A 57671-nucleotide genomic window follows, 5' to 3' on the forward strand; every position below is an offset into this window, starting at 1 on the left:
CATGGTGGACGGCATCGTGCTGTCCAGTTCGAGGATGTCGGATTCGGCCATCCGGCAAATGGCGAAACAAAAACCAACAATGGTGATGAACCGGGCCGTTGCCGACGTATCAAGTGTGGTCACCGACAATCCCCGCGGCATGCGCCGGGCGGCGGAACATCTGGGGGAGCTGGGCCACTCCGAACTGATGTACCTGGCAGGTCCGGAGGCCTCGTGGGCAGACGGGATGCGGTGGCGTTCGCTGCGGGAAGCCGGAATGGAGCTGGAGATCAGGACCCGGCGCGGCGGGCCTTTTGCTCCCACCCAGCATGGCGGCGCCGAGGCCGCGGCACAGTGGGCCGCGCATCCGTCGTCGGCCGTCGTGGCGTATAACGACCAGATAGCCATCGGATTCCTCCGTGAGATTGCCCGGATGGGCATGACCGTGCCCGACGACGTCAGCGTCGTCGGGTTCGACAACACCTTCGGCGCCGAATTGGTGACGCCGCCGCTGACTACTGTTGCCTCGCCGCTGTACTCATTGGGCTCCACGGCGGTCAATAACCTGCTGGCCATTGCAGGCGGGGCCCGGTCCATGTCCGGCCGTCCGGTGGTGCTGCCGGCCAAGCTGGTGGTGCGGGAATCGACGGCGGCATGGACGAAAAAGCGGCAAATCCGTGGCAAATAGTGGCAACTGATTGCCACGGATAACGGGGCTCTTCGAGCATTGAGATTATGCCAACGTCGATTGCCTCAGACCCTGACCGGCTGCTTCCCGCCGAGACCCGGACCCGGTCCATCGCCCGCGAACTGCTGGAGCGGGTGGACAACCTCCCGATCATCTCCCCGCACGGCCACGTGGACCCCTCCCTGCTGGCCGAGGACACGCCCTTTCCCGATCCGGCGACCTTGCTGGTCAGCCCTGACCACTACGTCACCCGGCTGATTCATGCCAGCGGCGTGCCCCTGGACCAGTTGCGGGTCGGCGGCACCACTGAGGTGGAGCCGCGCCAGGTGTGGCGCCGCTTCTGCGAGGCCTGGCCGCTGTTCGACGGCACAGCCTCGGCGTATTGGCTGCGCTCGGCCTTGACGCATGTCTTCGGGCTGACTGAAGAACTGTCCGCTTCGAATGCCGATGCCACGTTCGATACGATTAACGCCCGGCTGGCCGAGCCCGGCTTCCGGCCGCGCAACCTGTTCAAGGATTTCAATATCGAGGTGCTGGCCACCACGGACGATCCGATGGATGAGCTGTCCGCCCATGCCAAGCTGGCCGAAGACGGTTCCTTCTCCGGCAAGGTGATCCCCACCTTCCGGCCCGACAGTTACGTCAAAATCGAAACCCCGGGATGGGCGGGGCGCGTGCAGCGGCTGATCTCGGCCGCCGGCGATGGCAAGACCGGCTACGAGGGATACATCCGGGCGCTGGAAAACCGGCGCCGGCACTTCATCGAACACGGTGCCGTCTCCACCGACCATGGCGCCCGCAGCCCGTTCACCTGCAAGCTGACGACGGCGGAAGCCACCCGCATCTTTGAGCGCGCCTTGGCGGGGGACGCGGACGCGGCCGACCGGGACGTCTTCGAGGGCCACATGATGTACCAGATGGCGCGGATGTCCACCGAGGACGGGTTGGTGATGACCATCCATCCGGGAATCTATCGCAATCATCATCCGGACACCTTTGAGCGCTTCGGCGGCGACAGCGGACACGACATTCCAGTCCCCGTCAGCTTCACCGAGGGGCTGCGCCCGTTGCTGGCCGATTTCGGCACCGCCGAAGGCTTCCACCTGGTGTTGTTCACCGTTGACGAGACGGTGTACTCCCGGGAGCTGGCCCCGCTGGCCGGGTTCTACCCTTCCGTGTACATCGGCGCCCCGTGGTGGTTCCTCGATGCCCCCGACGCAATGCTGCGTTTCCGCGCCTCAGTGACCGAGACGGCCGGATTCTCCCGGTCCTCGGGCTTTATCGACGACACCCGGGCGTTCTGCTCCATCCCGGCCCGGCACGATGCCTCCCGCCGGATCGAGGCCGCCTTCCTGAGCCGGTTGGTGGCCGAAGGCCGGGTATCGGATGAACGGGCCCACGAACTGATCGTGGATATTGTCGACGCCGCGCCACGCAGGGTATTCAAGCTGTGAGCGCGCCGCTGAACCGCTCGGCGGTTGACGCCGGGCCCAAGGCACCGGTGCGGATTGTGCATATGGGTCTGGGCGCGTTCCACCGCGCCCACCAGGCGTGGTACACCGACCAGGTGGACCCCGGCAGTCAGTGGGGGATTGCGGCATTCACCGGTCGCAGCCCGAAGGCCGCGGAAGTCCTCGCCGCCCAGGACGGCCTCTACACCGTGGTCCAGCGAACGGCCGACGGGGACCGTCACGAGCTGCTCGGCAGCATCGTGGAGGCCCACGACGGCGCCGACCTGCAGCGGTTCCGCCAGCTGCTGGCCGCGGACACCACCGCCATCGTCACCATCACTGTGACCGAAGCTGCCTACCATGTCGGTGCCGACGGGCGGTTCGATACCGGCGCACCGGCGGTGGTGGACGATCTCAAGCTCCTGCAGGCCGACGACGGCCACGGGACATGGGCGGGGCCCGGGATCAGCCCCGTTTCCACCATGCCTGCACGGCTGTTGCTTGGCCTGCAGGCCCGGAAGGAAGCAGACGCAGGACCCATCGCCGTCGTATCCTGCGACAATTTGCCTGGCAATGGAGCGGTGGCAAGGGCGGCCGTGCTGGGGATCGCCGAAGCGGTGGATCCGGAGCTGGCGGCATGGGTCGATACCAACGTCAGCTTTGTCCAGACGTCGGTCGACAGGATCACGCCGGCGGCCACCGTGGCCGATGTCGAAAGCGTCGAAGCGGCGCAGGGCTACATTGACCACACGCCGGTGGTCACCGAACCCTTCAGCTCCTGGGTGCTCAGCGGAGACTTCCCGGCCGGGCGTCCTGCATGGGAGGAGGCGGGGGCGGTATTCGTCGACGATATCGGCCCGTTCGAGGACCGGAAACTGTGGCTGCTCAATGGCGCCCACTCGCTGCTGGCCTATTCCGCGCAGCGGCGCGGCCACGACACCGTGGCACAGGCCCTGGCCGACCGGACGTGCGTTCAGTGGGTGGAGCAATTCTGGGACGAGGCGCAACGCCATCTGCCCGCTGAGGGACTGGACATCGACCGGTACCGTGCGGCGCTGCGCGAGCGGTTTTCCAACGCCCGGATCGAACACCGGCTGGCGCAAATCGCCTCCGATGGCAGCAACAAACTGCGGCTGCGCGCCGTTCCCGTGATGAAGGCGGAGCGGCAGGCCGGGCGCAGCGGAGAAGCCAGCGCCCGGATGATTTCGGCTTGGATAGACTACGTCAAGGACGGCGGTACGGCACCGGATGCGGCAGCTGAAACTATCGCCGCCATCGTCGCCGCGGAAACAACCGACACGGTCCATGACCTGGTGCAGTTGCTGGACGAGGACCTGGCCGGCGATCCTGATGCGCTGCGCCTGATCGACTCGCTCCGCCGGCGCATGGCGCCGGCCTGAACCTGGCAAAGCCTGAACGTGGCACGGGTTTGAACCGGCGCCCACCGAGAGACCATAGAGAGGACCCATTCGTGAAGATCACAGCTGCCGACGTCATCGTCACCAGCCCGAGCAGGAACTTTGTCACCCTGAAAATCACCACCGACGAGGGCATCACCGGGCTGGGCGATGCCACTCTGAACGGCCGCGAACTGGCCGTCGCCACCTATTTGAAGGAGCACCTGGCTCCGCTGCTGCTGAACCGGGACCCGCACAACATCGAGGACACCTGGCAGTTCCTGTACCGCAGTTCCTACTGGCGCCGGGGACCGGTGACCATGGCCGCCATCGCCGCCGTCGACATGGCCCTGTGGGACATCAAGGGCAAGGTGGCCGGGCTGCCGGTGTACCAACTGCTCGGTGGCGCCTCCCGGACCGGGCTGCGCACCTACGGGCACGCTTCCGGCCGGGACCTGCCCGAACTGTTCGACTCCATCCGGGAGCACCTGGAGGAGGGGTACAAATCCATCCGGATCCAGACCTCGGTGCCCGGGATTAAGTCGTTGTACGGCGTCGCGGCACAGGCGCAGTCCTCGGGGGAGCGGTACGACTACGAACCGGCCGGCCGCGGTGACCTGCCCACTGAGGAGGACTGGGACACCCGCGCCTACCTGCGGCACGTTCCGACCGTGTTCGAGGCGGTGCGCAACGAGTTCGGCCCGGAAATCCCGCTGCTGCACGACGGGCACCACCGGATGACCCCGATCCAGGCGGCAAAGCTGGGCAAGTCGCTGGAGCCGTACGACCTCTACTGGCTCGAGGACTGCACTCCGGCGGAGAACCAGGATGCGCTGCGGTTGGTGCGCCAGCATACGACGACGCCGCTGGCCATCGGCGAGGTCTTCAACACGGTCTACGACTTCCAGACGCTGATCCGCGAGCAGCTGATCGACTACGTCCGCGCCGCCTCCACCCACTTCGGTGGCATCTCGCCGCTGAAGAAGGTGATGGATTACGCCGCGCTGTACCAGATCCGCTCCGGCTTCCACGGCCCGACCGACGTCTCTCCGGTGGGACTGGCCGCCCAGTCGCATGTCGGGCTGGCGATCCACAACTTCGGCATCCAGGAGTACATGGAGCACAGCGAGGCCACGAATTCGGTGTTCGAACAGTCGCTGAATTTCGCGGACGGCTACCTGCACCCCGGGGACAAGCCGGGCCTCGGCGTCGAACTGAACGAAGAAGCAGCGGCACGTTTCGAGTACCAGCGTGCCTACCTGCCCTACAACCGGCTCGCCGACGGCACGGTCCATGACTGGTAAAGTCCAGCCGGTGAGCGAACCAAATGCGGGCCACCAGATTGTGGTCATGGGAGTATCCGGCAGCGGCAAGAGCACTATCGGCGCGCTGATCGCCGACGCTCTGGGGGTGAACTTCGTCGATGGCGACAGCCTCCACCCGATGGACAATGTCGCCAAGATGGCCGCCGGCGAACCGCTGACCGATACCGACCGCTGGCCCTGGCTGGCCACGGTGGGCCAGGAGCTGGACGCAGCGGGCAGCACCGGACTGGTGGTTGCTTGCTCGGCCCTGAAGCGCTCCTACCGGACGGCGATCCTGGCCGACGCTCCTGCAGCGGTATTCGTCCACCTGGATGGTTCCCGCCAGGTGCTGTCTTCGCGGATGGAGGGTCGCAGCGACCACTTCATGCCCCCGGCGCTGCTGGAATCGCAGTTGGCGACGCTTCAGCGGCTTCAGCCGGCCGAACCCGGGTTCACCACGGATATCGACCGCCCGGTGGCCGACATCGTCGACGCCGCACTGGCTCAACTGGCCGGCCAGGCGGCTCCGGCAACTCCGCCGTCCTGACCGCTTTGTGCGTGGATGTTCGGGCGGGGAGTAAGTCAGACGAAAAAAGCGCGGTTTGTACCTGGAAGCCGCAGTTTTACTCCCGGCAGGAACGCAAACGGCGAAATCGATCAATCGACGGTGCCTGCCAACGGTGCCTGCACGCGCCACCCGCCCCGCGCCGACCGCCGCCGTTCGCCTTGAGGGGAAGTGCGCGTGGCACGGTCTGTGGTTTGGCAGAATAAGGGTATGCATCCTCCAGGCGCCGACAGTTCAATGAATTCGTCCTCCGGCACGAGGAAGGGCATACTCTTCGGCAGAGGCAGCGGCCTGGGAATGGCCGTCATCGCCGTAGTGTTCCTGGTCGCCCTCGTCTTTGCCGCCAACCAGAACGACGTGATCGGCTGGATTATCGCCCTTGTCGCATTCGGCTGGCTGCTGCTGGCCACCTTCATCGTGGTGAGCATCCGCCGGGCCGCAAAGTTCGGTGCGGACCAGGTGCGCCAGGCCCAGGACAATATGCGCAGCGCCAGTGGACAGGCGCCGTCGTCGTCATCGTCCGGCCACGGCAGCACCCGGTTGGTGCAGGATCAGCCGGCTGCCGGGGCCAACGCCATGCGGGACCAGAAGCTGGACCACAGCTTCAAGATCATCCAGGTGCAGGCCCGGGTGGTCGAAGAGAACCTCGGCAAGGACGCGGACGCGGTGTCCAGGGCGTTGGAAACCATCAATATCACGGCCCACAACGGTAAAGGCCTGTTGGGCGGCGACGACGGCGGCCCCATCAGCGGCAAGGTGGTCGACTGAGGTGACGGTAAGGTAGTACGGGTGGAATCGGCATCGACAGTAACCAACGAATCTGCACATCTGCGTATCGCATCGGTCAACGTCAACGGCATCCGCGCGGCCTTCCGGCGCGGCATGGCTCAGTGGCTCGACGACCGCGGCATCGACATCCTCTGCCTGCAGGAAGTCCGCGCCCCCGACGCCGTGGTGCACGACCTGCTCGGCGACGCCTGGCACGTTGTGCACGCCGAAGCGACTGACAAGGGCCGCGCCGGGGTGGCGATCGCATCGAAGCTGGAACCGGCGGCAACACGCCTGCATATCGGCGACGAATACTTCGCCACTGCCGGACGCTGGGTCGAATCCGACTTTGAGGTGCCGCTGCCGGCAGGCGGGACCACCACCTTCACCGTGGCCAGTGCCTACGTCCACTCCGGGGAGGTCGGGACCCCCAAACAGGAGGACAAGTACCGCTTCCTGGATGCGATGACCCAGCGGCTGCCGGAACTGCAGGCAGCCAGCGACCACGCGCTGGTGGTCGGCGACCTCAACGTGGGCCACACCGAACGGGACATCAAAAACTGGAAGGGCAACCTGAAGAAGTCAGGCTTCCTGCCGGACGAACGCGAATACTTCGACCGGTTCTTCGGCGACGTCGGCTTCTCCGACGTCGCCCGCCGGCTGGCCGGTGAGGTGGACGGACCATACACCTGGTGGTCCTGGCGGGGGAAGGCATTCGACAACGACACCGGTTGGCGTATCGACTACCAGATGGCCACCGAGGCGCTGGCGGATTCGGCGGTGGACGCCGTCGTCGACCGTGCCCCGGCGTACGACCAGCGGTTCTCGGACCACGCCCCGCTGGTTGTCGATTACCGTTTGTAATTCTTTTCCATTTGCCCGAAAGGCCCTTCCCCTCACCGGGAGCGGCAACGATTCCTGAGAGTATAAACCTATGGATCCCATCCAACCAGCGCCTGAACGGCCCCGGGTCTTGTCCGGCATGCAGCCGTCGGCGGACTCCCTGCACCTGGGAAACTACGTCGGGGCACTGCTGAACTGGGTCCGGATGCAACAGCAGTACGATGCGTACTTCTTCATCCCGGACCTGCACGCCATTACCGTTGCACAGGACCCGGCGGACCTGGCCAAGCGCACGCGGGTGACCGCTGCGCAGTACATCGCCGGTGGCGTGGATATCGACAAGTGCACGCTGTTTGTGCAGTCCCACGTCCCCGAACACACCCAACTGGCGTGGGTGCTCAACTGCATCACCGGCTTTGGCGAAGCGTCGCGGATGACGCAGTTCAAGGACAAGTTCCAGAAACAGGGCGCGGACCAGGCCAGCGTTGGGCTGTTCACCTACCCGGTGCTGCAGGCCGCCGACATCCTGCTCTACCAGCCCCACGGCGTCCCGGTGGGCGAGGACCAGCGCCAGCACGTGGAACTCAGCCGTGATCTGGCCCAGCGCTTCAACACCCGCTTCGGGGAAACGTTCGTGGTGCCGCAGGCATTCATTCAGCAGGAATCGGCCCGGATCTTCGATCTGCAGAATCCGACGTCGAAAATGTCCAAGTCGGCCGGCTCGCCGGCCGGGTTGATCAACCTGCTGGACGAACCGAAGGTTACCGCCAAGCGGATCAAGTCGGCCGTGACCGACGACGGCACTGAGGTCAGGTTCGATCGGGAGGAAAAGCCCGGCGTGTCCAACCTGCTGTCCATCTATTCGGCCCTGAGCGGCCGCACGGTCGCTCAACTGGAGGAGGACTACACGGGAAAGATGTACGGCCACCTCAAGACGGACCTGGCCGAGGTGGTCACCGACTTCGTCACGCCGGTGCGCGAACGGGCCAACGAGCTGCTGGACGATCCGGCCGAACTCGACCGGCTGTTGGCAGTGGGCGCGTCCCGGGCCCGGAAGATGGCCTCCCAAACGCTGGCGCAGGTCTATGAACGCGTTGGCTTCCTGCCCCAGCCGGCGGGCGACACCTACTAGAGGCGTTGGCCCAGTAAGATGTCTGCGATGGACGCACGGATTCGCCGGCCAGCCTCGACGCTGGAGGTAGCGCCTCCGGCGGTGAACAGCTGCGTTGGCATTGTGATCGCCATCCCCGAACCGATGGCCGATGAACTGCGCCAGTGGCGGGCCTCGTTTGGAGATCCACTGGCCGACGTCGTCCCGGCTCACATCACGCTGGTCACCACCACCGAATACGACGACTGGGACGCCACGGTGGACCATGTGCGCCAGGTGGCCGGGCGGCAGGCGTCGTTCCGGGTGCGGATCCGCGGCACGGGTTCCTTCCGGCCGATCTCGCCGGTGGTGTACCTCAATGTCACCGACGGTTTCGATGATTGCGTGCGTCTGCATCGGCGGCTGCAGGACGGGCCGCTGCGGCGCGAATTGCCTTTCGCATACCATCCGCACGTCACGGTCGCCCACGACGTCGGCGATGAAAGCATGGACAAGGCAGAAGACCTGTTGCGGTCATACGATGCCAGCTTCGACATCAGTACCATGGGACTCTACGAACACGAGAATAATGGTGTGTGGAGACTACGGGAAGAGTTGAACTTTGGCGGTAAAAACCCGGACCCGGAACCCGGCTCTTAAGAAGACTGCGGGAAATGAACCACCCGCACCTACCGAACGGGCCCGGCTCAAGGTCACCGCGCTGGACAAGCGCCGGGCGATCGGCAAGGCCAAGCGGGAGGGCAAGGGCTTCGTCGGCGTCGCCCTGGCGACCCTGATGTGGCTGCTCGCCAAGGTCAACACCCTCAAGCCGATGCGTTCCTTCAAGCTGTACGCGCAGCGGCATGGTCCGCTGATGGCGGCCGGCATTTCCTACAACATGTTCTTCGCCGTTGCTGCGATGCTGGTGGCCGGATTTTCCATCCTGTCGATCGTTGCCGCCGGGAACCGGGAATTCCAGCAGCTGATCGTCTCAGGCATCGACCGGCAGGTGCCCAAGCTGATTGACACCGGCGAGGGAGGGTTGGCGACCCCGGAGCAATTGTTCAGCACGGGAGGGGCGCTGAGCATCACACTGGTGATCTCCACGTTGACGATGCTCTATACAGCGCTGCGCTGGATCAGCAGCCTGCGCGAGGGTATGCGCGGGGTGTTCGACCTGTTGCCGCTGCAGTTGAATGTGGTGCTGGCCAAACTAAAGGATTTGGGCACGCTGGTCATTCTTGCCATCGCCATGGTGGTGACCCTGGGCGTGGGCGTGGTGGCCAACACCTTGCTGGATACCATTATCGACTTATTGAACCTGGGGGCGTTCGCAGGTGTCCTCACCCAGGTGGCGGGAACCCTGGTCATGCTGCTGCTCGATATGGTGGTGGCGGTGATTATGTTCCGGCTGGCGTCGGGCATCAAGATGCCGCGCCTGGCGATTTTCCAGGCCTCCCTGCTGGCCGCCATCGGCAGCACGGTGCTGCGGACGTTCAGCACCCAGCTGCTGGGCTCGGCCGGGGACAACCCATTGCTCGCGCCGTTTGCGGTGATTCTGGGACTGTTCGTCTGGTTCTTCCTGCTCAGCCAGGTGTATTTGATTTCCACCGCCTGGGGTGCGGTGACCACTGCCGACGTCGAGGCGTCCCGTGCGCGCAACGGGAAGGACCGGCTGCCCTCGCTGCGCCAGCGCGCGCGGGAGGCCGCAGCCGCCAAGCGCGCCTGACGCCCCAGCCAGCACAGTGCCCGCAGGGAGCTGCTCTACCGGCTGCTATTCGTCGTCGAGCTCCAGGTACTGGTCAGCCCAGGCGGAGACGATGTTGGCAGCGCGGCGGGCATCGCCGCGTCCCAGCAGCAAGTGGTCGCTGCCCTCCAGCGAAATGAAGGACTTGGGATGGCGGGCCGCATTGAAGATTCTTCCCGCATTCTCGATCCCGACCTGGTTGTCGGTAGGGGAGTGCATCACCAGCAAGGGCCGCCGCAAGGTCTCGATCCGGGTGGTCAGATCGTGGCTGCGCAGGTCCTCCAGCAGCTCCTTGCGGACGTTCAGGCTCCGGCCGCCGACCTTGATTTCGGCGCTGCCTTCGTCAAAGATTTCGTCCATCACCGGCTCGAATGCGTGCTCCAGGTGCGCCGGATCGTAGGGCGCGCCGATCGTGACGAAGGCGTCGATCTCGTCCAGGTTCTGCGCCGCGGACAGGATCGCGGCGCCGCCGAGCGAGTGGCCGACCACCAGCGAGAGGGTGCGCCCCTGGGACTTCATGAACTCGGCCGCATATTCGATGTTGGCCACGTTGTTGCTGAACGTCGCGTCGGCGAAGTCGCCCTCCGAATCGCCCAGGCCGGTGAAATCGAACCGCAGCGAGCCGATGCCGGCTTTGGCCAAGGCCTTGGACGTGCGCGAGGCTGCGGGGCTGTCCTTGCCCAATGTGAAACCGTGGACCATCAGCGCATAGGCGCGCAGGCCGCCGTCGGGCAGGTCCAGTTTCCCGGACAGCTTGTTGCCGTTGGTCCCTTCGAACGTGACGTTTTCGGTTGGCATGAACCCCTCCTGCTTAGACCTTACGCGACAGGATAGCCTGCTTCACCTCGGAGATGGCCTTGGTGACCTGGATGCCGCGTGGACATGCATCGGTGCAGTTGAAGGTGGTGCGGCACCGCCACACGCCTTCCTTGTCGTTGAGCACTTCCAGGCGCATGTCGCCGGCGTCGTCGCGGGAGTCGAAAATGAAGCGGTGGGCGTTCACAATCGCCGCCGGACCGAAGTACTGGCCGTCCGTCCAAAAGACCGGGCATGACGAGGTGCAGGCCGCGCACAGGATGCATTTGGTGGTGTCATCGAAACGCTCGCGCTCCTCGGCCGACTGCAGCCGCTCCTTGCTGGGAGGGGCGCTTTCGTTCATCAGGAACGGCATGATCTCCCGGTAGGACTGGAAGAAGGGTTCCATGTCCACGATCAGGTCCTTCTCCACCGGCAGGCCCTTGATCGGCTCAACGGTGATCGGCTTGGAGGTGTTGAGGTCCTTCAACAGCACCTTGCAGGCCAGCCGGTTGTGCCCGTTGATCCGCATCGCGTCGGAGCCGCAGACGCCGTGGGCGCAGGAGCGCCGGAAGCTGACGGAACCGTCCATCTCCCATTTGACCTTGTGCAGGGCGTCCAGCACGCGGTCGGTGCCGTACATGGTCACCTGGAAGTCGTCCCAGTAGGCCTCGTCGTAGAACTCAGGGAGGTAGCGGCGCACCCTCAGGGTGATGTCGAACGAGGGAATCTCCCCGCTGCCGGCGACGCTGTCCGGGAGCTCAACCTTGGAGGCCGGCTCTGCTGATTCGTCTTTAGTCTCAGTGGGCATTAGTACTTACGCTCCATCGGCTTGTAACGGGTGAATTCCACCGGCTTCGTCGCCAGGCGAATGCCGGGAACATCGGCCTCTGTAGCTGCAGGGTCGAGGTAGGCCATGGAATGTTCCATGAAGTTCTCGTCGTCGCGGTCCGGGAAGTCCTCCCGGTAGTGGCCGCCGCGGGATTCCTTCCGGTGCAGCGCGGCCGCCGTCGTGACCCGTGCCAGGTCCAGCAGGATCCCCAGTTCGACTGCTTCCAGCAGGTCGAGGTTGTACCGCTTGCCCTTGTCCTGGACGGTGATGCGCATGTACCGCTCCTTCAGCGCGTCAATGTCGCCGACGGCCTTCTTGAGGGTATCTGCGGTGCGGAACACCTGCACGTTGGTGTCCATGGTCTCCTGCAGCTCCTTGCGGATGGCGCCCACCCGCTCGGTGCCTTCGGAACCGCGCACGGCGTCCAGCAGGGTGGCCGTGTAGGACTCCGGGTCTTCGGGCAGGTCGACGAATTCCGCCGTCTGCGAGTACTCGGCCGCGGCAATGCCGGCGCGCTTGCCGAAGACGTTGATGTCCAGCAGGGAGTTGGTGCCCAACCGGTTGGAGCCGTGCACGGAGACGCAGGCCACCTCGCCGGCGGCGTAGAGGCCGGGGATGGTGCTCTCGTTGGTCTGCAGCACCTCGGCGGAGATGTTGGTGGGGATCCCGCCCATGTTGTAGTGCGCCGTGGGGAAGACCGGGACCGGTTCGTTGTACGGCTCCACGCCCAGGTAGGTGCGGGCGAATTCTGTGATGTCCGGCAGCTTCGCGTCGATGTGCTCCGGCTCCAAGTGCGTCAGGTCCAGCAGCACGTAGTCCTTGTTCGGACCCGCCCCGCGGCCTTCGCGCACCTCGTTGGCCATCGACCGCGCGACGATGTCACGCGGGGCGAGGTCCTTAATCGTCGGCGCATACCGTTCCATGAACCGCTCGCCGTCGGCATTGCGGAGGATTCCGCCTTCACCACGCGCGGCTTCGGAGAGCAGGATGCCCAGCCCCGCCAGGCCGGTGGGGTGGAACTGGAAGAACTCCATGTCTTCGAGCGGAATGCCGCGGCGGTAGGCGATACCCATGCCGTCACCGGTGAGGGTGTGCGCGTTCGACGTGGTCTTGAAGACCTTGCCGGAGCCGCCGGTGGCGAACACGACGGACTTGGCCTGGAAGACGTGCAGTTCCCCGCTGGCCAGGTCATAGGCGACGACGCCGGCGACCCTGCGGTTGAGCTCTCCGTCGACTTCCTCGTCCACCATCAGCAGGTCGAGGACGTAGAACTCGTTGTAGAACTCGACGTTGTGCTTGACGCAGTTTTGGTAGAGCGTCTGCAGGATCATATGGCCGGTACGGTCCGCCGCGTAGCAGGAACGGCGCACCGGAGCCTTGCCATGGTCGCGGGTGTGGCCGCCGAAACGGCGCTGGTCGATGCGTCCTTCCGGCGTGCGGTTGAACGGCAGGCCCATCTTCTCCAGGTCGAGCACCGCGTCGATGGCTTCCTTGGCCATCACCTCCGCGGCGTCCTGGTCCACCAGGTAGTCGCCGCCCTTGATGGTGTCGAAGGTGTGCCATTCCCAGTTGTCCTCTTCGACATTGGCCAGCGCCGCGCACATGCCTCCTTGCGCGGCGCCGGTGTGCGAACGGGTGGGATAGAGCTTGGTCAGTACAGCCGTCCGTGCGCGCTGGCCGGATTCGATGGCCGCGCGCATGCCTGCACCCCCGGCGCCGACAATTACGACGTCGTACTTATGAACCTGCATGCTTGATGCTCTTTCTGTTGAAATCAGAATCTAGTGAAGATGGACCGCTGCGCCTTAGGCCGAGCAGAAGGACGGGAGCAAATCAGCCGTTGCATTCGGCGGGCAGGGGTTGAAGGTGAAGATCACCAGAGTTCCCAGCACGATGATGACGGCGGAGGCCGCGAACAGGATCACCTTCAGCCAGAAGCGGGTGCTGTCCTTTTCCGCATAGTCGTTGATGATGGTGCGCACGCCGTTGGACCCGTGCAGCATGGCGAGCCAGAGCATGGCCAGGTCCCAGACCTGCCAGAACGGATCGGCCCACTTGCCGGCCACGAAACCGAAATCCACGGCCTGGATGCCGTTGCCGACCATCAGGTTCACGTAGAGGTGGACGAAGATCAGCACCACCAGCACGATGCCGGACATGCGCATGAACAGCCATCCGAACATCTCGAAGTTGGAGTTGCTGCCGCTGTTCCGGTTGTACTTCACACCGTCTTTGATGTTGTCGGAACTGCGCGGTGGTTGGATGGTCTGCGCCATTTTAGTGACCCCCGAAAACGTTGGGTAGATGCCGGATCAGGAACACGGTCAAGGTGATGGCCCAGACGGCGAGGACGATCCACAGCATCTGCCGGTGGAACTGCGGCCCCTTCTTCCAGAAATCGACAAGTATGATGCGGATCCCGTTAAAGGCGTGAAACAGGATGGCGGCGACCAGTCCGGCCTCGCCAAGGCCCATGATTGGATTCTTGTAGGCACCGATCACCGCGTTATAGGCCTCCGGAGAGACGCGCACCAGTGACGTATCCAAAACGTGCACCAATAGAAAGAAGAATATAACGACGCCGGTAATCCGATGTCCGACCCACGACCACTGACCTTCCCGTCCGCGGTAGAGGGTCCCAGCTGGTGTCTTCGACACTGAATAACCTCCCTGCATCGCAATGGCGCCGGCGTATATTTCCACGCAGGAGAGCGCATATGCGAGAGCACTCGTAGCTCGACTCTAACTTAGGCTTCGGGGTGCTGGAAGTTCAATTCAGGAGTTCCTTTAATGCATGTTGCCTTGATCACCGCATGCTCCGGTGCCGGTGCTGGGGGCGCGGGAAGATGCCGGTGGCGCATTGCCGGTGGCGCGGGACGATGCTGGCAGGCGCTCCGGGTGCAGTGGGCAGGGCAGTGGGAGGTGCAGGGGCGAGAAGGTGCTGGTGTGCGTCCCCCTGGTACAGGCATTAACACCAAGGGCACGGTGTTGCGGCGTGTCGACGTCGGACACGCCGCCAAACTGCGATTCCAGCCTCCGCTGGTGTTAATCCGTGCTGCAGGTGCCGCGTCGTTCCGTGGGGTGGGCACCGTTCCGCGTGGAAGAGCCGCGTCGTTCCGTGGGGTGGGCACCGTTCCGCGTGGAAGAGACACCGCTCCGCGTGGGGCGGAGACCTCTGGCAGTGCGACGGCTACGCTGGTGGTGATGAGCACTGAACAATCGGCCGACCTTTCCGGCGGCGGGACCATGGACCGGTTCTACGCGGTGATCCCCGCCGGCGGGACCGGTACGCGGCTCTGGCCCTTGTCCCGCGCAGCAACTCCGAAGTTCCTGCATGACCTGACCGGCTCGGGGACCACCTTGCTGCGCTCCACCTACGACAGGTTGAAGCCGCTGACCGGCCGGCGGATCCTGCTGGTCACCGGCGTGGCTCACCGGGACGCGGTGCGCAGCCAGCTGCCGGAGCTCAGCGAGGCGGACCTGCTGCTGGAGAACGAACCGAAGGATTCCGGCGCCGCTATCGGCCTGGCGGCGGCCATCCTGGCCCGCCGGGACCCGGATATCATCATCGGGTCCTTCGCGGCCGACCACGTGATCAGCCCCGACGAAGTATTCCGCGATGCGGTGCGCGAGGCCGTCCACACCGCCGCCGCCGGCCGGATCGTCACCATCGGCATCGAGCCTGCCTTCCCTTCGACGGGTTTCGGGTATATCCGGTCCAACAGCGAACTGGACATTGCCGGTGCGCCGCACGCCCGCGCGGTCGTGGAGTTCGTGGAGAAGCCCTCTGAAGAGGTCGCCAAACAGTACCTGCAGTCCGGCGAGTACCACTGGAACGCGGGTATGTTCGTGGCGCCGGTTTCACTGATGCTGCAGCACCTGCGGCAGTCCCAACCGGAGCTCTACGACGGCTTGAACGAGATCGCCGATGCCTGGGAAACCGACCGCCGCGAGGAGGTGATGACCCGCATCTGGCCCACCCTGCCCAAGATCTCCATCGACTATGCCGTGGCCGAGCCTGCCGCCAAGGGCGGGGATGTGGCAATGGTTCCGGGCAATTTCACCTGGGACGACGTTGGCGACTTCGCGGCCTTGGGCCGGCTGAACAGTGCTGCCGACATCTCCGAACTGACAGTGATGGGCGACGGCGCCCGCGTCTTCTCCGAGTCGGCGTCCGGAGTGGTGGTCTCGGATACCAAACGCGTGATCGCCCTGATCGGCCTGGAAGATGTGGTGATTGTCGATACGAAAGACGCCCTGCTGGTGACGACGACGGAGCACGCCCAGGAAGTTAAGCAGGCAGTGGAGCGGCTCAAGGCAAGTGGGGACGATGATGTGCTTTAAGATTCGCGAAAACGACGCGTATCGGCGATAGGGTTTTTGTGTGGAAACAGATCCAGCCTCAAGTGATCCTGCCGCGCTGATTGGGTCGTGGCTGCCGCCCAAGGTGGACGAGTTGATCGCCTTCCGCCGGGACTTGCACGCCCATCCGGAGCTTTCCCGGAAGGAATTCCGCACCACCGACAAGATCTTCGAGCGGCTCACTCAGGCGGGCCTGGCTCCGAAGAGGTTCGAAAACACCGGCCTGTACGTCGATATCGGGCACGGGCCCATCGCCACTGCGCTGCGGGGGGACATCGACGCCCTTCCCCTGGTGGAAGACACCGGATTGGAATACTCATCCACCAACCCCGGTGTCACTCACGCCTGCGGCCACGACATCCACACCACGGTGATGGTCGGAGTCGCCTTGATCCTTGCCGAAATCGATGCGGCGACACCGTTGACCGGCACAGTGCGGATCATTTTCCAGCCGGCCGAGGAGACGATGCCCGGCGGTGCCTTGGACGTGATCGAGCAGGGCGGTCTGGAGTCGGTGCCGCGCATCCTTGCGCTGCACTGTGATCCAAGGGTCGACGCCGGCCAGGTCGGCACCCGTATCGGCGCCATCACCTCGGCCTCGGACACGATCCGGATCGAATTGTCCGGTCGCGGGGGACATACCTCCCGCCCCCACGCCACCGAAGACCTGATCTTCGCCATGTCCGAAATAGCCGTCAACGTCCCGGCGGTGTTGAGCCGGCGGATCGACGTGCGCAGCGCCGTGTCAGTGGTGTGGGGCCAGATCCGCGCCGGATCGGCCCCGAACGCTATTCCGTCAAGTGGTTTCATGGCCGGAACCATGCGTGTCCTGGACCGCGACGACTGGTACGCCGCCGGCGACCTGCTGGACCAGGTGGTGCGCCAGACGGCGGCCCCCTTCGGCGTCGAGGTGCAAATGGAACACCTGCGCGGCGTCCCGCCGGTGGTCAATTCGGAATCCGAAACGGCGCTGCTCGAAGCTGCGGCCCGCTCCGAACTCGGTGAGGACTCTGTGGTGCTGACCCCGCAGTCGATGGGCGGGGAGGACTTTGCCTGGTTCCTGCAGGATGTCCCCGGATCCATGATGCGGCTGGGAACGCGGACGCCGGGCGGCGGGATTTTCGACCTGCACCGCGGCGATTACGTGGCCAACGAAGACGCCATCGGCGTCGGCGTCAAGGTGATGGCCGCGGCCGCCCTGCGGGCGGTGCGGCAACGACGCCGGCAAGACAGTGGAACGGGCGCTGCCGGCGGAACCGGTGGTACCGGCGAATAGTACCGGTGGGCGGCACCGGCAAGCAGCACCGGCGAGCAGGCGTTGATAACAACTTTCCAACAATGCCTCCAAGGACCGGGTTGCGTGACAGCGGGCGTGACTTTTCCCACTAAGGTAGGCTCATACATGCGCTTTGGCGCAGGCTCCATGGGGTGTCAGTGAAAACGACAGCGGTAACGGCAGCAGTCACCGGCGATTGCTGCTTCGCGGGCACTCATTGAATTTCTTCCCGTGGGGGGAACTAGCTTCTGGAGGAAACAGTGAAGAATATTCTTAGTGCCACCAGGCGGCGCGCCAGTGTTGGCGCGGCCGTGCTGAGTGTGTCAGCACTCCTGCTGGCCGGCTGCGGCGAGGCTCCGCAGTCGTCAGAAGGTAATGGCAATGGCGGCGGGGGAGAGACAAAAGCCGCCAACAGCGACTACTTGGGCTGCATCGTCTCGGACTCCGGCGGATTCGACGACCAGTCGTTTAACCAGTCCAGCTATGAGGGCCTGAAGGCTGCGCAGGAGGAACTCGGGATCAAGATCCAGGAGGCCGAGTCACAGGCTCCGACGGACTTTGAGCCGAACCTCAACTCGATGGTGCAGTCCGGGTGCGACCTGACCGTCACAGTTGGCTTCCTGCTCGGCGACGCGACCAAGAAGATCGCGAAGCAGAACCCGGAGCAGAACTTCGCCATCGTCGACTTCAACGACCCTGAGTTCACCGACAACGTCAAGCCGTTGGTCTACGACACCGCCCAGGCAGCGTTCCTGGCCGGTTATTTGGCGGCCGGCATGACTGAGACCGGAACGGTCGCCACCTATGGCGGCGTGAAGATCCCCACCGTGACCATTTTCATGGACGGGTTCGACGCCGGCATCGACTACTACAACAAGCAGAACAACGCCGACGTGAACCTGCTGGGCTGGGACCGCAAGTCGCAGGAAGGCACCTTCATCGGTGACTTCGAGAACCAGAGCGCCGGCAAGACCAACACCGCCAACTTCATCAACGAAGGCGCGGACATCATTCTGCCCGTGGCCGGCCCGGTGGGACTCGGCACCGTTGACGCGGTGAAGGAGGCCAACAAGTCCGGTAAGGACGCCAGCATTGTCTGGGTCGACTCCGACGGTTACAAGGCTGTGCCCGAGGCACAGGATCTGTTCCTCACGTCGGTGATGAAGGGCATCACCAAATCGGTGAAGGACGTCATCACAGCGGATGTGAATGGCAAATTCAACAGCCAGCCCTATGTTGGAACGCTCGAGAACGGCGGGGTCAGTATTGCCCCGTACCACTCGTACGCAGACGATGTCCCGAAGGAGTTGAAGTCCGAGATCGAGGACATCAAGGCCGGTATTATCGCCGGCGAAATCGATGTCCAGTCGGATGCGAGCCCCGAGCAGTAATACACTCAGCACAAGGCGCGCCGTTACCCATGGGGCGGCGCGTCTTGTCTGTACTCGAGCCGGACCACAGGTCCGGCCCAGGACTTACTCGAAGAACAGATTGGTTTCCGGTCTTGAAACTCGAACTAGAGGGAATTACCAAACGATTTGGTTCCCTTCTCGCCAACGACCACATTGACCTGGTGGTCGAACCCGGAGAGATCCATTCGCTGCTGGGCGAGAACGGTGCCGGCAAATCGACCCTGATGAACGTGCTCTACGGCCTGTACAACCCGACCGAGGGCCGGATCCTGGTGGACGGCAAGCCCGTCAACTTCAAGGGCCCCGGTGACGCGATGGATGCCGGCATCGGCATGGTGCACCAGCACTTCATGCTGATCCCGGTGTTCACCGTTGCCGAAAACGTGGCGCTGGGCAATGAAGCCACCCACGCCGGCGGCATGCTGAACCTGGAAGAGACGCGGCGGAAGATCCGAGAGATTTCGGACAAGTACGGGTTCCATGTCGACCCGGATGCCCTCGTCGAAGACCTTCCGGTCGGCGTGCAGCAGCGCGTCGAGATCATCAAGGCCTTGGTGCGGGACGCCGAAGTGCTCATCCTGGATGAGCCAACTGCGGTGCTGACCCCGCAGGAGACAGACGAGCTGATCGACATCATGGCCCAACTCAAGGCCAACGGGACGTCGATTGTTTTCATCTCCCACAAGCTCCGCGAGGTGAAGGCCGTCTCGGACCTGATCACCGTGATCCGCAGGGGCAAGGTCGTCGGCACCGCCGAACCATCGGCATCGACAGCAGAACTGGCGTCGCTGATGGTGGGGCGGGCGGTGAGCCTGACCTTGGACAAGGAAGACGCCACGCCGGGGGAGAAAACCTTCCAGGTCACCGACCTGAAAGTCACCGCCGCCAACGGACACCGCGTCGTCGACGGCGTCAGCTTCGACGTCGCCCGCGGTGAGGTGCTCGCCGTTGCGGGTGTGCAGGGCAACGGGCAGACAGAACTGACCGAAGCCGTCCTGGGACTGCAGGACCATGTCTCCGGGTCCATCAAACTGGAGGGCAGGGAGCTGGTCGGGCGCAGTATCAAGCAAGTGCTGGCCGCCGGCGTCGGCTTCGTCCCCGAAGACCGCACCGTGGATGGGCTGGTGGGGCCATTCACCATTGCCGAGAACATGGTGCTGGACATGTATGACCGCCCGCCTTACGCCAAGGGCCTGGGGATGAAGCCAAAGGTCATCGCCGACCACGCCCGGCAGAAGGTCGAGGAGTTCGACGTGCGTACTTCAGGGATTGAATCCGCCGTCGGCACCCTCTCGGGAGGGAACCAGCAGAAGGTTGTGCTGGCCCGCGAACTGTCCCGGTCGTTGAAACTGTTCATCGCCTCCCAGCCAACCCGCGGTCTCGACGTCGGTTCCATCGAATTCGTGCACAAGCGGATCATCACCGAACGCGACAACGGAACCCCGGTGATGATCGTGTCCACCGAACTCGACGAAGTGGCCGAGATCGCGGACCGGGTTGCCGTGATGTACCAGGGAACGCTGATGGGGATTGTCCCCGGCGACACCTCCAGGGATGTGCTGGGCCTGATGATGGCCGGGATGAGCGCCGAAGATGCGAAAGCACAGCCACGTACCGAACACCCGATGGAAACCGGCGGACCGGCCGGAATCGATGACCGACACGATGGGCCCGACGATGAATCCGGGGAGCGGGGAGGAGACAAATGAGCCGTTCCGATGACGGGAACCGGCGCGACGACGACGATCAGCGCGATCCGGATTTTGGCCAGGATGAAAACCGGGCCAGGGCGGACGTGGAGACCGGCGGCGGCCGCGAGCCGCTGCCGGCGGTCCCCGCGGAAGCCCAGAGCGGCGAGGTGGAGCCGCAGCAGGACCGCGGCCGCTCCATTCTCAAGGAGATCTTCCAGGGCGGATCGCTGGTATCCATCCTGGCGATTGTGCTGTCCCTGGTCCTGGGCGGGCTGCTCATTGCGATTACCAATGAGCGGGTCGCAGATGCCGCGAGCTACTTCTTCGCACGGCCGACCGATACCCTGGTCGCCGCCTGGGAAGCTGCCTCCAATTCCTACGTTGCCCTGTTCCAGGGGGCAATTTTCAACCCGCGGGCCAGTGACTTCCAGGGGATGATCTTCCCGTTCACCGAGACGCTGGCCGTTGCCACGCCGTTGATTCTGGCCGGGCTGGGCGTTGCGTTGGCCTTCCGGGCCGGGTTGTTCAATATCGGCGCACAGGGCCAGATCATCATCGGAGCCACCATGGCGGCCTGGGTGGGTTTCACCCTGGACCTGCCGTGGGGCGTTCATCTGCTGTTGGTGATGCTTGCCGGCATCATCGGCGGTGGGTTGTGGGCCGGTATCGCCGGCCTGTTGAAGGCGCGCACGGGTGCGCATGAGGTGATCCTGACCATCATGCTGAACTACATTGCCATCCACTTGCTGCAATTCCTGCTGACCACCGAGTCGTTCCAACGCCCTGGAGCATCCAACCCGATCAGCCCACAGCTGGACCAGACGGCGATGTATCCGCGGCTGTTCGGCGACGCCTTCCGGCTGCACTGGGGCTTCATCGTCGCCATCGGCGCCACGGTGCTGGTCTGGTGGCTGCTGCACCGCTCCACCATCGGCTTCGAGTTCCGCGCCGTCGGCGCCAACCCGTACGCTTCCAAGACCGCCGGTATCAGCGTTGCCAAGGGATACACCTTGGTGATGATCATTGCCGGCGCTCTCGCGGGACTGGCCGGCGTCGCCCAGGTTTCGGGCACTGAAGGCGTATTGACCGACGGCGTCGCAGCCAGCTTCGGCTTCGACGCCATCACGGTGGCCTTGCTGGGCCGTTCCAAGCCCTGGGGGACCTTCTTCGCCGGCCTGCTGTTCGGCGCCTTCCGGGCGGGCGGCGTCACCATGCAGACGCTCACCGGAACTCCGATCGACATTGTGCTGGTTGTCCAGTCGATGATCGTGCTCTTTATCGCCGCACCTCCATTGGTACGCGCGATCTTCAGGATCCATGAGGACGGCGACGGACGGAAGGACAAGCGCCGCCGCAAGTCCGAGCGCCAGACCGTCAAGGCAGGAGGTGCAGCATGAGCGCGCCAGTGACCTCGCCCCAAGGGCAGGCTCCCGAACTCGATACAGTCCGGGACTGGAAGAATCCCATCATCTATGCCATCTTCGCGGTGGTCGGGTTAGTGGGGTTTGCCTTCAACGCCCCCGGCACCACTGCCACCTTCGATATTTCGGCCGGCCGCGACGCCGTGCAATTGGCGCCGGTGGTGGTTCCAACCGTTCCGGTCGGATGGGCTTGCGCGCTGATCCTGATCGCCATCGCGGTCTTCTCCTTCCTGCAGACACAAGCAGGACGCAAGGATCCGCGATGGATGCCGATTGCCTACGCCATCGTTTTTGTCGTTGGCTTCCTGGTCTGGGTGGTCGGCGGAGCCAATAAGACCGACGTATCATTGGTCGGTCTGCTGGCCGGATCGGTGACGATGGCGGTGCCGCTGATCTTCGGCTCGCTCTCCGGCGTGCTCAGTGAGCGCGTGGGCGTGATCAACATCGCCATTGAGGGCCAGCTGCTCGCCGGTGCCTTCGCCGCGGCAGTCGCCGCCTCCATCTCCGGGAACGTCTACGTGGGCATGCTGGCAGCCGCCATTGCGGGTGTGCTGGTATCGGTGGTGCTGGCCGTGTTCAGCATCAAATACCTCGTCAACCAGATCATCGTCGGGGTGGTGCTCAACGTCCTGGTCTCCGGGCTCACCGGCTTCCTGTTTTCCACCGTGCTCAGCCGCGATTCGGCGACCTGGAACTCACCGCCGTCGTTGCCGGTCATCCAGATTCCGGTGCTGGAGCACATCCCGATCCTCGGCGGCATCCTGTTCCGCCAGACCATCGTCGGGTACCTGATGTACGCGGCGGTAATCATCACCTACATCGGCCTGTTCCACACCAAGTGGGGGCTGCGCGTCCGCTCGGTGGGCGAACACCCCAAGGCCGCGGACACCCTCGGCATCAAGGTCAACTTCACCCGGGCACACAATGTGATGCTCGGCGGGGCAGTGGCCGGCCTGGGAGGATCGTTCTTCACCCTGGTCTCGGTCAGCCAGTTCACCAAGGACATGACGGCCGGGCAGGGCTATATCGCCCTGGCGGCGATGATTTTCGGGCGGTGGAACCCGATCTGGGCGTTCTTCGCCGCCCTGCTGTTCGGCTTCGCGACCAACCTGAGGTTCGTGCTGAGTATCCTCGGCACACCGGTTCCCGGCGAGTTCCTGGCGATGCTGCCTTATGTGGTGACCATCGTGGCGGTTGCCGGCCTGGTGGGACGCTCCAGACCGCCGGCAGCCAACGGTACGCCGTACATCAAGGGGTGAGATGACTACCAACGACGACGGCGGCCCGGCAGGCGCGCCCGGCACCGGCCCCGAGCCCGGCGCCGACACCGCGATCGACTGGGAGGCGCTGATCCGGGCCGCCCGCTCGGCGCTGGAGAATGCCTACGTTCCCTACTCGCAGTACCCGGTGGGAGCGGCGGCAATGGTCGACGACGGCAGACTGATCACCGGCGCGAACGTGGAGAACGCCTCCTACGGGCTGACCTTGTGCGCCGAGTGCTCGTTGGTCTCCGCGCTGCACATGGGCGGGGGCGGCCGGATCACCGCGTTCACCTGCGTGGACGGCGATGGCAATATCCTGGCCCCCTGCGGACGCTGCCGCCAGCTGCTGTACGAACACCGCGCGGCCGCGATGCAACTGCTGACCGTCAGCGGAGTCAAGAGTATGGACCAGGTGCTGCCCGATGCCTTCGGCCCGCAACACCTTGATCAGCGTTAGCAACGAGAGGATCGAAAAATGAGCCCGGACTTCGACGCCGTCGACATCATCCGCACCAAGCGTGACCGCGGCACGCTCAGCGGCGAGCAGATCGACTGGACCATCGATGCCTACACCCGTGGCACTATCGCCGACGAGCAGATGTCGGCGCTGAACATGGCGATCCTGCTTAATGGGATGTCGCGGCCGGAGATTTCCCGGTGGACCACGGCGATGATCAGCTCCGGCGAGCGGATGGACTTCCCCTCGCTGGGCAAGGCAACGGTGGACAAGCACTCCACCGGCGGGGTGGGGGACAAGATCACCCTGCCGCTGGCGCCGCTGGTCGCAGTGTACGGCGTCGCGGTTCCGCAATTGTCCGGCCGCGGGCTGGGCCACACCGGCGGGACGCTGGACAAACTGGAGTCGATCCCCGGATGGCAGGCATCGCTGTCCAATGAACAGATGATGTCCCAACTGTCCGACGTCGGCGCCGTCATTTGCGCCGCGGGCTCGGGGCTGGCTCCGGCGGACAAGAAACTCTACGCGCTGCGGGACGTGACGGGGACAGTGGAGTCCATTCCGCTCATCGCCTCATCCATCATGAGCAAGAAGATCGCCGAGGGCACCGGGTCGCTGGTGCTGGACGTGAAGGTCGGTTCCGGCGCCTTCATGAAGGACGAGGAATCCGCCCGCGAACTGGCCGAAACAATGGTCGCGCTCGGCCAGGACGCCGGGGTGAAGACCGTTGCGTTGATGACCAATATGGAAACACCGCTCGGACTGACCGCGGGCAACGCCATCGAAGTCGAAGAATCGGTCCAGGTCCTCGCCGGAGAGGGGCCGGAAGACGTCGTCGAACTGACGGTGCGGCTGGCCGAGGAAATGCTCGCCGCAGCCGGGGTTCCGGATGCGGACCCGGCGGCCGCGTTGAAGGATGGCCGGGCGATGGACGTGTGGCGCCGGATGATCGCCGCGCAGGGCGGCGATCCGGATGCGCAGCTGCCGGTCGCCCGCGAATCGGAGACGATCTACGCCCCCGCCGACGGCGTGCTGGTCGGGCTGGATGCGCTCAGCGTCGGGGTGGCTGCCTGGCGGCTGGGGGCCGGACGTGCGCGCAAGGAGGACCAGGTCCAGGCCGGCGCCGGCGTGAGGATGCATGCCAAGCCCGGTGCCGTGGTCCGTTCGGGTGAACCGCTGATGACTATGTTGACCGACGACGCGTCCCGGTTCGACCGCGCCCGCGAGGCCCTGGCTGACGCCGTCGTCATCGCCGCCGAAGGTGCACGCCCGGCCCAGCGGCTGATCATCGACCGCATCGCCTGACGCCGGCGCCTGCGCTGGGATCAAGGCCTGTTCCTCCTCATCCCCGGGGATGAGGGAAGCCGCCGCTAAAGCCCCCGGTGGGTTGATGCCTGCCACCACCTAAGTTCCGTACGTTGATAAATGCGGGACCAATCAGGGAAGCACCCCATATCCGCCGGTGTGCGCTGTACGGGATCGTTGAACTGAGGGAACAACGAAGGGGTGGCACGGGTATGGAATTTGTCGACGGATTCACGGCATGGGTCGAGGCGGTCAATGACACGATCCTCGATGCGGCCGGTTCCGGCTGGATATACCTGCTGCTGTTCGCGCTGTGCATCGTCGACGCATTCTTCCCGCCTGTTCCCAGCGAAACCGTCGTCGTCGCCCTGGCCGCAGTGGCCATGACCTCCGGCGTGCCGAACCTGTGGGTGATCACAATCCTCGCTGCGGCCGGGGCTATCATTGGCGACAACACCGCCTACGTGATCGGCCGGTCCATCGGCACCAGACGGTTCCGGTGGATGCGGCGGCCGAAAGTGGCCGAGTCGTTCTCCTGGGCGGGAAGCCAGCTGGACAAGCGGGGCCCGATACTGATCATGGCCGCGCGGTACATTCCGGTGGGGCGGACCGCTGTGAATATGACCGCCGGAGCGACGGGCTTCCACCGAGTGCAGTTCTTCTGGTTATCGGTGATCGCCGGTTGTTCCTGGGCGTTGTATTCGGTGGGCATTGGCATCCTCGCCGGGCACTGGGTGCAGGACAATCCTTTCCTTGGCGTCGCGCTCGCGGTGGGCATTGCGATGGTCCTTGGGCTGATCGTGGACTTCATCAACCGCAGGCTGACGGCGCGCCGGGCGGCACGAGCCGAGGCAGCGAAGCGTTGGTCGGAGCCGACGCGGTTGTGACGTACTACAGTGTCTTCTGTGAGTGAACCAGTTTTGAACGCCGTGCCAGCATCCGACCTGACTTTCGACGTCCGCTCCCTGCCGAAGGTGTCCCTGCATGACCACCTCGACGGCGGGCTGCGTCCGCAAACCATTATCGAACTCGCCGCCCGCATTGGCCACGAGCTGCCTTCCACCGACGCGGTGGCACTGGGGCAGTGGTTCCGCGAGTCGGCCGATTCGGGATCCTTGCCCCGCTATCTTGAGACATTCGAGCACACCGTCGCCGTGATGCAGACCCGGGATGCACTGGCCCGGGTGGCCGCCGAATTCGTGGAGGACCTGGCCGACGACGGCGTCATCTACGGTGAAGTGCGCTGGGCACCTGAACAGCATCTGCAGCAGGGCCTGAGCCTCGACGAGGCTGTCGAAGCAGTCCAGGAAGGGCTGGAGGCCGGAGTTGACACGGTGGAATCCACCGGGCGGCAGATCCAGGTGGGGCAGCTGATTACCGCCATGCGGCACGCCGACCGCAGCATGGAAATCGCCGAGCTGGCCGTGAGGCACCGGGACTCCGGCGCCGTCGGGTTCGACATCGCCGGAGCGGAAGACGGCTTCCCGCCGTCGAGGTTTGCCGAGGCCTTCACCTATCTGGCCGAAAACCAGTTCCCCGTTACCGCCCACGCCGGTGAAGCCGCCGGTCTGGACAGCATCGCCGACGCTCTGGTCAGCGCCCGGACGCTGAGGCTGGGACACGGGGTTCGGATCGCCGAAGACATCGACGTCGAATTCACCAACGATGATGACGGCGACGGCGACGTCGGACTGGTCAGCCTGGGCCGGCTGGCCTGCTGGGTCCGCGACCGCAGCATCCCGCTGGAAATCTGCCCGTCGTCGAACCTGCAGACCGGCGCGGTGGCAGGCTTTGGCGAGCAACTCAGCGAACACCCGGTGGACTTGCTGTACCAGACCGGATTCAACGTCAGCATCAACCCGGACAACCGGCTGATGAGCGGGGCGACGCTCAGCGACGAACTGGAACTGCTGGTCGACACCTTCGAGTACGATCTGGATGACCTGCAGACGCTGATGCTCAACGCCGTCGAGGCCGCGTTCCTGCCGCTGGAAGAGCGCGAAGCGCTGGCCGACTACGTGGTGGAGGGATTCGCGAACGAGCGGTGAACAGATCCGACGGAGTAGACGCCTCGTGGGTCGACCAAACGGGCGCCAGCGAGAGCGTGGCGTGGGTCGACCAAACGAGCGCCAGCGAGAGCGTGGAGACCGGCTTCGCGCGGCTGAACGAGGTCATCGCCCAGCTGCGCGAACACTGTCCCTGGATGGGGGCGCTGACCCACGCCAGTCTCGTTGAGTACCTGATCGAGGAGACGTACGAGCTGGTCGAAGCCGTCGAGGAAGACCACCCGCCGTCCGAGCTCGCCGGGGAGCTCGGGGACGTGCTGCTCCAGGTCGTGCTGCATGCCCGCCTGGCCGAGGAGGAAAGCCGGTTCGGCATTGAGGATGTGGTCAACGGGCTGACGGAGAAAATGGTCCGCCGCAACCCGCACGTGTTCACCCCCGACGGCCGGCTGCAGGAGACTTTCCCGGCGACGGTGGAGGAGATTATTGACCGCTGGCACCAGGTCAAGCAGCGGGAGAAGCCGGAGCGGACCTCCGCATTCGACGGCATCCCCGCGTCGCTGCCGGCGCTGGCGCTTGCCACCAAGACACTCAAGCGGGCCGAGGCTGCCGGACCTGACGGACCTGACGGACCTGACGGGGCAACCGGCCGCGACAGCGTCGACAACCCGGCCGGCCCGCACACCGGCGGCCCCGCCGCACCCGGCAGCAGCGCAGCCGCCCCGGCAACCGAGGACGAGCTGGGCGATTTCCTGCTGGACATTGTCCGCCACGCCACGTCCAGCGGGATGGACTCCGAACGGGCCCTGCGTTCCGCGGTCGCCCGGTTCCAGGAACGCCGGACTGCATGAGTCGGGGACTGTGCGTCGTTTTATCTTATCGAGCGAGTGGCGATGGCAGCTCCACCGGTATCCGACCACCGGAGACGTCCTCCCGGGGCGCGGCGACCTGTGCCCACATCTCGTCGAGGGAGAGGCCGAGGACCGTCGCGACCGCCGCGATGGTCGAGAACGACGGCGTAGCCACGCGGCCCGTTTCGATCTTGCGCAGCGTCTCCGGCGACACGCCGGCGTCGAGTGCGACCTCGAGGATCGAACGCTCCCGCCGGGCAAGCCGCAGCACCGCACCGAGGCGCTGCCCGCGTTCGATCTCCTCAGGGGTGAGCGGCAATCTGACCATGACACGATTCTAATACCGGGATGATCTGACCGGTATAGTTATTGGCATGATCGAAATCCTCAGCCCAGCCCAGCTGGGCCGCGCCCGGGACACGGGACGCCTCGTCGGCGACATCCTCCACGCCGTGAAGCACCGCGCCCGGGCCGGCACCAACCTGCTCGACATCGACCGGTGGGCCAAGGAGATGATCGTCGAGGCCGGTGCCGAGTCCTGCTACGTCGACTACGCGCCCTCGTTCGGTCGCGGCCCGTTCGGGCACTACATCTGCGCGGCCGTCAACGATGGTGTCCTCCACGGAATGCCGCACGACTACCGCCTGGCGGACGGCGACCTGCTCACCCTTGACCTCGCCGTAAAGCTCAGGGGCGTCGCCGCGGACGCCGCCATCAGCTTCGTCGTCGGCCAGATCCGCTCCTCCGAAGACCAGAAGATGATCGAGACCACCGAACGTGCGCTGGCCGCGGGTATCGCCGCAGCGCGGCCAGGGGCTCGCGTCGGCGACCTCTCCCACGCCATCGGCTCTGTGCTCGCCGACGCCGGGTATCCGATCAACCTGGAGTTCGGGGGCCACGGCATCGGGACGACCATGCATCAGGATCCCCACGTGGCGAACAGCGGCCGTCCCGGGCGTGGCTACAAGCTGCGACCCGGCCTGCTGCTCGCCCTGGAGCCCTGGGTCATGGCAGACACGGACAGGTTGGTCGTTGACGCCGATGGGTGGACGCTGCGCAGCGCGACCGGATGCCGCACCGCGCACAGCGAGCACACGATCGCCATCACCGATGACGGGGCCGAGGTCCTCACCTCGCCAGTCCCCTACACAGTGACGGCTTGATGCGGCGGTCGTGACGGCGCCGGATGCCCGAACCCCGCCGGCGTCGTCATTCGCGCCATAGCGGGTCAAACTGAACTAGGCTGGGAGTCAATCATTAACCCGCGACGCGCACCAGTTAATCGTTTCCATAGGACAGGAGCTTCTTCATGGCCGTTATTGACGCCATCCATGCACGCGAAATTCTGGATTCCAGGGGCAATCCCACCGTTGAAGTCGAAGTGCTGCTCGACGACGATACGTTCGGCCGCGCCGCCGTCCCTTCCGGCGCCTCCACCGGGCAGTTCGAGGCCGTGGAACGCCGCGACGGGGACAAGCATCGTTACTTGGGCAAGGGCGTGACCCAGGCGGTTGAAGCCGTGATGGACCAGATCGGCCCGGCACTGCAGGGCTATGACGCCGCGGACCAGCGCACCATTGACCAGATCATGATCGACCTGGACGGGACCGAGAACAAGTCCAACCTGGGTGCGAACGCCATGCTCGGAGTTTCGCTGGCCGTCGCCCGCGCCGCCGCGGAATCCTCCGCCCTGCCGCTGTACCGCTACCTCGGCGGACCGAACGCCCACCTGCTGCCGGTGCCGCTGATGAACATCCTCAACGGTGGCTCGCATGCCGACTCCGACGTCGACATCCAGGAATTCATGATTGTGCCCCACGGGGCATCCAGCTACTCCGAGGGTCTGCGCTGGGGAGTCGAGACCTACCACAGCCTCAAGGCCGTGCTGAAGGAAAAGGGGTTGGCCACCGGACTGGGCGACGAGGGCGGCTTCGCCCCCAACCTGTCTTCGAACCGTGAGGCCCTTGACCTGATCACCACGGCAATCGAGCGCGCCGGCTACACCCCCGGCAAGGACATCGCCTTCGCCCTCGATGTCGCCTCCAGCGAGTTCTACTCCGACGGCGCTTACCAATTTGAGGGCAAGTCCCGCACGTGGGAGGAAATGGCCGCCTATTATGAGGAGCTGGTCAAGGATTACCCGCTGGTCTCCATCGAGGATCCGCTGGACGAGGATGACTGGGACGGCTGGGCGTCGCTGACCGCAGCCTTGGGCGATAAGACCCAGCTGGTGGGCGACGACCTGTTCGTGACCAACCCGGAACGGCTCAAGCGGGGGATCGACTCCAAGAGCGCCAACTCGCTGCTGGTCAAGGTCAATCAGATCGGCACGCTGACCGAGACGCTGGATGCCATTTCGATGGCGCAGCGCGCCGGATTCACCACCATCACCTCCCATCGCTCCGGCGAAACCGAGGACACCACGATTGCCGATATCTGCGTGGCGACCAACGCCGGGCAAATCAAGACCGGTGCTCCGGCACGGTCGGAACGGGTGGCCAAGTACAATCATCTGCTGCGCATCGAAGAGGAGCTGATGGACGCCGCGCGGTATGCCGGATTGTCCGCCTTCCCGCGTTTCTCAGCGTAGTCGCGGGTTCGGCTCGCTATCGTGGAGGGTAGCCGGCAGACCCCCTGCCAGCGAACACGCCGAACGCAAGGAGAACGATGTCCACCCGTCGTCCCAATGTGCCCCGGGCCGCAAAAAGCGCCCGGTCCACGTCCGGCGGACAGGCGGGTGGCAGCGGTGTTGCCGACGGTGCCGGTGATCGTTCCAGGGGTCCTGCCGAGTCGCGCGTGAAGAACCGCGTGGAGACCGGCGACGACGTCATTTCCGCGGAGGTGCTGCACCCCGACTTCGGCTCGGGTGGCAAAGACGGTGGCAGAGAGGCAAGCAAGGCGACTGAAAAAGACGGCGGCAAAGCGACCGGCAACAACAACCGAAAAGACGCTGCCGGCGGCACCGGCACCGGCTCCGGCACCGCAGCCAAGGCGCCGTCCGGCAAGGCGCCGTCCGGCAAGAAGTCCCGGTCCTCGGCCGCCGCCCGCCGGGCCTCCGAACGCGACAGCGCCAAGTTCGCAGTGCGCCAGCCGGTGGTCAGCTGGAACAGGAACGAACCAGGGGCCGAAGGCAGCGGCACGGGCAATGGCACCGCGGGCGACGCCGGTTCCGCGGCCGGTGGCGAGCCGGTTCCGGCCAAGTCGTTTTCGGGCAGATTGCTCGCCCTCGCCGTCGTCCTCATCGCCATGGTCGTGATCCTCGCCCCCACCGTGCAGACGTATGTGGAACAGCGCATGGAGATCAACGCGCTGCAGTCGGACATATCGGCCCAGCAGGCCGAGCAGGACAGGCTGCAGACTCAACTCTCCCGTTGGGAGGACCCCGCTTACATCAAGCAGCAGGCCCGTAAGCGGCTGTTTTTGGTAATGCCCGGTGAAACGAGATACTTGGTGGTGGGCGCAGACGAGGCGACGCAACCCGAACAGGCCCCGTCGCCGCCGACCGGTGACGAAGACGATCCATGGGTCGATGCGCTCTTCGAATCAATCAAACGCTCAGCCACTGACTGAATCCGCCGGCGAACCTTGCCGGCTGCGCGGGAAGGAACCTCGTTGACCGAACACTGGCGAACCGTTCAGGACGGTGACCTGGACACGCTCAGCCGGCAGCTGGGGCGCCCGGTGCGCGACGTCGTCGAAATCGGTGCCCGCTGTGTCTGCGGCAACCCGCTGGTGGCCACCACGGCGCCACGGCTGAGCAAGGGGATCCCGTTCCCGACGACGTTCTACCTCACCCATCCGGTGGTCACGGCGGCCGTGTCACGGCTGGAGGCATCGGGACTGATGAGCGAAATGAGCGAACGGCTCACCCGCGACGAGGACCTGGCCGGACGTTACGTTCAAGCCCACGAACACTACCTGGCCACCCGCGACGAGATCGGCCGGCGCAGCGGGGTGGGCGCGGTGCCGGAAATCGCCGGCGTCTCCGCCGGCGGCATGCCTGAACGGGTGAAATGCCTGCACGCACTGGTGGCCCACTCGCTGGCAGCCGGTCCGGGCGTCAATCCCCTGGGCGACGAGGCGTTGGAACCCTTGGCACCGTGGTGGACCCGGGACCGGTGTTACTGCGACGGGGCGTGGGATACGGCCGGGCCGGTGCCGTCCAAGGACCTCAGCCGGCATGTGCGGACCCAGGAACAGGCCGGCGACAACTCACGGCGGGACAATAGCCCACGGAAGGATGCCTGATGCGCGTTGGCGCCATCGATTGCGGAACGAATTCCATCCGGTTGCTGATAGCCGACGTCGACGACGGCCGGCTCACTGATGTGGTGCGGATGATGCGGGTGGTGCGGCTCGGACAGGGCGTGGACGCCACCGGGCGGCTCGCCGCCGAGTCCTTGGAGCGCACCTTCGCCGCCGCCGAAGAATACGGAGCGCTGCTCGAAGAACACGGGGTCGGGCGGCTGCGCTTTGCCGCCACGTCGGCCACCCGGGACGCCGAAAACCGCCAGGACTTTGTGGACGGTATCGTCGCCCGGCTGGGAGTCGAACCCGAGGTGATCACCGGGGATGAGGAAGCGGCATTGTCTTTCGCCGGCGCGGCCAGTGTGCTCGAGGCCGGCCGGGCGGAGCCCGTGCTGGTGATCGACCTGGGCGGGGGAAGCACCGAATTCGTGCTCGGCGCCGGCGGCGGCGTCACCGCCGCGGCCAGTGTCGACGTCGGGTGCGTGCGGCTGACCGAGCGGCACCTGCACGACGATCCACCCACTTCGGAGCAGATCGGGGCGGCGGTTGCCGACGTCGACGCCGTCATCGACGAGGTGGCAAAGACGGTTCCGCTGGACTCGGCCGCCACCGTCGTCGGAGTTGCCGGATCTGTCACGACAGTGACTGCTCATGCCCTCGGGCTGGACAGCTACGACCGGAACGCCATTCACGCCGCCGAACTGGACATTGACCGGATCGCAGGCGTGGCTTCCGGGCTGCTGAACATGCCGCGCTCCGAACGGGCAGATTTGCCGTACATGCACCCCGGCCGGGTGGACGTGATCGGCTCCGGTGCGCTGATCTGGGAACGGATCCTGCGCCGACTCCAGGCGATGACGGACGGGCAGGTACGTACCGCCATTGCCAGTGAGCACGACATTCTCGACGGCATTGCGCTCAGTGCCGCCGACGCGACGTCGAACGGGGCTGCATGAAGCGCCGGCCGTCCCGTAGCGCGGCCGTCCGGGTTGCCACTGCCGGCGTCGTCTGCGCCTTGGCCGGCGGCCTGGCCGTTGCTCCCGCTGCGGTGGCCGAGGACGGGATCCGGGAGCGCCAGTACTGGCTCGACGAATACGGCATCCGCGACGCCTGGGACGAATCCAAGGGATCCGGGGTCAAGGTCGCAGTGATCGACAGCGGGATCGACGGCGATCATCCGGACCTGCAAGGGGCCATCGCAGGCGGGACCGATGTGTCCGGATCCGGTCATCCCCAAGGCCTGGAAGGGCTGGGCGACTCGCCCGAGCACGGCACCCTGGTGGCCACCCTGCTGGCCGGACGGGGCCATTCGTCCGGGTCGCAGGACGAGGGGGCGAACGACGGCGCGAACGACGGCGCGAACGACGGCAACGACGGGGGCCAGGACGGCACGAGTTCCCCGCAGTCAGGGTCCCCGGAAGCAGACTACACAGGCCCCGGCAACGGCCCCGACGGCATCATTGGCGTGGCGCCGCAGGCCAAGATCCTCAGCGTCTCAGCCTGGCTGGGTGTGGAGAAGCCCAATCCTTCCGGGAAAAGCGTTGACCAGCAGATTCCCGAGGCCGTGCGTTGGGCCGTGAACCACGGTGCGGACATCATCAATATGTCGCTGGGAAGCACCTCCACGTCCTGGCCGCGGAGCTGGGACAAGGCGTTCCTCTACGCCGAAAAGAATGATGTGCTGATTGTCGCCGCGGCCGGCAACCGGGGCGCCGGGATGGAACAGGCCGGGGCTCCGGCGACCATCCCCGGCGTGCTCGCCGTCGCCGGGGTGGACCGCAATCGGAAGGCCAGCTGGGATTCTTCGTCCCAGGGCATCACGATCGGCGTGGCGGCCCCCGCGGAGGATTTGGTCGGCGGACTGCCCGGCGGGGGATATGCGTTGTGGTCGGGTACCTCCGGTGCGGCCCCGATCGTTTCAGGCGTTGCGGCGCTGATCCGGTCCAAGTGGCCGGACATGAGCGCCAACCAGGTGATCAAACGGATCATTGCCACCGCCGACGACGCCGGTCAGCCGGGCAACGACGTGATCTATGGCTATGGGCTGCTGGACGCCGAGGCGGCGCTGACGGCCGACGTCCCCCAGGTGCAAAGCAACCCGTTGGGCACCACGCTGGCTGAATGGGTCCGGCTGCACCGGCCTGCCGATCAGTCCACTGTGCCGTCGGAAGCTCCGCTGGCCACCTCCGGCCCTCAAGCACCGACGATTCCCGTACCGGATGCCCCTGCTGCGATTGAACCGGCCCGACTGGATGAGGACCTGCCGCGTGCGATCGTGATCGGGTTCGCGGCGCTGATTGGCGTCGTCGTCATCGCCGCAGTGGGGCATGTGGTGTACCTGCGGCGCCGTGACGCGGCCGCTGGACGAGGTCCGCAACAAGGCCCCGGACAAGCCTCCGGACAAGACCCCGGAGTCGGCCCCGAATAAGCCCCCGGACAGAATCCCGACCTCCTTTCGTGAAGATTTTCACAAAGTCTTGTACCATGAAGCTATGGCATCGAACCCACAGCTTCAGGATCGTCCGCGCGTACTTATCGTTGGAGGCGGATACGTAGGTTTCTATGCGGCCATGCGGCTGCAGAAGAAAATCAAGGCCAGCGGCGGCATCGTGACCGTCGTCGACCCCTTGCCGTACATGACGTACCAGCCGTTCCTGCCGGAGGTTGCAGGCGGCAACATCGAGGCCAGGCACGCGGTGGTGTCGCACCGCCGCCACCTGAAGGACACCGAACTGATCGACGGCGAGGTCGTCAGCATCGACCACAAGGCCCGCAAGGCATTCGTCCGGCTCTCGGAAGAGGAAACCATCGAAATCCCGTACCAGGACATCATCATGTCCGCCGGCGCGGTGACCAAGACCTTCCCGATTCCCGGACTCGCTGAACACGGCATTGGCTTCAAGACCATTGAAGAAGCCGTGGCACTGCGCAACCGCGTGCTGGAGAAGATCGAGGAAGGGTCGGCCGAGGGGGACGACCCGGTCCGCCGTCGCGCCCTGACGTTCGTGCTGGTCGGGGGCGGCTTCGCCGGCATCGAGGCCATTGCCGAACTCGAAGACCTGGCCCGTGCCGCCATCCGCCGCAACCCCCGGATGACCATGAAGGACGTCCGCTTCGTCCTCGTCGAGGCGATGGGCCGCGTGATGCCCGAGGTCACCGAGGCGCAGGCCGAGGGCGTGGTGGAACATCTGCGCGAGCGCGGCATCGAGGTCATGCTCAATACCTCGCTGGCCAGTGTCGAGGACCGCACGCTCAAGCTGATCAACATGCCGGATAAGTCCCCGGCCGCCGAATTCGAAGCAGACACGCTGATCTGGACCGCCGGTGTGCGCGCCAACCCGCTGGCAACCGAGAGCGATTTCCCGGTGGACGATCGCGGCCGCATCAAGTCCGGCGCCGACCTGCGCATTACCGGAGACGATGGTCCGGTCGACAATGCCTGGACCGCAGGCGACGTCGCTGCTGTCCCGGATCTGTCCGGAGGCGGCGTCGGTGGCTACTGCGTACCGAACGCCCAGCATGCAGTCCGCCAGGCGAAGCACCTGGCAGCCAACCTGCTGGCCGCCCGCGAGGGGCAAGAGGTGACCGACTACAAGCACACCAACCTCGGTGCCGTGGCCGGATTCGGCCTGGGCAAAGGCGTAGCCAACGTATTCGGCTTCGGCTTCTCCGGGCTGCCCGCCTGGTTAATGCACCGCGCTTACCACGGCACGGCCATTCCTACGCTGGAGCGGAAACTGCGGGTGTTCTCCGGCTGGTTCTGGAACCTGGTGCTCAGCCGCGACACCACGCAGCTGGAAGACCTGGAACGCCCACGTGCGGCCTTCTACGCCGCGGCCGCTCCTGCCAAGAAGAAGGACGACGGCGCCGACAAGGCGCAGTCCAGCCAAGGTTCGAAGAAGCCGGGCGAGAAGTCCGAAGTTGGTTCCGGATCCGGCGGGTCGGCCAAGTAACCCGGTCCGGGCATTCCGGCACCACCCCGGATTCCATTGTTGATTCGACCTGAGACCGCGGGGGACCGTCCCGGTATCCTCGCGCTCACCGGTGCTGCCTTCGCCGTGGCCGACCGGCCCGGCGAAGTGCCGGTCGAGGTCGGCTTGTATGAGCAGCTCTTCGACTGCGATGAATACATCCCGGAACTGTCCCTGGCGGCCGTAAAGCGCGGGGAACGGGCGATCATGCTGCTCGGGAGCACTGAGTACTATCCCCGGTTCGGATTCGTCCCGGCGTCGGAATTGGACATTGAGCCACCGGAGGCAGCATGGGGCGACCATTTCCAGGCGTTGCTGTTGCCGGTACTCCGCACTGGGGTCGGCATACGGGACGCTGGAGCGGATCACAGCCGTGGTTTGCCACCGGCGGCTGGCCCGCCGGAACCGCCGGTGTCGGGTACGTTCCGTTACGCGGCCCCGTTCAACGACCTGTAGCCGGCGGCGTCGTAAGCTGCAGTACCAGCCTGCACTGCAGTGGCACCGTAACGTGAAACTCCAGCGCCGTGCAGCGCCGGCATCTAGTACGCTTTAGCAGGTATTCCTTTTCGCCTTCGCGCCCCAGTAGCCCAACGGCAGAGGCGGCGGACTTAAAATCCGTTCAGTGTGGGTTCGATTCCCACCTGGGGCACTGTAAATTTCTTCCGGCATCCGGGAGCAAAACCGCCGTCTCATACGTTCACCTGAAAGAACGGTGTACGCGGCGCGACCTGAGCGCTGTGCCGGTTCGGAACAGTAATGGCGGCTGATACGATCTAGTCATCGCAACGCCCCTGAGATGGAGGATAATTCATGGCATTCGGTGGAAACCCGGTGTTCAATAACAACAAGAGTTTCCGAAGCCAGCCTGCAGGCCGGGCAAGCACGGGCTCGGCAACGATGGCTAACCAGACCCAGCTTTCCAGCGAGCAGCTGCAGGAGCTCTACAACCAGCCATCAGCTGGCCCGGTGAAGACCGGCCGGATGACCTACGACGACGTCATCATCAAGACCATCGGCTGCCTGGCCGTGCTGGTCGGCGGCGCCATCGTCGGTGCCATGTTCCCGATCCTGATGTGGATCGGCCTGATCGGCGGCCTGGTCCTCGGCCTGGTCAACGCGTTCAAGAAGGAACCGTCCCCGGCCCTGATCATCGGCTACGCGGTGCTCGAGGGCATGTTCGTCGGCGGCCTGTCCGGCATCCTCGAATCAATCTATCCGGGGATCGTGTTCCAGGCAGTGCTGGGCACCTTGGTGGTCTTCGGCGTAACCTTCGCGCTGTTCAAGAGCGGCAAGGTCCGCGCCTCACCGAAGGCGATGAAGTTCTTCATGATCGCCATTTCGGCCTATGCGTTGTTCTCGCTGATTAACGTCGGCATGATGATGTTCGGCGCCACCGAATCTGCCTGGGGGCTTCGCACCGACGTGGAAATCTTCGGCATTCCGCTGGGGGTCTTCATAGGCATCCTCGCCATCGGGCTGGCGGCTTTCTCCCTGATTATCGACTTCACCGCGATCGAGCAGGGCGTCCGCAACGGCGTCCCGCAGAAGTATTCCTGGACCGCCGCCTTCGGACTGACGGTCACACTGGTCTGGCTCTACGTGGAGATCCTGCGGCTGCTGGCCATCCTCCGCGGCAGCGACTAAACACCTCACGCCCGGCCGGCTCTCCATCGCCTGACCGGGTGCGACAACATGCTGATGGCTCCTGTGCGCAGGAGCCATCAGCATTTAAGCCCGCCTCAGCTGAGCCGCCACCTCAGCTGAGCCGCTCCACTATAAGCGCCATACCCTGGCCACCGCCGACACACAACGTGGCCAACCCCAGGTTTCCATCGGTCGTCGTCAGCCCATTGAGCAATGTGGTGGTCATCCGCACGCCGGTCATGCCGAACGGATGCCCCAGGGCAATTGCGCCGCCGTGCACGTTGAGCTTGTCGTGGTCGATTCCCAGCTCCCGGGCACTTGCGACCACCTGCACGGCGAAGGCTTCGTTGAGCTCGACGAGGTCGATATCGCCGATGGACATTCCGGCCCGGGCCAGCGCCTTCCGGGTCGCCTCAATCGGGCCAAGCCCCATGATCTCGGGCGACAACGCGCTCACCGAGGTGGAGACGATCCGTGCCAGCGGCGTCAGGCCGAGTTCGGCGGCCCGCTGATCGCTCATTACGACCATGGCGGCGGCGCCGTCATTGAGCGGGCAGGCATTGCCCGCGGTGACGGTTCCGTCCTCGCGGAACACGGGAGAGAGCTGGCTGACCGCGTCCATCGTGACGCCGGCCCGCGGTGAATCATCCTTGTCGAAGACGGAACCGTCCGCCAGCGTGTAGGGGGTGATCTCCCGTGCGTAGAACCCGTTCTTGATCGCCGCCTCGGCACGGTTCTGGCTGAGCACGCCCCACTCGTCCTGCTCCGCGCGGCTGATGCCCAGCGAGGTGGCGACATTCTCTGCGGTCTGTCCCATAGATGTGTAAATGTCGGGCAGCGCACCGTCGCTGCGGGGGTCGCTCCACCGGGTGTTGCTCTTCGCCTGGGCCTTGGTGCGTGCTTCCGCGTCGGCGAACTTCGGATTGTGGTTGGATGCGTCGGTCTCTCCCGCGCCGGCCCAGTTCTGGTATCTGGAGACGGATTCGACGCCGGCGGAGACAAACGCACTGCCCTCACCCGCTGCGATGGCATGGTGGGCCATCCGCAGGGTCTGGATGCTGGAGGCGCAGAACCGGTTGACGGTGGCGGCGGGGACACCGTCCATCCCGGCCAGCACTGACGCGACCCTGGCCATGTTGGATCCGGCTTCGCCGCTGGGTTCGGCACAGCCCAGGTAGATGTCGTCGAGGCGGCCGCGGTCGAGTTCCGGCACCTTGTCCAGCGCCGAACCGATCATTGCCGCCGCCAGGTCATCGGGGCGTTCGCCTGCCAAGGAGCCCTTGAACGCCCGACCTATGCCGCTGCGCGCTGCCGATACGATTACTGCCTCTGCCATTGCTGTTCCTTCCGCATGCACGTCAAGCGCGTCATCCCGGCCACGCGCGTCATCCTCGTCAACTAAACACGGCCGTCGTGACCGACGTTACTCCTGAGGCAGCCGGGTGAGGAATTCGTCCGGGTCGGGACGCTTCTTGGCCTTGGAAGATGAGCCGGGCTTGATGCCGCCGACGTAGAGCCAGCCGAGCAGCCGGTCGCGCTTGTGCAGGCCATACAGCCTCCTCACCGCTTTGGTGTCCGTGCCCGATCCGGTCCGCCACATCACGCCCCACCCGGCGGCGAACAATGCCAGCTCCAGCAGATGTGCCGCGCCCGAGGCCACCGCCTCCTGCTCCCATTTGGGCAGGCTGGAACTGCGGCGTTCGGCGATAACGGCCAGCAGCAGCGGCGCCCGGGTGGTCTTCTTTCTCAGCTTTGCCACCGCCTTGGGATCCTGCTCATGGCGTTTGCCCAGGTCGCCGCGGGCCAGCGCATCACCGACCCGGAGGCGCTCATCGCCACGGTGGACCACCAGCCGCCACGGCCGCAGGCCCTTATGGTCGGCGACCGGTACGACGGCGGCCAGTAGCCGGGCGAGCTCGTCGTCGTCGGGCGCCTGTTCCGTGACCGACGACGAGGAGCGGCGGGCGGCCATGGTCTCCAGGAAGTCGTTGCTCATGGCTCTATTGTCGACCCTGAAGCCGGGTTTTTCACGGGGTCTCGGTGCGGGTCTCGGTGCGGGGTCTCCACGCGGTCGCTGGCGCTCCCTTGGTCGACCACCGGGTGGTTCAGTCGATGCGGCGGGCGCCGGCCGCGGGCTGGACGGCGAATACATCCGGCGCAGTGAACGAGGCACCGGCGAACGCAGCGGCGACCGCGTCGCTGACCTGCTGCGCGCGGTCCACCGGCGTCAGGGCGATGGCCGAGCCGCCGAAGCCGCCGCCGGTCATCCGCGCTCCGATGGCCCCGTGCTCGCGGGCGGTTTCCACCGCCAGGTCCAGTTCCGGGCAGGAGATCTCGAAGTCGTCCCGCATGGACACATGGCTGGAATCGAGCAGCTCCCCGATGGCCGCCGGTCCTTCGGCGGCAAGGACCTGGCAGGTGCGCCGGACCCGCTCGTTTTCGGTGACGACATGCCGGACCCGGCGGAAGGTCTCCTCGTCCAGCAGCTCCCTGGCTTGCGGCAGGCCGGACGGGGCCAATCCGCGCAGCGAAGAAAGTCCAAGCGCGGCAGCGCCCCGCTCGCAGGAGGCGCGCCGGTCCGCATATCCGCCGGTGGCGTGCGAGTGCGAAACCTTGGTGTCGATAATCTGCGCCACCAGCCCGGTGCCGGCCAGATCGAGCGGGACGAGTTCGGAGTGCTGCGACTGGCAGTCCAGGAACACCGCCGATCCTGCCGCGCCGAGCAGCGAGGCGGACTGGTCCATGATCCCCGTGGGGGCGCCGACGACGTCGTTCTCCGCGCGCTGGCCGATCAATACGAGTTCGGCGGCCGACAGTCCCGCTGCGGCCAGTTCGTTGACCGCCACCGCAGCGGCGCACTCAATGGCTGCCGACGACGACAAGCCCGCACCGACCGGCACATCCGAGTCGAACAGCATGTCCATGCCGGGCACGTCCACCGATGCTTCGCGCATCGACCACACCACGCCCAACGGATAGGCCGACCAACCGCTGACCGACCCCGGGGCCAGCCCGCCGACGTCGGCCGTGACAGCGCCATCGGAATCGAATCCGGACAGCACCCGGACACGGCCGTCCGCCCGGCGCCGCACCGCGACCCGGGTGGAGCGGTCGATGGCGAATGGCAGCACGAAACCCTCGTTGTAATCGGTGTGCTCGCCGATCAGGTTCACTCGTCCGGGCGCGGACCAGATGCCTTCCGGCGGGTGCCCGAAGGCGCTGGTGAACCGTTCGGCCAATGTGGCCGCTCCCGCCGTCGGGCTTGCCGTGCTCATTCGGCCACCTCCCGCAGTCGCCGGGCCACATCTTCTGGCGTGGTGTCGTTGATGAAGGCACCCATCGCCGCTTCCGACCCGGCCAGGAACTTCAGCTTGTCCGCCGCCCGCCGCGGTGAGGTCAGCTGCAGGTGGAGCCGCGAGGCCTCACGCAATCCCGGCTGCAACGGCGCCTGGTGCCAGGCGGCGATGTAGGGCATCGGGGTGCCGTACAGCCTGTCGAACCGCGACAGCAGATCCAGGTAGACACCGGCCAGTTCCTCCCGCTCGGCTCCGGTGAGCGCGGCGAAGTCGGGCACGTGCCGGTGGGGGACCAGATGCACTTCGACCGGCCAGCGGGCGGCAAACGGGACGTAGGCGCTGAAGTGGTCGCTGCGCAGCACCATCCGCGATCCGTCTTCCTGCTCTTTGCCCAGGATGGAGCCGGTCAGCGTGCTGGTGCCGCCGGAAGCCTCAAAGTGCCGGTGCGCGGCCGCGGCCATCACCGCGGACTTCGCCGGGATGTACGGGTAGGCGTAAATCTGTCCATGGGGGTGGTGCAGGGTGACGCCGATTTCCGAGCCCCGGTTCTCGAAGGGGAAGACCTGCTTCACGCCGTCCAGCGCGGACAGTTCTGCGGTGCGGTGTGCCCAGGTGTCGATGACGGTCAGCGCTCGTTGCGGCGACAGGTCGGAGAAGGAACCGGTGTGCTCGCTGGTGAACGCGACGACTTCGCAGCGACCGAACGACGGCGCGGCGATGCCCCACTGCGGATCGCCTGTGCCAGCGCCGGTGCCGGGAACAGCGCCGGTGCCCGGACCGAACGAGGGGAATCGGTTCTCGAAAACCGCGACGTCGTATTCAGCCGCTGGGATCTCCGACGGGTTGGCCTGAGTCGTCGGGCACAGCGGGCACTGGTCCGCCGGAGGCAGGTACGTCCTGGTCTGCCGGTGCGCGGCGATCGCCACCCAGTCGTCGTTCAGCGCGTCGTAGCGCAGTTCGCCGGTGCAGCCCCGCGCGTCGAGGGGGCGCCGGTCGCGGACCAGTTCGCCGGTGCGGTGCAGATCCGCCGTCTGCTGTGCCTCGTCGAAGTAGATCAGTTCCCGGCCGTCGGCCAGCCGGGTGGGGGTCACAATCGTCATGCGGTCTCCGTTCCGTGTTCAGCTGTGCCGGCTCCGGTGGTGGTCACAACGCGTCCGACGCCGTGCGAGTAGTTCTCAGCGGCGGCGCCGGTGGGGAGGTGGTCGGTCACCAGGGTCCCGACGTCGTGCAGCGGCACGATGCCCGCCAGGGCCGTGACGCCGAATTTGGTGTGGTCGGCCAGCACCACCAGCTCAGCGGCCGAGGCGGCGAAGGCGCGGTTCGTTTCGGCTTCGTGCACATTCGGGGTGGACAGGCCATGTTCGACGTCGAGGCCATGCACGCCCATGAAGCACAGGTCCACGTGCAGGTTACTGATCGCCGCGGTGGCAACGGGGCCCACCAGCGCCTCGGAAGGAGTGCGTTCCCCGCCGGTGAGGATGACAGTGGCGGAGGAGTCGGTGTGCAGCACGTCGGCCACCTTGATCGAATTGGTTACCACGGTGAGGTTTTCCACCCCGGTCAGTCGGGCCGCGAGCCGGTAGGTGGTGCTGCCCCCGGTCAGCGAGACAGTCATCCCGTCCGCCACCAGCCTCGCAGCGGCGCCGGCGATGGCGGTCTTGGCTTCAGTTTCCCGGTCAAGATTGAGTTGGAAACCGGGTTCGACGGCGGCAAGCGGCTGAATGCGGACGGCCCCACCATGGACCTTCCGCAGCGAACCGGCCACGTGCAACGTCTCGATGTCGCGGCGCACGGTCATCTCGGACACGGCCATAGCGGCGGCAAGTTCGCCTACCCTGACAGCCTCGCGTTGCTCCAGTTCACGCAGGATGTAACGGTGACGCTCGGGGACGAGCATGGCACCTCCTTCCCCCATGGCAGAGCCACCGGCGGACCTAGTGGAACAAAAGCGATAGAAAACAAACAAATTCTAACACGGAAGCCGTCCCGCGGGAGGTGAGGATCGAAGGGACGGCATCGCGGCGGCACCGCGGATGTCACTGCCCCGCGGATGTCGGCGGCACCGCGGATGTCACTGCCCCGCGGATGTCGGCGGCACCGCGGATGTCATAGACCAAAGTCGATGAGCCGCCGTCGTCCCTTCAGCGGTACCGTAGTGTCATGGCCGATCATACGAACCAGCACCTGTGGCCGGCCACCGGCGCGCAGTATCAGATCAGCCGCGGCGATGCCCGGGTGACGGTTGCCGAATTGGCTGGGTCCCTGCGGTCATTTCGGCGCGGCGGTGTTGAGCTGACCGAGACTTATCCTGACGACAGCGTTCCTCCCGCGGGCGCGGGCATTCTGCTCGCTCCGTGGCCCAATCGCGTCGCGGACGGGCAGTGGACGTTCGAAGGACGGCAACAGCAACTCGACATCACCGAAGTCGACCGGAACAACGCCATCCACGGGTTGCTGCGCAATGCCGGGTACCAGCTGGTGGAGCACGCCCGGAGCAAGGTAGTGCTGGCGGCGACGATTTTCCCGCAGCACGGATATCCGTTCCACGCCGAGCACCAGGCAACATATGAACTCGACGGCGACCAGGCGTTGACGGTCACACAGCAGCTGGTCAACCGGTCCGGCGTCGACATCCCTTTCGCCGTGGGCGCTCACCCGTATCTGCGGATCGGCGACATCCCCTCCGAGGAACTGACTCTCACGATTAACGCCGGCACGCGGTTGGCGACCAACGACCGGTTGATCCCCACCGGAACGGAGCCGGTTGCCGGCAGTTTCGACCTGCGCGAAGGCCGCAAGGTTGCCGACCTTGACCTGGATACCTGCTTCACGGATCTGGCCTTCGACGACGGACGCTGCAGTCACACGCTTTCCGCGGACGACGGGCGCACCGTTACCCTGTGGATGGACGAGGAGTTCGCCTATACCCAGGTTTTCGTCACCGACCAGTTCCCGGGCCGGGCCAAGGCGGTGGCCATGGAACCGATGACGGCCCCGGCAGACGCCTTCAACTCCGGCGACGGGTTGCGCTGGCTGGAACCGGGCGGGATGTTCCGCGCCGCCTGGGGAATCAGCGCGGATCTTGGCTGATGCCGATGCGGGCCTTTGGGCCAGCCAATCCCGACGGACAGCGAATTGCATTGTGATCCCAGCAGGAAAGAGGCATTGAGGTGACTGACACAGGCGGCTTGCCGGTGACCCTGAAAGACGTGGAAGCGGCTCGGGATCTGCTCGAGGGGGTCACCGAGCTGACGCCGATCGAGAGCTCGAGGGCGCTGGGCCGGCAGACCGGCTCCGAAGTGTACTTCAAATGCGAAAACCTGCAGCGGGCCGGCTCCTTCAAGGTCCGGGGAGCTTATGTCCGGATGGCGCGGCTGAGGGCGGAGGAGCGGGCGCGCGGCGTGGTGGCGGCGTCGGCCGGTAATCATGCTCAAGGCGTGGCGGTGGCTGCCAGCAAGCTCGGCATCAAGGCCAGAATCTTCATGCCCGTTGGTGTCGCGCTGCCTAAACTCGCGGCCACGCGCGGCCATGGAGCCGAGGTCATCCTGCACGGCCACACCGTCGATGAAGCGCTCGCGGAGGCGCAGCGCTATGCCGACGACACCGGATCGGTGTTTGTGCACCCCTTCGACAACGTCGACGTCGTCGCCGGGCAGGGCACCATCGGGCTGGAGATCCTCGAGCAGGTCCCGCACGTGGACACCATCCTGATGGGCGTCGGCGGCGGGGGACTGATGGCCGGAACCGCCGTCGCCGTCAAGGAAAAGGCCGCCGAACTGGGCAGGCATATCAACATCATCGGCGTGCAGGCGGAGAACGCCGCCGCCTACCCGCCGTCGCTGGCCGCCGATGCGCTGGTTCCGTTGCAAAGAGTCTCAACGATGGCCGACGGGATTGCAGTGGGGCGTCCCGGCCAGCTGCCGTTCACCATCATTAAGGAAATGGTCGACGACGTCGTCACCGTCAGCGAGGACGCGCTCGCCCGGGCGCTGATCTTCCTGCTGGAACGGGCCAAGATGGTGGTTGAACCCGCCGGTGCGGTGGGCGTGGCCGCGCTGATGGAGGGCAAGATCGAAAATCCGGGCACCACGGTGGCGCTGCTCTCCGGCGGCAACATCGACCCGATGCTGATGTTGAAGGTGATCCAGCGCGGTCTGTCGGCCGCCGGGCGGTTCATGACCATCCGAATGATGCTCGGCGACCGTCCCGGGTCATTGGCAACTATTTCCCGGATCATCGCCGAAACCGACGCCAACGTCACGGGCGTCGACCACACCCGGCTCGGCGGTTCGATCAGCATGGGGGATGTTTCCATCACCGTGGACATCGAGACCAAGGGCCATGACCACTGGGACCAGGTACTGGAGCGGCTGCGCGCGGAAGGGTTCAACCCCGTCGTCGTGCACTGAACCGTGATGTGAATTCCCCGGTCTTGGGCCGCTGCGACCGGGTGAATGCCCGGTCTGGGCCCCTGCGACCGGAAATGCCCGCTCCGACCGGAAATGCTGCCAACGGGGACTCACCATCCGCGGCGCGGTGGATGGAGAATCCCAAACCGCAGCATTTTCGGGACTGGACTCCGGATTTCTACGGAATCTTCCGACTTCCCTCCGCTTTGGGACATTTGACCGGCGGCGCCGCCGGTCAAATGTCCCAAAGCGGAGCAGAATGCGTGGATGACTGTCTCGTGATGGATGACTGTCTCGTGAACGACTGTGCGGTAGGTGACAGATTGCGCCGATGACGGCGGTGCCCACCCGGGACGCCGCTCGTGCCGGGCGCGACCTACGCCACGCCGGCAGCGCTCACCACGTCCTACTTATCCCGCTTTGACCAGTCCCGCCGTCGTCCGCTGAGCCAGAAACGACCGCGTCCACCGCCCACGAAATACGTCAGGTAGCACAACAGGAAGGTGAAGAAGATGAAGGCCGGAACAATCCCCGGACGAGTGTTCATCCAGGGATTGCTGAAGCCGATAATGATCAACACGATGGTGACCACGCCGCACACTATGGAGGCGATGAACAGCGCCTTCACCAGCGCGGACATCCGTGTGAAGCCCTTCAATGCACAGGGTTCCTAGCCGGTGAATGGCTTGGCGGAGACGATCTCCACCTCAATGTCCTTGCCGTTCGGCGCCTGGTACGAGCCCTTCTCGCCGACCTTCATGCCGTGGATGGAAGCACCGAGCGGCGACTTTTCACTGAAGACCTGCAGGTCGGTTTCACCGGCGATTTCGCGGCTGCCGAGCACGAACTTTTCCTCGTCGCCGGCGACCTTGGCCACCACGAGCATCCCTGCCTCCACGATCCCGTCATCTGCCGGGGACTCGCCGACGTGCGCATTGCGGAGAAGATCGGTCAGGTGGCGGATGCGCGCCTCGATCTTGCCCTGCTCCTCCTTGGCGGCGTGATAGCCGCCGTTCTCCTTCAGGTCTCCCTCGGAGCGGGCTTCTTCGATCTTCCTTACGACTTCAATGCGGCCGGTGCCGGACAGGTGGTCCAGCTCCGCCTTCAGCCGGTCGTGGGCCTCCTGGGTGAGCCAGGCTACGGATGCGTCAGTAGTAGACACGACTTCTCCTTCGGTTACTGCTCGTCGCTGTTCTGTGTCAGTCCAGCGCGGTGACTGCTCAGCGGCCCTGTCTGCTCAAGGCCCATAATGCAAAGCACCCGCCGTCTGTCCTGGCTGCGACATTCTTTGCAGTGCCGGACGCGGCGGGCGGAACGTATTACCTGCTATTTTAGTCAGTTTTGCCCGCCAAACCCAACACCAGCGGCCAAAAGCGTACCAACGTGCCGGTTTAAGACCCCCGCAGTCGGGTGTGACGTCCGTTATTCGACGGCCCAGCAAGTGTCGACGCCGCCGCTTACGCCGAGCGATTCGGTGCGCAGCCCGGTGGTTTCGACGGTGGTGCGATCATCGTTCGGGCCCTCGGAGGGGGCAGTCGGGCCGATGGTGACCACCTTCCATCCAACGATGGCGAAACTCGAGTTCAGTATCCTTACCGCGCATTTGGCGGTGGTCTCCGGCTCCTTGGACACCCGGAAGTCGACGGTGCCGTAGGTGGAGTCGACGATGTTGTACCCGACGTTCTTGGACGTAACTTGAGGACTGGCGGAGGTGATGGCGATGATGCCCATCAGGGCTGCCCCAACGACCAGAGCCGCGCCGATCAGGATCCAGCGTGCCCGGCGCGACAGCCGCCGCTTGGGCGAGCCGTAGCGATTGGCTAGGCTTGAGGGTGAGGATTGCTCGGAGGAAGTGTGTGTGGCGCTCACGGGTAATTTCTTTGCGGTATGGGAATTGGTCCCAGTTTACCGCGTCTTATCCCCATGGATATTCAGGAGGAAATTCCTTTGTCTCTTTCGGCAGAATCCCGGTCCGCGGCGTCCGGACCGGACACCGGGTTGCGATTGCTGGCGGTGCACGCACATCCGGATGATGAATCGAGCAAGGGTGCCGCGGTGATGGCCAGCTACGCGGCTGCCGGCGCCGAAGTCATGGTGGCGACCTGCACCGGTGGAGAACGCGGTTCAGTGTTGAACGAAGCTGTCGCCGACGAGGCGCACGCCCTGCGTGACCTCCCCGGGCTGCGCCGCCTCGAGATGGCCAACGCTGCGGCTGAGCTCGGCATCCAGCACCGTTGGATAGGTTTCACCGACTCCGGCCTGCCCGAGGGAGACCCGCTGCCGGAACTGCCGGCAGGCTCGTTCGCGGTGGCGCCGCTGGAACGTGCGGCGGCACCATTGGTGCGGCTGGTCCGGGAGTTCAAGCCGCATGTGATCCTCAGCTACGACGAAAAGGGCGGCTATCCCCACCCGGATCACATCATGGCCCACAAAGTGACGGTTGAAGCCTTCAACGCTGCCGGAAGCCCGGACGCCTACCCGGGACTTGGCGAACCGTGGGAACCGGCGAAGCTCTATTACGACCGTGCGTTCAATCCGCACCGGTTCCGGGCCCTGCATTTCGCCTTGGAAGAGGCCGGACTTCAGTCGCCGTATGCCGAGCGGATTGCAGCCTGGTCCGAGTCCGACGCCGAGGGGCACCAGGCTACGCCGGGCGGACACCAAACCACCACGCAGATCGATTGCGGCGACTACTTCGAACATCGTGACCGGGCCCTGCTGGCACACCGGACCCAAGTTGCTCCCGGGAGCTTTTTCTTCGCTGTTTCGGCCGACATGCAGCGGCGGGTGTGGCCATGGGAGGATTACACGCTGATCGAATCAAAGGTGAAGACCCAACTGCCGGAGAACGACTTCTTCGTGGGCATACGATAGAACCAGTGCCCGACAACGCCGTGCCCCATCGATAGAAAGCAGTACAGTGCAAAATCTCCTGGTGTCCATGGCCACCGCCGAACCGTCCCCGGGGGAGGATCTGCGCGAAGGGCTGGACCCGGAAATGGTCACCCCTGGGACACTCGGATTCCTGGCGACGCTGTTTGTCGTCATAGCTGTCATCTTCCTGATTCGGGATATGACCAAACGCATTCGCCGTGTGCGCTACCGCGAACAGGTTCAGGCGAGGTCGGAGCAAGCCGATGCTGATGCCGCGGACGGCGCCGACGATGAGCGCAATCCTGGCGGCAAGAGCCCTGATGGCGGAGGCACTGACGGCGGCAGCACCACCGGCGGCGGCAGCACCGACGACGACGGCAGCAGCAACACCGGCGCCGGCATCACCACCGGCGCCGGCGGCCCGGCGGCTGGCACCGACGGCGGCTCAACCGAACGCCCTGACCACGATGATGAGTCCCATACTCAGTCAAGCAACGGGGCGGGACCCGACCGGAAGGGATGAGCCGTGAGTAACAGATTGGCTGGTGAACCGTCGGCGTATCTGCGCCAGCACGCCGACAATCCTGTGCACTGGCGGGCCTTCGGCGACGACGCGTTCGCGGAGGCGGAATCCCGTGACGTGCCGGTCTTCCTCTCTATCGGGTACGCGGCCTGTCACTGGTGCCACGTGATGGCCGGCGAATCGTTCGAAGACGAGGAAACGGCCCGTTATCTCAATGCGAATTTCGTCAGCATTAAGGTCGACCGGGAAGAGCGCCCCGACGTCGATGCCGCGTATATGAACGCCACCCAAATGATGACCGGGCAGGGCGGCTGGCCCATGAGCGTCTTCCTCACCCCGGACGGCCGGGCGTTCTTTACAGGTACCTATTTTCCGCCGCAGCCTGCCCCGGGGATGGCGTCATTCCGCCAAGTGCTCGAAGCGGTGCAGGACGCCTGGACCAACCGCCGGACGCAGGTGGAATCCAGCGCGGATCAGTTGGCGCGGAAACTGGCTGAGGGGCTGGACTTCAACCGGAACCTGCTGGGGCGGGTGAATGCAGCCGGCGACGCCGGCCCGGCTGACAGTACCGGCCCCGCCGTGCAGCTCCCGGAGCCGGGTGAGGACCCGGCAACCGAAGCGGTCCAGGTACTGCTGCGGGACGAAGATCCCGAGTACGGCGGCTTCGGCAATGCGCCGAAATTCCCGCCGTCGCCCGTGCTGGCTTTCCTGTTGAACCATGCGGCCGGGACTTCCTCCACAGCGGCCGACGCGGCCGGGCTTGCTTCCCGCATCCTCGAAGCGATGGCATCGTCGGCCCTGTATGACCAGCTGGCCGGCGGGTTCGCCAGGTACACCGTGGACCGGAAATGGTCGGTTCCGCACTTCGAGAAGATGCTGTACGACAATGTCCAGCTGCTGCGTCTCTATGCACGGTGGAGCCGGCTGCCCGGCCCGCACCGGCAGTTGGCAGGGCGTATCGCCGGCGAAACGGCCGAGTGGATGCTCTCGGAATTGAGCCTTCCCGGCGATGCCTTCGCGTCCTCGCTGGACGCGGACACCGTCGTTGGCGGTGAACATGTGGAAGGGGGCAGCTACATCTGGAGCCCCGCCGGGCTGGCCGATGTGCTCGGCGATGACGACGGCGGCAAGGTCGCCGATCTGATGGGCGTTGCCGAAGCCGGGACGGTCACCGCGACGGGCTCGGCCCTGCACCCGGGAACTGTGCCCGACGGCGACGACGCCCGGCTGTGGGAGCGTGTTCGTCCGGAGTTGCTGGAGGCCCGGCGGCACCGTGTGCAGCCGGCCAGGGACGAGAAGGTGGTGGCCGGGTGGAACGGACTGGCCGTTGCTGCGCTGGCGGAGGCGGGGGCAATCCTTGACCGCCCGGAGTTGGTCGCGGCGGCGCGGCGCACCGCGGTCTATCTGGCCGAGGTTCATATGGACGACGACGGATCCCTGTTTCGGGTGTCGCATCGGGGGCGGGCCGGGGGCATCGCCGGACTGCTTGAGGACCACGCATTTTGCGCCGAAGGGTTCCTGGCGCTTTACGCGGCCACCGGAGAACATCGCTGGTTCGATCTGGCGTCGCGTCTGCTGTCCACCACCGCGGGCCGGTTCCTCGTCGACGGGCAGCTGCAGGACAGCAGCTCCGAATCACCCCGGCTGCGTAACGCCCAGGGCGGCACTGCCGCCGTCGACCCCGTGGACAACGTGGCCCCGTCAGGAACTGCTGCGTTCGCACAAGCCCTGCTGACCGAGTCCGCCTACAGTGGTTCGGCGCCGAATCGGACGCTGGCCACAGACCTGCTGCGGTATGCCGGACGGTTGGCAGGCAAGGCGCCGCGGGCGGTGGGTTCGGCCTTGGCGGCGTTGGAAGCAGCCGGAGCCGGACCAGTGCAGATTGCCATCACCGGGACGGAAAGCGACGAGCGGCAGGAGATGATCCGCACAGCCTGGGAGTGCCCGTCGCCCGGGTTGGCGCTGGCGGTGGAAAAAGCCGGCGAGACGCCGGTACCGCTGTTGGTTGACCGGCCGGCGGGACCGGATGGCCGCGCACGGGCGTATGTGTGCCGCGATATGCTCTGCCGGTTGCCCGCTGACACGGTGGGGCAGTTGCGCGAACAGCTGGAACTTTGACCTGCGGCCGCTGACGCTGGGCACCCGCGGAGGTCGACGTCGGCAACCTGGCCGGCCGCAACCCCGTCTCTCTGCACCCTTCAGCCGCCGACGCTGAGCACGGCCATCATGATCGCGCTGAAATGCGCGGCGAAAGCGGCGACGGTGAATGCGTGGAACAGTTCATGGAACCCGAACCATTCGACACTGAAGTTCGGCTTCTTCAGCGCGTAGAACACCGCTCCAGCGATATACAACGCACCGCCCACGCAGATCAGCACGGCAGCCGGGAGATGAGCCGCGAAGAAGTCGGGAAGGTAGAACAGCGCCCCGAGGCCCAGCGCAATATATGCGGGGACGTATACCCAGCGCGGGGCGTGGATCCAAAACACCCTGAAGAGCACACCCAGCACTGCGCCGCTCCAGACCAGCCACAATAGCAACGTGGCCGCGTCATGCGGCAGCAACGCCCAAGCCAGCGGCGTGTACGTTCCCGCGATCAGCAGCATGATGTTTGAATGATCGAGGTGCTTGAGGATCAGCTTTGGCTTCGGCGACCAGTTGCCACGGTGATAGACCGCGCTGACTCCGAACAGGATGATACCGGTGAACGCGTAGATCGCGCAGGTGATTTTTCCCGCCGGAGTGGGAGCAACAGCCACCAGGGTGATACCCGCCGCGATCGCCAGGGGAGTGGCGCCGGCGTGCAACCAGCCGCGCCACTTCGGCTTGATATGCAGGGCATCGGCAACCTTTTCAACAGTGTCCTCGATCGGGCCGTCCGTCGAAGAAGCCGTTCCGGAGTCCTGCCGGATGTTGCGGGTCATGGCAAAATCCTAACTTACGGCACCGTAAGTTACTCAACGGTAGCAAGTGAATGACGCCGTCGGGCGGTACGGTGGGAATTGAAAACATCCAGCCCGTTTCGTCGGGAGAAAGCCAGGTGAAGGTCGACGTGAAACTGCCTGGATTGCTCTATGGCCTTTACGAGAAGAAGCTTGTCCGGTCGTTGCAGGCAGACAGGATTCCGGGCCATATCGGTGTGATGGTGGACGGGAACCGGCGCTGGGCGAGGCTGTCCGGAGCCCCCACCCGCGATGGACACCAGGCCGGCGCGGAGAAGATCCACGAATTCCTGGGCTGGTGCGATGATCTCGGCGTCAGAGTTGTCACGCTCTATATGCTCTCCACCGACAACATGAACCGTTCCGCGGAGGAACTGGACCAGCTGATGGGTATCATCGCCGACACTCTGGACCGAATCGGCGGAGAAGACAATGTCCGCGTCCACCCGGTGGGGGCTCCGGAGGTGTTGCCCGAGTATCTGGCCGAGCGACTCAGTTCCCTGGCTGAACGCACGGCATCTGCCACCGGCCTGCATGTGAACGTGGCCGTCGGCTATGGCGGCCGCCGTGAGATCGTCGACGCCGTCAGGGAACTGCTGCGCGATGCTGACGCCAATGGAACGCCGTTGCGCCAGCTGGCAGATGAACTGTCGGTGGAGAACATCTCCGAGCATCTGTACACCCGCGGCCAGCCCGATCCGGACCTGGTCATCCGGACCTCGGGGGAGCAACGGCTCTCCGGGTTCCTGATGTGGCAAAGCGCCTACAGCGAATTCTATTTCTGCGAGGCACTGTGGCCGGATTTCCGTCGCACCGATTTCCTGCGCGCGCTGCGTGATTTTGCCCGCCGGCAGCGCCGGTTCGGCGGCTGAAACAGCCGGGGCGGCAACCGGCAGATTACCCGCCACCCGCAGCGTTACCGGCACTGCACTTAACCTTTGCCGCGAATTTACTTCGACACATGCGCGAAATGAGCTGCGCCGTCGTGCGCCGCGCGTAATGTCAGAAGTGTCAGTCAGCAACAATGCAGATTGATCGGGAGGCCACAGGAGAATGCGCACGCCAGCGTTCACCGGGAGGGGGCCGTGTCCGGCCTCATGGCCGCACCGCCATCACCCACTATGGAGTCCGGGCGTTGACGTCCGGGACTGGAGTCGACGTGGCAACTGAAATTTCACAGCGAAACGGCACTCAGACCAGCACCATCACAACCGGCCAGGCAGAGGAATCAATTCGATCCGATGCCGCGGCCGGTTTTTCTGTGTCTGCACCCGCTAAGACGTACGTCCTTGACACTTCCGTATTGCTCTCCGATCCGCGTGCGATCATGCGGTTCGCCGAGCACGCGGTGGTCCTGCCCGTCGTCGTCATCACTGAGTTGGAGAGCAAACGCCATGATTCGGAATTGGGATATTTCGCCAGGAAGGCGCTCCGATTGCTCGATGAGCTGCGCATCGAACATGGTGCGCTGAGCCAGAGCATCCCCCTGGGAGGCGAGGGCGGTTCGTTGCGGGTCGAACTCAACCACATCTCATCCGAGGTGCTGCCGGCCGGGTTCCGGCTGGGGGATAACGACACCCGCATCCTGGCCGTGGCCCAGAACCTGGCTGATGAAGGTCACGACGTCACAATCGTTTCCAAAGACCTGCCGATGCGGGTCAAGGCATCAGCGATTGGTCTGGAGGCCGACGAATACCGGCATGAGCAATCCAAGGAAACAGGGTGGACCGGCATGGCGGAGTTGGACGTGGTCGACGACGACGTCAACAGCCTGTATCAGCATCAGCCGGTGTTCATCCCCGAAGCTGCCGAAATGCCGGCCAACACCAGTCTGATCCTGCTTTCCAGCCGCGGCTCGGCGCTCGGCCGCGTCGGGGCCGACAAACAGGTGCGACTGGTCAAAGGCGACCGTGACGTATTCGGCCTGCACGGCCGGTCCGCGGAGCAAAGGCTGGCTATCGACATGCTGACAGATCCCGACGTCGGCATCGTCTCGCTGGGCGGCCGGGCCGGCACCGGGAAATCCGCGCTGGCGATGTGCGCCGGCCTTGAAGCTGTGCTGGAACGCTCCGAGCACCGCAAAGTCGTGGTGTTCCGCCCGCTGTATGCGGTTGGAGGGCAGGAACTCGGCTATCTGCCGGGGTCGGAGTCGGAGAAAATGAATCCGTGGGCGCAGGCTGTCTTCGACACCTTGGGAGCATTGGTTTCCCCGGAGGTTGTGGAGGAAGTGATAGACCGGGGCATGCTCGAGGTGTTGCCCCTGACGCACATCCGTGGACGTTCACTGCACGACTCGTTCGTGATTGTCGACGAAGCCCAGGCCTTGGAGAAGAACGTGCTGCTGACTGTGCTGTCCCGGGTGGGACAGAACTCCAAGGTGGTGCTGACGCACGACGTGGCGCAGCGCGACAACCTGAGGGTGGGACGGCACGATGGCGTGGCCGCCGTCGTCGAAACCCTGAAGGGCCACCCACTGTTCGGACACATCACGCTGAGCCGATCGGAGCGCTCGCCCATTGCCGCGTTGGTCACTGAATTGCTGGAGGGTGCTGAGATTTAGGCACCGGCGATGAAGTAGTCTCGGAGAATGATCTGGCGGCTCTCTGACCTGTGGCAGAACAGCATCGCCGGATTCATATTGGTGCTGCTGGCCGTCGTCTACTTCATCGCAATTGCAGTGCGGTTGACCCAGCTCGACCTGCGGGAACACCGGCTGCCGAACCGGATCATTTTGCCGGCCTATGCGGTGTCCAGTGTGCTGTTGGGCGCCACCAGCCTGATCACGGGTGATTGGTGGGGCCTGCTTCGGATGTTCCTGGCCGGCGGGGCGTTGTGGTTTTTCTACTACATTCTCCGCTGGGTGTATCCACCAGGAATGGGGTATGGGGATGTGAAGCTCGCCGGCCTGTTGGGGATATACATGGGGTACTTGAGCTGGGGGCATGCGTTGTTGGGCAGTGCCTCCACCTTTGTACTCGCCGGCCTTGCTGCGGGAGCGCTGATCCTGACCAGAAAGGGCACGGCCGCGACCCGGATCCCCTTCGGCCCCTTCATGATTGTCGGGGCCGGGCTGGTCATGCTGTTGTTCCCGGTTCCGGAATTCACTCCCAGCCCGAACCTTCAATGAACTGCAGGACGGAGACCTGATGCCAACGCCCGACTTTGTGGTGGAACTACGGCAGAAAATCGGCAATGACCTGCTGTGGCTGCCCGGAGCCATCGGAGTGGTTTTCGACGCCGACGGCCGGGTATTGCTGGGAAAACGCTCCGATAATGGGAAGTGGACGCTGATCTCCGGAATGCTGGAGCCCGGCGAACAACCTGCTCAAGGCTTGGCCCGGGAAGTGTTGGAGGAGACCGGCGTCTCTGTGGAGGTTGAAACCCTGATTGATGTCCGGGCAGACCGGCCGGTGGAATTTGGCAATGGAGACAAGGTGCAATTCCTGTCGTTGACCTTCCGTTGCCGTGCCGTGGGAGGGCGGGCACAAGTCGGTGATGATGAGTCCGTCGAGGTTGGATGGTTTTGGATGGACGAACTTCCCGACCTGCCGCCTCATCATTTGGACCGCCTGCAGATTGCGGTGGAGAACGAGTCGTGGGCCCGATTCCGCTGAGGCGACGCGGCGGGCAAGGCCGGTGCGTCCGGCTGGAGCGTGCGATTGCCCTGAGAGGTGACTGGGCCGAAACCTCAGTGGCTTACCCTGGCGAACGACATTTTAGAAGGGTGCCGGGTCGCCGGGGTCGTTGGTTGGTGTTCGTGATTGTTTCCTGTTCGTCGCGTTGCCGGCGGTGTCGTCCTTCTTGGCTTTGGGTATTTGCCATGGATCCTTCCGGACCGGTGTGGGTCCGGCGCCGTGCTTTTCGTGCGCGGTGCCGCGTCGGCTTGAGCCGTTGGGCGGCTTGGTCGGCTTCTTGCTCGGCCTCGTTTGTGGATTCGCCTGGCTTTTGGCTGTTTCGAGCAGGGTGGCGATGTTGGGCACGGGTCGCATTTCGGGTAGTGCCCCGTCGGGGGTGTTGGTGTATTCCCTGCCTGCCGGTGAGGTCCAATCCACCCTCCCGTCACGATGCTGGACATCGGACCACAGTCCCGCGGTTTTGAGGGCGTGGCCGGGTTTGCATAGTGGTTTGAGGTTCGTCAGTTCGGTCTGCCCTGTCGGGTACGGGATCGTGTGGTCGATTTCGCAGTGGCGTGCGGCCTTGTTGCACCCGTATCCGCGACAGGTCCGGTCCCGCAGCCGGACCATTTTTTGCAGGTCCTTGGGCACCGCGTAGCTGTCCCGCCCATACGATAACGGCGCGCCGGTCTCGGGATGGGTCAGTAATCGTTTGAACGAGGGAGCGTTCGCGGCCAGTTGTCGGGCGGTGTCCTCGTCGACGGGACCGTAGCCTTCAAGATCGGCGGGCTCATCGGATAATCCCATCAGGGTCAGCACCGGCACCACCACCGTCACTTCGGCTTTGATCCCGGCATAGTTGGGGATCCGACCCGAACCAGGTGGACCACCGCCAGGCGGATCACCATCGGAACCAGGCACCCCGGGGTCGGCGCCACCGGCCGAACCGGCGGCGGGAGGAGTGTCTCCGGTAGCTCCGGCTACGGGAGGATCTGCGGCGATTCCCGCCGATCCGGCTGTTCCGGCGGTTTCGGGGGCTGCGGGCCCGGTCGGGGTCCCGGGTGGCGGCCGCGAACCGTAGAAGGCATCATTGGCGCTGCCGGTCAGTGCCGCCGGTGGTTGTCCGGTGCCGGTGCCGGTATGGAGCAGGTCCGCAGCCACATCGGCCCGCAACTGGGCCAGGTTACGTGGTTCGTCGGGTCCCTGCAGCGACCGGGCCAGGGACGTCAGCCGGTTGAACGCCGCCACCGCGGCCTCGGCCGGCAGGTACAGGCTTAGCCAGCTCATGCCGTCCTCGACCGGCTCCATAATGACCGTCCGGTCGGAGGCTGCTTTCTCCTTGCGGCGCTTGATCGTCTCCGGGTGCGAACGCTCCCGCACCCGACGCGCTTTCGCCGCCACCAAATGCTTCGCCCGCCCCGGAGCGAACCCCACCATCTCAGTTTCAAACTCCGCATACGCCTCCGGCGGGAGGCTGCCGCACTGATCCGCAATCACCTCGGCCTGCTGCGGATGCAACGCCCCTTGAGCCAGGGCGTCCAGGGTGGCCGGCAGGCCGGTCGTGAGTAGATTGCTGTGCCCGATGAGTTTGTCCGTCGCCCGCTTCGATAAATCCAGCACGGTGCCGATCTCCGACTCGGCGACCATCGACGCCAACCGGTCGGCATCGGGGCCGGCCGGCGGCAACACATCTTCCTCATCGACCCGGTCGCCGGCGGTGGCACACACCCTCGAGACGGCTTTTGCTTTGAGGGCTTCGGCGGCGGAGGCAAGCCGGGCGGCCTCGTCCAGCAGATTCACCGCCTGCCGGTAGTCAAGGGTATCGGCATCGACATGGGCCAGCCCGTTCACAATCCCCCGGGCCAGCACCGGCTCATCGCTGAACCCGGCGGCCCGAAACAGCGCCACGATCACATCCAGCTCAGCCTCCACACTCGGCCGCCCCTCCTCGCCGGCAGCCGCACCAGCACCCGCCTCACCCGTGTCACCGCCAGCAGCACCGGAAGCACCAGCACCCGGACCGCCACCGCCGCCATCGTCGTCAACATCCACTCGAACCGTCATAAAAACAGTAAACCACCAGGGTGTGACATTATTCGAAGAATCAGGCCCTCGTATATAACGGTAAGATAACGAAAGCCAGGCTGTGGGTGGCCGGGGCCTGGAAGAGCCGAAGTCCCTCTCCGCCAGCCGGAGAGGGACTTCAAGATGTCGCTGGCATTGTCGCCAAACTGGCTATCCGTTACGACACTGCTGATTCGCCATGGCAGCACTGTACGGCGACGAAACTGCTAAATCGCTGCGACAACTCCGAAGCGCCCTCCACGCTGCTGTCCTGCTACTACACAGCCAAAGACCCTTACGACACAGTACGTCCGGCGAAGGCCATCAGCTTCTCAGTCCGGGAGGCACCCTCAGGGGCTTCAGTCGCAGGGCCGAAGCCTTCCGGGGTCCGGAATTTCTCGTCGGCGACGTTATGCATGAAGTCCTCGAGCCACCCGAGGGTTTCATCGTCGAACTCGACACGTTTGCCTTTTCCGGCGGCGGCGAGGCCCCAACTGATGTCCCAGGAGTGCATAAACAGGTCAACGGTCGCCAAGGTGACAGGCAGGTCGCCGTCGTCGAACGTCGCTTCCTCCATTGCCGAGTGA

56 protein-coding genes and 1 tRNA gene (2 of these 57 cut by a window edge) are annotated in these 57671 nt (G+C 65.1%); 40 read left to right on the forward strand and 17 right to left on the reverse strand.

Annotation, left to right across the window (positions count from 1 at the left end; genetic code table 11):
• The 10 genes from H535_RS0108420 to H535_RS24295 form a co-directional block, all read left to right on the forward strand.
• On the forward strand, window positions 1-667 hold the 3' portion of the coding sequence (locus tag H535_RS0108420) for a LacI family DNA-binding transcriptional regulator (RefSeq protein ID WP_155838638.1). 392 nt of this gene lie to the left of the window's left edge; 667 of the gene's 1059 nt are visible here — the last part of the coding sequence; the start codon falls outside the window, past its left edge; it ends in the stop codon at window positions 665-667.
• Between the two features lie 47 nt (window positions 668-714).
• Window positions 715-2121 carry a glucuronate isomerase gene (gene uxaC, locus H535_RS0108425; RefSeq protein ID WP_026819209.1) on the forward strand — a complete coding sequence of 469 codons (1407 nt, stop codon included), beginning with the start codon at window positions 715-717 and terminating at the stop codon, window positions 2119-2121.
• On the forward strand, window positions 2118-3518 hold the full coding sequence (locus H535_RS24290) for a mannitol dehydrogenase family protein (RefSeq protein WP_035768867.1): 1401 nt from the start codon (window positions 2118-2120) through the stop codon (window positions 3516-3518). Before uxaC ends, H535_RS24290 begins: the two co-directional genes overlap by 4 nt.
• A 71-nt stretch (window positions 3519-3589) precedes the next feature.
• Window positions 3590-4819 carry a D-mannonate dehydratase ManD gene (manD, locus tag H535_RS0108435; protein WP_026819210.1) on the forward strand — a complete coding sequence of 410 codons (1230 nt, stop codon included), beginning with the start codon at window positions 3590-3592 and terminating at the stop codon, window positions 4817-4819.
• Between the two features lie 10 nt (window positions 4820-4829).
• Entirely contained in the window at window positions 4830-5366 is a 537-nt protein-coding gene (locus H535_RS0108440) for a gluconokinase (RefSeq protein WP_026819211.1), read from the forward strand.
• Between the two features lie 228 nt (window positions 5367-5594).
• On the forward strand, window positions 5595-6152 hold the full coding sequence (locus H535_RS0108445; protein ID WP_026819212.1) for a hypothetical protein: 558 nt from the start codon (window positions 5595-5597) through the stop codon (window positions 6150-6152).
• Between the two features lie 21 nt (window positions 6153-6173).
• Complete coding sequence (locus H535_RS0108450) at window positions 6174-7016, forward strand: exodeoxyribonuclease III (protein ID WP_051298841.1); 843 nt, start codon at window positions 6174-6176, stop codon at window positions 7014-7016.
• Between the two features lie 70 nt (window positions 7017-7086).
• Window positions 7087-8127 carry a tryptophan--tRNA ligase gene (trpS, locus tag H535_RS0108455; protein WP_026819214.1) on the forward strand — a complete coding sequence of 347 codons (1041 nt, stop codon included), beginning with the start codon at window positions 7087-7089 and terminating at the stop codon, window positions 8125-8127.
• Between the two features lie 27 nt (window positions 8128-8154).
• Window positions 8155-8745 carry a 2'-5' RNA ligase family protein gene (locus H535_RS0108460; RefSeq protein WP_245580231.1) on the forward strand — a complete coding sequence of 197 codons (591 nt, stop codon included), beginning with the start codon at window positions 8155-8157 and terminating at the stop codon, window positions 8743-8745.
• Complete coding sequence (locus H535_RS24295) at window positions 8708-9814, forward strand: YihY/virulence factor BrkB family protein (RefSeq protein ID WP_051298843.1); 1107 nt, start codon at window positions 8708-8710, stop codon at window positions 9812-9814. Before H535_RS0108460 ends, H535_RS24295 begins: the two co-directional genes overlap by 38 nt.
• Window positions 9815-9859: 45 nt before the next feature.
• Here H535_RS24295 and H535_RS0108470 read toward each other — a convergent pair whose 3' ends face one another.
• From H535_RS0108470 to sdhC, 5 genes are read right to left on the reverse strand one after another with little or no spacing between them, the layout of a single operon-like run.
• The gene (locus H535_RS0108470; protein WP_026819216.1) at window positions 9860-10630 is read right to left on the reverse strand and encodes an alpha/beta hydrolase family protein; all 771 of its coding nucleotides are present in this window, start codon (window positions 10628-10630) and stop codon (window positions 9860-9862) included.
• Between the two features lie 13 nt (window positions 10631-10643).
• Complete coding sequence (locus tag H535_RS0108475) at window positions 10644-11438, reverse strand: succinate dehydrogenase iron-sulfur subunit (protein WP_026819217.1); 795 nt, start codon at window positions 11436-11438, stop codon at window positions 10644-10646.
• The gene (gene sdhA, locus H535_RS0108480) at window positions 11438-13210 is read right to left on the reverse strand and encodes a succinate dehydrogenase flavoprotein subunit (RefSeq protein WP_026819218.1); all 1773 of its coding nucleotides are present in this window, start codon (window positions 13208-13210) and stop codon (window positions 11438-11440) included. The genes H535_RS0108475 and sdhA overlap by 1 nt, the downstream gene beginning before the upstream one ends.
• A gap of 54 nt (window positions 13211-13264) precedes the next feature.
• Window positions 13265-13735 (reverse strand): succinate dehydrogenase hydrophobic membrane anchor subunit, encoded by a 471-nt coding sequence (locus H535_RS0108485; RefSeq protein WP_026819219.1) that lies wholly within the window; start codon window positions 13733-13735, stop codon window positions 13265-13267.
• A gap of 1 nt (window position 13736) precedes the next feature.
• A complete protein-coding gene (gene sdhC, locus H535_RS0108490; RefSeq protein ID WP_035768909.1) occupies window positions 13737-14117 on the reverse strand; it encodes a succinate dehydrogenase, cytochrome b556 subunit in 381 nt (126 codons plus the stop codon).
• 546 nt (window positions 14118-14663) lie between these two features.
• On the opposite strand from sdhC, the gene H535_RS0108495 reads away from it, so the two are divergent.
• The 11 genes from H535_RS0108495 to H535_RS0108545 all read left to right on the forward strand — a co-directional run bounded on the left by H535_RS0108495 (window position 14664) and on the right by H535_RS0108545 (window position 27499).
• The gene (locus H535_RS0108495) at window positions 14664-15803 is read left to right on the forward strand and encodes a mannose-1-phosphate guanylyltransferase (protein WP_026819221.1); all 1140 of its coding nucleotides are present in this window, start codon (window positions 14664-14666) and stop codon (window positions 15801-15803) included.
• Window positions 15804-15843: 40 nt separating this feature from the next.
• Window positions 15844-17097, forward strand: coding sequence for an amidohydrolase (locus tag H535_RS24300; protein ID WP_081416534.1), 1254 nt, complete (start codon window positions 15844-15846; stop codon window positions 17095-17097).
• Between the two features lie 260 nt (window positions 17098-17357).
• On the forward strand, window positions 17358-18488 hold the full coding sequence (locus tag H535_RS0108505; RefSeq protein ID WP_026819222.1) for a BMP family lipoprotein: 1131 nt from the start codon (window positions 17358-17360) through the stop codon (window positions 18486-18488).
• A gap of 113 nt (window positions 18489-18601) precedes the next feature.
• The gene (locus H535_RS24305; protein WP_081416535.1) at window positions 18602-20218 is read left to right on the forward strand and encodes an ABC transporter ATP-binding protein; all 1617 of its coding nucleotides are present in this window, start codon (window positions 18602-18604) and stop codon (window positions 20216-20218) included.
• Complete coding sequence (locus tag H535_RS24310; protein WP_081416536.1) at window positions 20215-21597, forward strand: ABC transporter permease; 1383 nt, start codon at window positions 20215-20217, stop codon at window positions 21595-21597. Before H535_RS24305 ends, H535_RS24310 begins: the two co-directional genes overlap by 4 nt.
• On the forward strand, window positions 21594-22880 hold the full coding sequence (locus H535_RS0108520; RefSeq protein WP_026819223.1) for an ABC transporter permease: 1287 nt from the start codon (window positions 21594-21596) through the stop codon (window positions 22878-22880). The genes H535_RS24310 and H535_RS0108520 overlap by 4 nt, the downstream gene beginning before the upstream one ends.
• A gap of 1 nt (window position 22881) precedes the next feature.
• Window positions 22882-23340 (forward strand): cytidine deaminase, encoded by a 459-nt coding sequence (locus tag H535_RS0108525; protein ID WP_081416537.1) that lies wholly within the window; start codon window positions 22882-22884, stop codon window positions 23338-23340.
• Between the two features lie 18 nt (window positions 23341-23358).
• On the forward strand, window positions 23359-24645 hold the full coding sequence (locus tag H535_RS0108530) for a thymidine phosphorylase (protein WP_026819225.1): 1287 nt from the start codon (window positions 23359-23361) through the stop codon (window positions 24643-24645).
• 212 nt (window positions 24646-24857) lie between these two features.
• The gene (locus H535_RS24315) at window positions 24858-25532 is read left to right on the forward strand and encodes a DedA family protein (protein WP_035768870.1); all 675 of its coding nucleotides are present in this window, start codon (window positions 24858-24860) and stop codon (window positions 25530-25532) included.
• Window positions 25533-25550: 18 nt separating this feature from the next.
• Complete coding sequence (locus tag H535_RS0108540; RefSeq protein WP_026819226.1) at window positions 25551-26693, forward strand: adenosine deaminase; 1143 nt, start codon at window positions 25551-25553, stop codon at window positions 26691-26693.
• Window positions 26690-27499 (forward strand): MazG nucleotide pyrophosphohydrolase domain-containing protein, encoded by an 810-nt coding sequence (locus tag H535_RS0108545; RefSeq protein ID WP_425387268.1) that lies wholly within the window; start codon window positions 26690-26692, stop codon window positions 27497-27499. The genes H535_RS0108540 and H535_RS0108545 overlap by 4 nt, the downstream gene beginning before the upstream one ends.
• 25 nt (window positions 27500-27524) lie before the next feature.
• Here H535_RS0108545 and H535_RS24320 read toward each other — a convergent pair whose 3' ends face one another.
• On the reverse strand, window positions 27525-27827 hold the full coding sequence (locus tag H535_RS24320) for a helix-turn-helix domain-containing protein (RefSeq protein ID WP_051298844.1): 303 nt from the start codon (window positions 27825-27827) through the stop codon (window positions 27525-27527).
• Window positions 27828-27873: 46 nt separating this feature from the next.
• On the opposite strand from H535_RS24320, the gene map reads away from it, so the two are divergent.
• The 10 genes from map (at window position 27874) to H535_RS0108600 (ending at window position 37362) form a co-directional block, all read left to right on the forward strand.
• Window positions 27874-28662 carry a type I methionyl aminopeptidase gene (gene map, locus H535_RS0108555; RefSeq protein WP_026819228.1) on the forward strand — a complete coding sequence of 263 codons (789 nt, stop codon included), beginning with the start codon at window positions 27874-27876 and terminating at the stop codon, window positions 28660-28662.
• A 146-nt stretch (window positions 28663-28808) separates the two neighbouring features.
• Window positions 28809-30089: a phosphopyruvate hydratase gene (eno, locus tag H535_RS0108560; RefSeq protein ID WP_026819229.1), complete on the forward strand. Its 1281-nt coding sequence runs from the start codon at window positions 28809-28811 to the stop codon at window positions 30087-30089.
• 77 nt (window positions 30090-30166) lie between these two features.
• Complete coding sequence (locus H535_RS0108565; protein WP_026819230.1) at window positions 30167-31069, forward strand: FtsB family cell division protein; 903 nt, start codon at window positions 30167-30169, stop codon at window positions 31067-31069.
• A 42-nt stretch (window positions 31070-31111) separates the two neighbouring features.
• Complete coding sequence (locus H535_RS24325; protein ID WP_211236559.1) at window positions 31112-31747, forward strand: DUF501 domain-containing protein; 636 nt, start codon at window positions 31112-31114, stop codon at window positions 31745-31747.
• Window positions 31744-32703: a Ppx/GppA phosphatase family protein gene (locus H535_RS0108575; protein WP_026819231.1), complete on the forward strand. Its 960-nt coding sequence runs from the start codon at window positions 31744-31746 to the stop codon at window positions 32701-32703. The genes H535_RS24325 and H535_RS0108575 overlap by 4 nt, the downstream gene beginning before the upstream one ends.
• Window positions 32700-34175, forward strand: coding sequence for a S8 family serine peptidase (locus H535_RS24330; RefSeq protein WP_051298848.1), 1476 nt, complete (start codon window positions 32700-32702; stop codon window positions 34173-34175). The genes H535_RS0108575 and H535_RS24330 overlap by 4 nt, the downstream gene beginning before the upstream one ends.
• 64 nt (window positions 34176-34239) lie before the next feature.
• Window positions 34240-35700: an NAD(P)/FAD-dependent oxidoreductase gene (locus tag H535_RS24335; RefSeq protein WP_051298893.1), complete on the forward strand. Its 1461-nt coding sequence runs from the start codon at window positions 34240-34242 to the stop codon at window positions 35698-35700.
• A gap of 39 nt (window positions 35701-35739) precedes the next feature.
• Window positions 35740-36174: a hypothetical protein gene (locus tag H535_RS24340; protein ID WP_155838624.1), complete on the forward strand. Its 435-nt coding sequence runs from the start codon at window positions 35740-35742 to the stop codon at window positions 36172-36174.
• 120 nt (window positions 36175-36294) lie between these two features.
• Window positions 36295-36367 (forward strand) — tRNA-Leu (locus H535_RS0108595).
• Window positions 36368-36528: 161 nt separating this feature from the next.
• On the forward strand, window positions 36529-37362 hold the full coding sequence (locus H535_RS0108600; protein WP_026819233.1) for a Bax inhibitor-1/YccA family protein: 834 nt from the start codon (window positions 36529-36531) through the stop codon (window positions 37360-37362).
• Window positions 37363-37474: 112 nt separating this feature from the next.
• Here H535_RS0108600 and H535_RS0108605 read toward each other — a convergent pair whose 3' ends face one another.
• From H535_RS0108605 to H535_RS0108625, 5 genes are all read right to left on the reverse strand, one after another.
• Window positions 37475-38698, reverse strand: coding sequence for an acetyl-CoA C-acetyltransferase (locus H535_RS0108605; RefSeq protein ID WP_026819234.1), 1224 nt, complete (start codon window positions 38696-38698; stop codon window positions 37475-37477).
• Between the two features lie 87 nt (window positions 38699-38785).
• A complete protein-coding gene (locus H535_RS0108610; RefSeq protein ID WP_035768873.1) occupies window positions 38786-39358 on the reverse strand; it encodes a nitroreductase family protein in 573 nt (190 codons plus the stop codon).
• Between the two features lie 109 nt (window positions 39359-39467).
• Entirely contained in the window at window positions 39468-40637 is a 1170-nt protein-coding gene (gene galK, locus H535_RS0108615; RefSeq protein WP_026819236.1) for a galactokinase, read from the reverse strand.
• Window positions 40634-41758, reverse strand: coding sequence for a galactose-1-phosphate uridylyltransferase (galT, locus tag H535_RS24345; protein WP_051298850.1), 1125 nt, complete (start codon window positions 41756-41758; stop codon window positions 40634-40636). Before galT ends, galK begins: the two co-directional genes overlap by 4 nt.
• Window positions 41755-42555: a DeoR/GlpR family DNA-binding transcription regulator gene (locus H535_RS0108625; protein ID WP_211236560.1), complete on the reverse strand. Its 801-nt coding sequence runs from the start codon at window positions 42553-42555 to the stop codon at window positions 41755-41757. Before H535_RS0108625 ends, galT begins: the two co-directional genes overlap by 4 nt.
• Window positions 42556-42818: 263 nt before the next feature.
• On the opposite strand from H535_RS0108625, the gene H535_RS24350 reads away from it, so the two are divergent.
• Together H535_RS24350 and ilvA are read left to right on the forward strand one after the other, a co-directional pair.
• The gene (locus H535_RS24350; RefSeq protein WP_035768875.1) at window positions 42819-43748 is read left to right on the forward strand and encodes an aldose 1-epimerase family protein; all 930 of its coding nucleotides are present in this window, start codon (window positions 42819-42821) and stop codon (window positions 43746-43748) included.
• Window positions 43749-43828: 80 nt separating this feature from the next.
• On the forward strand, window positions 43829-45067 hold the full coding sequence (gene ilvA, locus H535_RS0108635) for a threonine ammonia-lyase (RefSeq protein WP_425387269.1): 1239 nt from the start codon (window positions 43829-43831) through the stop codon (window positions 45065-45067).
• 406 nt (window positions 45068-45473) lie between these two features.
• Here the strand turns inward: ilvA and H535_RS0108640 are convergent, their stop codons facing one another.
• The 3 genes from H535_RS0108640 to H535_RS0108650 form a co-directional block, all read right to left on the reverse strand.
• Window positions 45474-45725 carry a hypothetical protein gene (locus H535_RS0108640; protein ID WP_155838625.1) on the reverse strand — a complete coding sequence of 84 codons (252 nt, stop codon included), beginning with the start codon at window positions 45723-45725 and terminating at the stop codon, window positions 45474-45476.
• 12 nt (window positions 45726-45737) lie between these two features.
• Entirely contained in the window at window positions 45738-46229 is a 492-nt protein-coding gene (gene greA / locus H535_RS0108645) for a transcription elongation factor GreA (RefSeq protein WP_026819240.1), read from the reverse strand.
• Window positions 46230-46489: 260 nt separating this feature from the next.
• Window positions 46490-46936, reverse strand: a complete 447-nt coding sequence (locus H535_RS0108650) for a DUF4307 domain-containing protein (protein WP_026819241.1) — start codon at window positions 46934-46936, stop codon at window positions 46490-46492.
• A 54-nt stretch (window positions 46937-46990) separates the two neighbouring features.
• Here H535_RS0108650 and mca point away from each other — a divergent pair, with 54 nt between their 5' ends.
• Genes mca through H535_RS0108665 form a run of 3 tightly spaced genes read left to right on the forward strand, consistent with a single transcriptional unit; the run spans window position 46991 to window position 50582 of the window.
• On the forward strand, window positions 46991-47941 hold the full coding sequence (gene mca, locus H535_RS0108655) for a mycothiol conjugate amidase Mca (RefSeq protein ID WP_051298852.1): 951 nt from the start codon (window positions 46991-46993) through the stop codon (window positions 47939-47941).
• Between the two features lie 46 nt (window positions 47942-47987).
• Entirely contained in the window at window positions 47988-48464 is a 477-nt protein-coding gene (locus tag H535_RS28955) for a hypothetical protein (protein WP_211236561.1), read from the forward strand.
• Window positions 48465-48467: 3 nt separating this feature from the next.
• Window positions 48468-50582, forward strand: coding sequence for a thioredoxin domain-containing protein (locus H535_RS0108665; RefSeq protein WP_026819243.1), 2115 nt, complete (start codon window positions 48468-48470; stop codon window positions 50580-50582).
• An 80-nt stretch (window positions 50583-50662) separates the two neighbouring features.
• On the opposite strand, the gene trhA is transcribed toward H535_RS0108665, so the two are convergent.
• A complete protein-coding gene (gene trhA / locus H535_RS0108670) occupies window positions 50663-51388 on the reverse strand; it encodes a PAQR family membrane homeostasis protein TrhA (protein ID WP_081416539.1) in 726 nt (241 codons plus the stop codon).
• A 128-nt stretch (window positions 51389-51516) separates the two neighbouring features.
• Here trhA and H535_RS0108675 point away from each other — a divergent pair, with 128 nt between their 5' ends.
• The 4 genes from H535_RS0108675 to H535_RS0108690 all read left to right on the forward strand — a co-directional run bounded on the left by H535_RS0108675 (window position 51517) and on the right by H535_RS0108690 (window position 55020).
• Complete coding sequence (locus H535_RS0108675; protein WP_026819245.1) at window positions 51517-52278, forward strand: isoprenyl transferase; 762 nt, start codon at window positions 51517-51519, stop codon at window positions 52276-52278.
• 359 nt (window positions 52279-52637) lie between these two features.
• Complete coding sequence (gene phoH2, locus H535_RS24360; RefSeq protein ID WP_051298897.1) at window positions 52638-53966, forward strand: RNA 5'-3' helicase PhoH2; 1329 nt, start codon at window positions 52638-52640, stop codon at window positions 53964-53966.
• 27 nt (window positions 53967-53993) lie between these two features.
• Window positions 53994-54533, forward strand: a complete 540-nt coding sequence (locus tag H535_RS24365) for a prepilin peptidase (protein WP_051298854.1) — start codon at window positions 53994-53996, stop codon at window positions 54531-54533.
• Window positions 54534-54552: 19 nt separating this feature from the next.
• Window positions 54553-55020 (forward strand): NUDIX hydrolase, encoded by a 468-nt coding sequence (locus H535_RS0108690; RefSeq protein WP_026819246.1) that lies wholly within the window; start codon window positions 54553-54555, stop codon window positions 55018-55020.
• A gap of 102 nt (window positions 55021-55122) precedes the next feature.
• Here H535_RS0108690 and H535_RS0108695 read toward each other — a convergent pair whose 3' ends face one another.
• Together H535_RS0108695 and H535_RS0108700 are read right to left on the reverse strand one after the other, a co-directional pair.
• The gene (locus H535_RS0108695) at window positions 55123-57084 is read right to left on the reverse strand and encodes an HNH endonuclease signature motif containing protein (protein ID WP_081416541.1); all 1962 of its coding nucleotides are present in this window, start codon (window positions 57082-57084) and stop codon (window positions 55123-55125) included.
• Window positions 57085-57379: 295 nt separating this feature from the next.
• Window positions 57380-57671 carry the 3' portion of a DinB family protein gene (locus H535_RS0108700; RefSeq protein ID WP_026819248.1) on the reverse strand. It continues 248 nt past the right edge of the window, so the window shows 292 of its 540 coding nt (coding positions 249-540); the start codon falls outside the window, past its right edge; it ends in the stop codon at window positions 57380-57382.

Source organism: Arthrobacter castelli DSM 16402 (genome assembly GCF_000430705.1).
In the GTDB taxonomy this organism is placed as follows: Bacteria; Actinomycetota; Actinomycetes; order Actinomycetales; family Micrococcaceae; genus Arthrobacter_C; species Arthrobacter_C castelli.

What these genes read in the sequence shown, in the direction of transcription:
- uxaC (WP_026819209.1), top strand. Translation starts at nt 715, where the DNA reads ATGCCAACGTCGATTGCCTCAGACCCTGACCGGCTGCTTCCCGCCGAG.
- H535_RS0108445 (WP_026819212.1), top strand. Translation starts at nt 5,595, where the DNA reads ATGCATCCTCCAGGCGCCGACAGTTCAATGAATTCGTCCTCCGGCACG.
- trpS (WP_026819214.1), top strand. Translation starts at nt 7,087, where the DNA reads ATGGATCCCATCCAACCAGCGCCTGAACGGCCCCGGGTCTTGTCCGGC.
- H535_RS0108460 (WP_245580231.1), top strand. Translation starts at nt 8,155, where the DNA reads ATGGACGCACGGATTCGCCGGCCAGCCTCGACGCTGGAGGTAGCGCCT.
- H535_RS0108470 (WP_026819216.1), bottom strand. Translation starts at nt 10,630, where the DNA reads ATGCCAACCGAAAACGTCACGTTCGAAGGGACCAACGGCAACAAGCTG.
- H535_RS0108475 (WP_026819217.1), bottom strand. Translation starts at nt 11,438, where the DNA reads ATGCCCACTGAGACTAAAGACGAATCAGCAGAGCCGGCCTCCAAGGTT.
- sdhA (WP_026819218.1), bottom strand. Translation starts at nt 13,210, where the DNA reads ATGCAGGTTCATAAGTACGACGTCGTAATTGTCGGCGCCGGGGGTGCA.
- H535_RS0108485 (WP_026819219.1), bottom strand. Translation starts at nt 13,735, where the DNA reads ATGGCGCAGACCATCCAACCACCGCGCAGTTCCGACAACATCAAAGAC.
- H535_RS0108495 (WP_026819221.1), top strand. Translation starts at nt 14,664, where the DNA reads ATGAGCACTGAACAATCGGCCGACCTTTCCGGCGGCGGGACCATGGAC.
- H535_RS24310 (WP_081416536.1), top strand. Translation starts at nt 20,215, where the DNA reads ATGAGCCGTTCCGATGACGGGAACCGGCGCGACGACGACGATCAGCGC.
- H535_RS0108520 (WP_026819223.1), top strand. Translation starts at nt 21,594, where the DNA reads ATGAGCGCGCCAGTGACCTCGCCCCAAGGGCAGGCTCCCGAACTCGAT.
- H535_RS0108525 (WP_081416537.1), top strand. Translation starts at nt 22,882, where the DNA reads ATGACTACCAACGACGACGGCGGCCCGGCAGGCGCGCCCGGCACCGGC.
- H535_RS0108530 (WP_026819225.1), top strand. Translation starts at nt 23,359, where the DNA reads ATGAGCCCGGACTTCGACGCCGTCGACATCATCCGCACCAAGCGTGAC.
- H535_RS24315 (WP_035768870.1), top strand. Translation starts at nt 24,858, where the DNA reads ATGGAATTTGTCGACGGATTCACGGCATGGGTCGAGGCGGTCAATGAC.
- H535_RS24320 (WP_051298844.1), bottom strand. Translation starts at nt 27,827, where the DNA reads ATGGTCAGATTGCCGCTCACCCCTGAGGAGATCGAACGCGGGCAGCGC.
- map (WP_026819228.1), top strand. Translation starts at nt 27,874, where the DNA reads ATGATCGAAATCCTCAGCCCAGCCCAGCTGGGCCGCGCCCGGGACACG.
- eno (WP_026819229.1), top strand. Translation starts at nt 28,809, where the DNA reads ATGGCCGTTATTGACGCCATCCATGCACGCGAAATTCTGGATTCCAGG.
- H535_RS0108565 (WP_026819230.1), top strand. Translation starts at nt 30,167, where the DNA reads ATGTCCACCCGTCGTCCCAATGTGCCCCGGGCCGCAAAAAGCGCCCGG.
- H535_RS24330 (WP_051298848.1), top strand. Translation starts at nt 32,700, where the DNA reads ATGAAGCGCCGGCCGTCCCGTAGCGCGGCCGTCCGGGTTGCCACTGCC.
- H535_RS24335 (WP_051298893.1), top strand. Translation starts at nt 34,240, where the DNA reads ATGGCATCGAACCCACAGCTTCAGGATCGTCCGCGCGTACTTATCGTT.
- H535_RS0108600 (WP_026819233.1), top strand. Translation starts at nt 36,529, where the DNA reads ATGGCATTCGGTGGAAACCCGGTGTTCAATAACAACAAGAGTTTCCGA.
- H535_RS0108605 (WP_026819234.1), bottom strand. Translation starts at nt 38,698, where the DNA reads ATGGCAGAGGCAGTAATCGTATCGGCAGCGCGCAGCGGCATAGGTCGG.
- H535_RS0108610 (WP_035768873.1), bottom strand. Translation starts at nt 39,358, where the DNA reads ATGAGCAACGACTTCCTGGAGACCATGGCCGCCCGCCGCTCCTCGTCG.
- galK (WP_026819236.1), bottom strand. Translation starts at nt 40,637, where the DNA reads ATGAGCACGGCAAGCCCGACGGCGGGAGCGGCCACATTGGCCGAACGG.
- galT (WP_051298850.1), bottom strand. Translation starts at nt 41,758, where the DNA reads ATGACGATTGTGACCCCCACCCGGCTGGCCGACGGCCGGGAACTGATC.
- H535_RS0108625 (WP_211236560.1), bottom strand. Translation starts at nt 42,555, where the DNA reads ATGCTCGTCCCCGAGCGTCACCGTTACATCCTGCGTGAACTGGAGCAA.
- H535_RS24350 (WP_035768875.1), top strand. Translation starts at nt 42,819, where the DNA reads ATGGCCGATCATACGAACCAGCACCTGTGGCCGGCCACCGGCGCGCAG.
- mca (WP_051298852.1), top strand. Translation starts at nt 46,991, where the DNA reads ATGGATATTCAGGAGGAAATTCCTTTGTCTCTTTCGGCAGAATCCCGG.
- trhA (WP_081416539.1), bottom strand. Translation starts at nt 51,388, where the DNA reads ATGACCCGCAACATCCGGCAGGACTCCGGAACGGCTTCTTCGACGGAC.
- H535_RS24365 (WP_051298854.1), top strand. Translation starts at nt 53,994, where the DNA reads ATGATCTGGCGGCTCTCTGACCTGTGGCAGAACAGCATCGCCGGATTC.
- H535_RS0108690 (WP_026819246.1), top strand. Translation starts at nt 54,553, where the DNA reads ATGCCAACGCCCGACTTTGTGGTGGAACTACGGCAGAAAATCGGCAAT.
- H535_RS0108695 (WP_081416541.1), bottom strand. Translation starts at nt 57,084, where the DNA reads ATGACGGTTCGAGTGGATGTTGACGACGATGGCGGCGGTGGCGGTCCG.